The organism is Streptomyces sp. SP18CS02, assembly GCF_036322365.1.
Taxonomy (GTDB): domain Bacteria; phylum Actinomycetota; class Actinomycetes; order Streptomycetales; family Streptomycetaceae; genus Streptomyces.
On record NZ_JAQYXC010000291.1, the window covers coordinates 227,666 to 282,333 of the forward strand.

A 54,668-nucleotide genomic window follows, 5' to 3' on the forward strand; every position below is an offset into this window, starting at 1 on the left:
GGAGCTGTTCTTCAACGCGGCCCGTCTCGACCGTTCGCTGGCGTTGCGGACGGCCGACTACGTGGCGATCGCGGAGCCTCGTACGGAGCCCATCGCACAGGCGGTCTGAGGAGCCGGCCGGGCGGACGGCCGCGGGCCGATGGTGGCAACTTGCGGGTCCGTCCACCCGGTTGGGCATGGGACGGCGCTGCCGGGCAACAAGAGCGGTCACGGATTACTCCTACGACAGGGAGAGAGACCCATGACCGAGTACGGCACCAGCGGCACGCACGGGCACGCTCATTCCGGCACGAACGGGCTGGCCATCGCCGGGCTCGTATGCGGTGTCATCGGAGTGTTCTTCCTCAATATCATCCTCGGACCGCTCGCGATCGTCTTCGGTGTGGTGGGCCGCAAGCAGGCACCGGTCAAGGGCGGCGGCGGGATGGCCACGGCGGCGATCGCCCTTGGTGTCATCGACCTGGTGATCTTCGCGATCCTGATGGTCGTCGCCGCTTCGTCGGGCGGCTTCTCCTGGTACGTCGGCGGCTAGGGTCCTTCGTTCGGATCAGGCCGGGATCGCGGTATCCGTTCGACGCGAGGACCTCCGGTGCGACGGGGCTTCGGGCCTCACCGCACACGGAGGTCTTCGCGTTCTCCGTGTCACGCCCGCCCGTGAGGGGCTCGGGCCGCCCACCCGACGGCTCTCGCGAGCTGCGGCCCCCACCGTCCGAACCTAGACTGGCGAAGGCATGGAAAGCCCCCCATCAAGGAGATACGCACCATGTCGAAGCGAGGCAACAAGCGACGGGCCCGTAAGAGCAAGAAGGCCAACCACGGCAAGCGCCCCAACACCTGAGTCTCGGCGGGCCGCTGCTCGGTGTCCCGGGGGCGGCCCGCCGTCCCGTCGAGTGCGACGGGAGAGGGCGATCCGGGCCCCCGCCGTCGCGCTCACGCTCGCGTTTGCGCCCACCTCTCGCTCACCTCGCGCTGACGAGGAAGTGCGCCGGTCCCCGTGGAGACGGCCGGGCCCGGGGCTCAGCCGGCGGGGACGAGGCTCGCGAGCGCCTCGTCCAGGACTCGCCGCAGCCGCAGCGCGTCCGGCGCGACCGCGGTGACGAGAACGGCCGGCCCGGCGAGCGGGGCGAGGACCGCGGCGTCACCGATCAGCCGTGGACCGGTCGGCTTCTCGTCGAAATCCGGGTCCACCACGAGGAGCTGCCCCACGGCCCGGTGTCCGGCCAGTACGGCAGCGCCGTCCCAGCCGCCGGGTGCCCCCGGCCCGTAGCGGAGCTCCTGGTCCAGCAGCGGGCGTCCGGCCCGGCGGACGGTGAGGCGGGTGGCGAGCGTGCCGGGCTCCTCGCCGTGGCGGCCCAGGATCTGCTCCTCCCGCAGTACCAGCCGGGCGGTCGGTGCCAGGTCGGCGGTCGTACGCATCCGCAGATCGGAGCCGTGCGCCGAGATCAGCTGTTCCGGCAGCCAGCGCAGCTCGGCGTCCCGGCCGACCGCCAGGCGGACGTCGTAATGGGCCCTCGCTCCGTCGCGGCCGGGCAGGGCGACGGTCGCCGCGGCCGAGTCGACGGCGAGCCGGGCGCCGTCCCGGGCCTCGGCCTCCACGGCCAGCCGGTCGCCGCCCAGCGGCGCGGTCATCGCGCCGACGACGGTGACCCGGGCGCGGGGCCCGGTGGATCTGGTACGGCGCAGGGCGAGCGGCCCGTCGCTGAGCAGCACCGGGAGGGAGCCGTCACGGTCGGCGACGATCCGCGCGGTGGCGCTGACGCTCATGCGGCCCAGTCGACGAGCCGGGCACGCACCCAGTCGGCGACGGGGCCGACGCCGTGCTCGCCGGTGAGCGAGGTGAAGGCGACGGGCAGGTCACCGCGCTGCTCCTTGGCGTCGCGCGCCATGCGGTCCAGGTCCGAGCCGACGTACGGAGCGAGGTCGGTCTTGTTGACGACCAGCAGGTCGGCGGTGGTGACACCGGGGCCGCCCTTGCGCGGGATGTCGTCGCCGCCCGCGACGTCGATGACGAAGATCTGGGCGTCGACCAGGCCCTTGGAGAAGGTGGCGGTGAGGTTGTCCCCGCCGGATTCGACCAGGATCAGGTCGAGCGGCCCGACTGTCTCCTCCAGGTCCTCCACCGCCTCCAGGTTGGCGGAGATGTCGTCGCGGATCGCGGTGTGCGGGCACGCCCCCGTCTCCACGGCCTGGATGCGCTCGGGCGGAAGGACGGCGTTGCGCAGCAGGAACTCGGCGTCCTCGCGGGTGTAGATGTCGTTGGTGACGACGGCGATGGACAGCTGGTCGCGCAGGGTGCGGCAGAGCGCGGCCACGGTCGCGGTCTTGCCGGATCCGACGGGCCCGCCCAGGCCGATGCGCAGGGCGCGGCGGGTGCCGTCGGGACGGTGGGCGTCGGCGCTGACGGCGGCGGGGCCGTCGTGGGAGTGGTCGAGGTGCATGTGCGGCTCCTGGGTCGGCTATGAGGCGAAGAGGCGTACGGGCCAGGTCGCGTGCTGTTCGGCGGTGATGTCGAGCAGCGGCGCCGACGCGGCGGGCAGCTCGTCGACACCGTTGTGCGCGGCGGCCGCGGCGTGGGCGGCCACCCGGTCCATGTCGGGGGTGAGACGCGCGAGGACGGCGGTGGCCTGGAAGGGGTCCAGGCTCAGCAGGCGCACCGCCGCGGTGGCGGGGCCGCTGACCGTCTCGTACGCGACGCAGTGTGCGGCGTCCTGCGGCCCCAGTCCGGCCGCGCGGGCGGCGAGCCCGAGGACCAGCGGCTGGTGGGCGCCGCGCGGGAAGGCGCGGGCCAGGGCGTCGAGTTCGGCGCTGGGCCAGGTGGCCCGGGCGGCACGCATCATCTGCCGGCCGAGTCTGCGGGCGGTGGCGCGCAGGGCCGGAGAGGGGGTGCGGGCGTCCGCGGCCGCGTCGAGCGCCACGGGGTCCAGGCCGAGGGCGGCCGCGGCGGCCAGGGCGGCGGAGGTGAGCCCGGTGGTGTACAGACGGCCCCGGCAGAACCCCTCCAGTGCGGCGGCGTCACGGAGGCGCCCCGCCTTGACGGCCGCTTCGGCCCCGCCGGAGTGGGCGTGGCCGCCGGCGGGGAAGCGGCCGTCGGCGAGGACGAGCAGCGCGGCGCGGCTCACAGCGCCCTCACCGTGCGCCCCGACGACCTGCGCGGAATCGACGACCTGTGCGGCATCGCCGGGCGCGCCGCCCCCATGGGCGGCTTCGGCAGGTGCGGTGCCCCCGTGCGGGCCACACCCGGGTGCGGTTTCGGCATGTGCGGCTTCGGCATGTGCGGCATCAGAAGAGGAAGTAGCGCTGGGCCATGGGGAGTTCCGCCGCGGGGGCGGGCTCCACCGGCTCTCCGTCGATCCTCACGGTGAACGTGTCGGCGTCCACCTCGACGCGCGGCAGTGCGTCGTTCTCCCGCATGTCCGCCTTGGTGACCCTCCGGGTGCTCTTGATGGGAACGAAGCGCTTGCCCAGACCGAGGCGCTCGGGCAGGTCGTCCTCGATCGCCGAACCGGTGACGAAGTTGAGCGAGTTGGCCGCGGGCGCCTTGCCGACCGCGCCGAACATCGGCCGCGGCAGCACCGGTTGGGGCGTGGGGATGGACGCGTTGGCATCGCCCATCTGCGCGTAGGCGATCTGGCCGCCCTTGATCACGAGCTGCGGCTTGACGCCGAAGAAGGCGGGCTCCCAGAGCACGAGGTCGGCTAGCTTGCCGGTCTCGACGGAGCCGATCTCGTGGTCGAGGCCCTGGGCGACCGCGGGGTTGATCGTGTACTTGGCGACATAGCGACGGGCACGGTGGTTGTCGGCCCGCCCGTCGCCGGGCAGCGCGCCCCGGCGCTTCTTCATCACGTGCGCGGTCTGCCAGGTACGCATGATCACTTCTCCGACGCGTCCCATGGCCTGGGAGTCGGACGAGATGATCGAGATGGCTCCCAGGTCGTGCAGGATGTCCTCGGCCGCGATGGTGGTGGGCCGGATGCGGGACTCGGCGAAGGCCAGGTCCTCGGGGACGGCCGGATTCAGATGGTGGCAGACCATCAGCATGTCGAGGTGTTCCTCGAGGGTGTTGACGGTGTGCGGGCGGGTCGGATTGGTGGAGCTGGGCAGGACGTACGGCTCGGACACCACGGTGATGATGTCGGGCGCGTGACCGCCGCCCGCTCCTTCGGTGTGGTACGCGTGGACCGTACGGCCCGCGATGGCGGCGAGGGTGTCGCCCACGAACCCGGCCTCGTTGAGGGTGTCGGTGTGGATGGCGAGCTGGGCGCCCGTCTCGTCGCAGACGCCGAGGCAGGCGTCGATGACGGCCGGGGTGGCTCCCCAGTCCTCGTGGATCTTGAATCCGAGGGCTCCGCCGCGCAGTTGGGAGCGCATCGCCTCGCGCGACATCGTGTTGCCCTTGCCGAGCAGCCCGACGTTGACGGGGAAGGACTCCAGCGCCTCGAACATCCGGGCGAGGTGCCACGGGCCGGGGGTGACGGTGGTGGCCTTGGTGCCCTCGGCGGGGCCGGTGCCACCGCCGACCAGGGTCGTGATGCCGGAGGAGAGCGCCTGCTCGACGACGGTCGGCGAGATGAAGTGCACATGGGCGTCGATGGCCCCGGCGGTGACGATCCTGCCGTTGCCCGCGATGACCTCGGTCTCGGGCCCGATGACGAGATCGGGGTGGACACCGTCCATGGTGTCGGGGTTGCCGGCCTTGCCGATACCGGTGATCCGTCCGTCGAGGATCCCGATGTCGGCCTTGACGATGCCCCAGTGGTCGATGACGAGGGCGCCGGTGATGACGGTGTCGGGGGCCCCCTCGGCACGGGTGGCACGGGACTGGCCCATCGACTCCCTGATGACCTTGCCACCGCCGAAGACCGCCTCGTCGCCCGCGCGACCGGGGCCGCCGGAGCGGTCCTCCTCGATCTCGACGACCAGGTCGGTGTCGGCGAGCCGGACACGGTCGCCGGTGGTGGGGCCGAACAGGTCGGCGTACACGGCGCGGTTCAGCTCAGGCACCCTCGGCTCCGCTCTTCGCCGGGACCGGCGCCCCGCAGGCGCCCCCGCCCTCGACCGCCCCGGCCACGGGGGCGGGTGTCGCACGGATACGCGCCCCGGCGGCCTCGTGGGCATCCCCCGCGTCGAGGGCGCCCCCGGTCTCCCCCCGCAGCCCCGGGACGAGACGAGCGCCGGCGAGCGGCACCAGTTCCACGTCGACGGGGATGCCGGGCTCGAAGCGCACCGCGGTGCCGGCGGCGATGTTCAGCCGCAGCCCGCGCGCGGCCGGGCGGTCGAAGCGCAGGCCGGGGTTGGCCTCCGCGAAGTGGTAGTGGGAGCCGACCTGGACGGGCCGGTCGGCGGCGTTGAGCACGGTGAGGCGGGTGACCGGGCGGCCCTCGTTGATGGCGACGGGCTCGTCCGCGTACAGGATCTCTCCGGGAATCACGGCGCCCCCCTCACACGATCGGTTCGTGGACGGTGACGAGCTTGGTGCCGTCCGGGAAGGTGGCCTCGACCTGGACGTCGTGGATCATCTCGGGGATGCCCGTCATGACGTCGTCCCGGGTGAGCACGGTGCGGCCGGACGCCATGAGTTCGGCGACGGTACGGCCGTCCCTGGCGCCCTCCAGGATGTGCGCGGTGATGAGGGCGACCGCTTCCGGGTGGTTGAGCCTCACCCCGCGCGCCCTGCGCTTCTCCGCCACGTCGGCGGCCACATGGATGAGCAGGCGTTCCTGCTCGTGCGGGGTCAGTTGCACGTTCCACCTCACAGTCTCCCGCCCGGCGATCCCGGACGCAGCGGGACCCTATCCGGCTTCAACACTCTGTTGACCTGCGGGAACGAGTGTGACGGAGAGATATTTCAATCTCGGGCAGAAGTTTTTCCGGGAGGTTAACTGCCTCTTTGCCCGGCCATGGACATCAGGCCACGCAGGCCGTCCTGGAGGACGGCGACCGGCGCGGTCCCGAACAGCGCCTGCTGGGCGGCGAATCCCTGCGCCGCGGCGATCATCGTCCGGGCGACATGGTCGGCGGGGACGTCGTCCCGCATCAACCCGGCCCGCTGGTACGCCTCGACGACGCCCACCCAGGCCGCCCGGACCTTCTTGAAGCCCTGGCGCATCACGGCGGACAGCGCCTCGTTGCGCAGCGTCTCGGTCCAGACCTGGACCATCAGCCGCGGAAAGCCGGTGTCACCGTCGTACGAGAGGCCGGGCCGCTCGCCGAGCACCTCGGTCAGCACCCGGCCCACCAGTTCGTCCGGCGGCGGGGGCGGGCTCTGCCGGGCAGCCGCTTCGAAGGTGGTGCTGATCTCGTCGAGCACCTCGGTGACGATGGCCTCGATCAACTCCTCCTTGCCTCGGAAGTAGCGGTACACGGCACCGGCCGAGAGGTCGACCTCTCGGAGCACGTCCTGCATGGAAGCGGCGTGGAAACCGTTGCGGGCGAAGCAGCGGGCGGCGCCGTCGAGGATCTGGCGGCGACGGGCGTCGAGGTGTTCCTGGGATACGCGTGCCATGGCCCTAACGTAAAACGAACGTTCCTTCTTGACAAGTGACCGGCCTGGCGCGACAGTGGCGCCGCACCGCAAAACGAACGATCCTTCTCTTTGGAAAAGGGAAGGGTCCCTCCCACCGAAACGAGGGCGTCATGTCCACCGCACCCACTCGCCGCATGTTCGCGGTGATGGCCCTGATACCCGTGCTCGTCGCCCTGGCCCTGTGGGCCTTCGCCTGGCCCGCCGCCCGGATCGCCCCCCGTGATCTGCCCGTCGGCCTCGCCGGCCCGGCCGCCGCGACCGCCCCGCTGGAGGAGCGCCTTGGGCAGCGCGGCGACGCTTTTGACGTGCACCGTTATGAGAACGAGGCCGCCGCCCGGGCCGCCGTCCAGGACCGGGTCGTATACGGCGCCGTGGTCGTCACACCGGAAGGGCCGCGCCTGCTCACCGCCTCCGCCGCGAGCCCCGTCGTCGCCCAGCTGCTCCAGCAGGCCGTGACGTCCGCGGCCCCCGCCGGCACCCGGTGCCGGTCGTCGACGTGGTGGCGGCGCCCCCGGGCGATCCGCGGGGCGGCGCTCTGGCGGCGAGCATCCTGCCGCTGGCCCTCGCGGGCGTGGCCGCCGGCGCCATGGTGACCCTGCTGGGGCTGCGCGGGGCGCGCGCGGCGGCGGCACTGGTGGGCTCCGCGGCGCTGGTGGGCATCGTGGGGGCGGCCGTCGCGCACAGCTGGCTCGGCGTGGTGACCGGCGACTGGTGGGCCGTGGCCGCATCGGTGGCCCTGACCGTCCTGGCGATCTCCTCGGCCGTCGCGGGACTGGCCGCGCTGGTCGGGCAGGCCGGCATCGGACTCGGGGCGCTGCTGATCGTGCTGCTCGGGAACTCCTTCTCCGGCGTGTCCAGCGCCCCGGAGCTGCTGCCGGAACCGGCCGGCGCGATCGGGCAGTGGCTGCCGCCCGGTGCGGGCGGGTCCCTGCTGCGCTCGGTGGGGTTCTTCGACGGGGCGGGGGCGGGAGGGGCGGCGCTCGTCCTCGCGGTCTGGACCGTGCTCGGACTGGCGGCGCTGCTGATCGGCGCGGGGCGCGGCGGAACGACCGCGACCGGAGCACCCGAACCCGCGGCGCCGCAGGAGCCGGCCCGCGCGGGCTGACCGTCCGGCCGCCGGGACGGCCACCGGGACCGGCCGCGTGCCCCCGCTGCAGCGGACGGGGGCACGCGGCCTTCGCGTGCGCCGGTCCGGACCCGGCCGGGACACCGAGCGGCCCTCGGCACACGGGGCAGGCCGGCCCGGGCCGGCCGCCGTACCGAGCGGCCCTCGGCACACGGGGCAGGCCGGCCCGCGCCGGTCGCCGTACCGTGCGGCCCGCCCGGGGGGCCGCGGGATCAGTCGGTGACGCGGGACGGGTGCTCGCCACCGCCGGGGGCGCGATGCTCGGCCGCGATGCCGAAGCGTCCGCGTTCGCCCGGAGCGGACGACAGGGAACGGATCGAGGAGACCGCGCTGACCGCGCGCTCCTCCTCCCCCGCCTGCCCCTCCACCTGTTCGGCTTCCAGTCGTTGCAGGTCAGCGGCGGACACCAACGCCACGAGCGGCTTTCCGTGACGTGTCACGACCACTCGCTCGCCGCCGTACACGACGCGGTTGATCAGTTCCGCGAGCTCTGCCCGGGCTTGCGTCACCGGAATCTCGTAGGCCATGCTCCCCATCATAACTGTCTGTACGTCCTGTACATTTTTTACAGAGAGGTACGCCATGAACCGTCCCGGCGGCCGACACGTCCTGCCCGAGTTCACCGAGCGCACCGGATCCGGCATCCGCACCGTCGATCCGTACGCGAAGCTCTACGAGGAGCGGATCATCCTCCTCGGCACCCCCGTCGACGACGCCGCCGCCAACGACGTGATCGCCCAGCTCCTGCTGCTCGAACACGCGGCCCCCGAACGGGACATCTCGCTCTACATCAACTCCCCCGGCGGTCCCGTCAGCGCCATGACCGCCATCTACGACACGATGCGGGTGGTCTCCTGCGACGTGGAGACGACCTGCGTCGGCCAGGCCGCGTCGACCGCCGCCGTCCTGCTCGCCGCCGGCACCCCCGGCAAGCGCCTGGCCCTGCCCGGCGCCCGCGTACTCGTCCGACAGCCGGCCATCGAGGAACCCCTGCGCGGCCGGCCCGCCGATCTCGACGTCCAGGCGCGGGAGTTGCTGCGCCTGCGCGACCGGCTCGCCGGGATGCTGGCACGCCACACCGGGCAGACCCGTGAGCGGATCGACGCGGACATCGACCGGGATACGGTCTTCGACGCGGCCGGCGCGCAGGCGTACGGACTGGTGGACCAGGTGGTCCCCGGTCGCAGGAGGTGAGCCGGTGCTGCCGCCCGAGCTGCCGCCGCTGCCCGCGCTGACACGCGCCGAGGGCCGGTTCGTCGACAGCTACCTCGAAGTCGTCGACCTGCTGGGCCGGACGAACCCGGCGCGCGCCACCCACACCTATGGCGCCCTGCGCGCCGCGCAGGCGCTCGTCGGGCGTGCGACCGCGCTGCGGGACGCCCTGGCGCTGATGCACGAGCGCGGCGAAAGTGATGTGCATACGCAGACGCTGGCGCACGCCTTGCGGACGCTGGACGGGGAACGGCGTGCGCGACGCGTGACGGTGCCTGGGCACCCGGATCTCTGACCGGCCGTGAGCTCCACACCAACGGGTGCAGGGGTGGGAGAGGGGGCCCCTCGTTCGGCGTACGCAGAAGGACGAATTTTGTACGGCACGAGTTGCACTCGAGAAGTACACGTCTGGCGGAATATTACGTTCCGCCGCTGGTGCGGGGGTCGTCCGTGACTGGGCCGCCGGGCCCAAATCCCCCCTGTCCACCCGAATGGATCAGTCGTGAGGAGCCTCACAAACGGCCGTTTCGTCTCGGAATTTCACCGCGTCGTGGGTCAAGATCCGTGTCGACGACAAGACCCCGCCACCGCGGCGGGGCGGTTCGGGCGGACGCCGAGTCCTGCCGCCGCCCGAATACCTGGTCGACATGAGTGGATCGGCAGGAGTGGAGGACCCGAGCAGTACGGGGTGACCGCACACCGTGTGGTCGTCCCTCGGGGTGAAGCCGCGCCAGCGGCCGGGCAACTTCGCCTGCCCGAACCCGACAGGTCATCCTTCACAGGCGGCTGACGAAGGGTTGCGCATGACCGCGCAGGTTCATATCCCGTCTCTGCTGTCCCGGGCGGGTGCCGTATCGGCACTCACCCTCGCCGCCGTCGGCGGCACGATGCTGGCCCCAGGCGCCGTCACCGAGGCACAGGCCGCGCCCGCCCACGCCGCGAAGGCCCTCAACATCGCCGCGTCGAAGAAGGGCGCGCCCTACCGGTACGGAGCGACCGGCCCCTCCCGCTTCGACTGCTCGGGCCTGATCGTGTACTCGTACAAGAAGGCCGGCAAGTCACTGCCCCGCACGGCACAGCAGCAGTACAACAAGACCCGCCACATCGGGGCGTCCAGCCGGCAGAAGGGCGATCTCGTCTTCTTCCATTCCGGCAGCCGCGTCTACCACGTGGGCATCTACGCCGGCAACAACAAGATCTGGCACTCCCCCAAGTCCGGCGACGTGGTGAAACTGGCCCGCATCTGGACCTCGTCGGTCTGGTACGGCCGGGTGCGCTGACCCGGCCACGGTCCGGCCGATCCGCGGTGCCGCGGCGTCCGGCGGGACACCGTCCCGACCGGCCGCCGGCGCGCCGGCACCGCGGATCAGCATCCGGGTGCGTGGCGCGCGGCCGGCGCCGGCCCTCCCCCGCTCTCGGTCCTGGCGCCACGGGGCGGCGCGGCCACGGTCCGCCGTCCACCGGCAGCGCCGACGGCCGGGAACCGGGGTGCGGCCCGGACCGCCATCGATGGCAGGGTGCGCGGAACGGCTTCACCGTGCGGCTCCGCACGAACGGGGCAGCGGGCCCCGGAGGGCCCGGGCGCCTCGCGCCCGGGTGTCAGGGGGCGCGGCTCGGAGTGCGCCCCCGTCGGGACCTTCTGCTCTGCCCCGGGTGTCGGTACCCACCTCGGGGCCGGTACCCACCTCGGGGCGGGCGGCGGTCCGGGCGCCGTGCACAGCGCCCGGACGCCGAGCCGGAGCACATACGTGCCTCCGGCGGTCCGGGGGGCCGGGCAGTGGACCGGCGCGCCGGCCCGGACGGCCAAGCCCCGTCCCCGCTCACGGCCGTCCGCCCCGGCCCCGGCCCGGCGGGCCAGGCCGGGGCGGACGGCCGTGAGCGGCTCAGCGCTGGACCGGAACGGTCCAGGGCAGCGCGATCCACACGGTCTTGCCGCCCTCTTCGGTGGGGGTGACGGAGAGCCGCCCGCCGCACTCCGCGATGAGCCAGCGGATGATGACCAGACCACGGCCGTTGTCCTGCTGTACGGCAGCGGGCAGCCGTCGCGGCCAGCGCGGGTGGCTGTCGGTGACGCCGATGCGCAGCTGCTCGTCGCGCTCCAGACGTACGTGCACCGTGAACGTGGGGGACAGTCCGAAAGTGTGCTGCACGGCGTTGGTGGCCAGTTCCGAGACGATCAGCCGGACCGTGTCCGCCCGCTCGGTCCCGTCGGGCAGGCCCCATTCGGCGAGTACGTCCGCCACGTATCTTCTGGCCGACGAGACCGAGGCGGGATCGCTCGGCAGAGTGACGGATGCTTCCTGGTGGTCTGCCATGGCGACGCTGTCCCTTTCCCACCGGGGCCGGACTCCGACACGTACCGGATGTGCGGCGAGGACGGCCTCGGATTGCGCTTCGCGCCAGAGTGCCACTTATGTCGGCTCCGGTGGGGGCGATCCCCCAAGATCTGCATATATCTGTCCCCCTAAGCGGTGAACTCCGCTTCGCGAGACCGGACCGACACGGCAAACTGGCCGGTTGACCCGACGTCGCGAGGAGGCGTTCATGCGGGGCACACGGCACGGCCCGGCGGTGCGGCGGCGCAAACTCGGGGAGGAACTGCGCGGTCTGCGGCTGGGCGCCGGCCTGACCAGCCGGGAGGCGGCGCGGCTGGTCGGCTGGCACCAGTCGAAGGTGAGCCGGATCGAGACGGGGACGAGCGGGGTCACGAGCGCCGACGTGAAGCGGCTCCTCGACGCCTACGGCGTGCGGGAACCACGCCGGCGGGCGCTGCTGGAGGCCCTTTCCGGGGCGGCGGACGGCGGGGGCGGCGGATGGTGGCACGCCTATCGCGGGGTCATTCCGTCGCAGTACAGCGACTTCATCAGTCTGGAGGCGACGGCGAGCGCGGCGCGCACGCTGGAGACCTCCGTGGTGCCGGGGCTGTTGCAGACCCCGGCGTACGCGAAGGCGGTCACCAGGGCGGCGCTCGACGGCCTTCCCCCGGCCACGATCGACTCGCTGGTACGGGTGCGCATCGCCCGGCAGGAGGTGCTGCACGGCGACCCGCCGCTACGCCTGGAGGCGGTGCTCGACGAGGCGGTGCTGCGGCGGCAGGTGGGCGGCCCGCAGGTGATGCGGGAGCAACTGCAGCGGCTCATGGAGCTCGCACAGATGCCCCAACTGAGGCTTCAGGTCATGCCGTTCACCGTCGGCGGTTACGTTGGCCTTTCAGGATCTTTCGTTATCTTCTCATTTCCGAGCATCTCTGATCTGGATGTGGTTGCTCTCGACCACTTGACGAGTAGCCTCTACCTCGAACGCACAGAAGACCTTGAGGCGTACTGCGCCGCTTTCCGCACCATGCAGGCGCACGCCCTGACGCCCGAGGACTCGTTGGCGCTCATCGCCGGGATCGGTGACGGCGCGTAGGGAGAGGCACCCCACATGTCTGCTTACCTCACACAGGACGACGGACCGCGCTGGCGGCGCAGCAGTCGCAGCGTGGGCATGAACAACTGCGTCGAGGCGGCCCGTCTCGACGCCGGACGGCTCGCCGTCCGGGACTCGAAGAACGTCACCAGGCCGCCGCTGCGGTTCTCGGCGACGGCCTGGACGTCCTTCGTGGGCGCGATGCGGGACGGGGTGGTCAGCTGACCGGTGCCGTCCTTGTGATCGTGGCGACCGCCGTCGCGATCTGCTGTTCCGTCAGGTCGGCCCGGGCGGTGAGCCGGAGGCGCGAGATGCCGTCCGGGACCGACGGAGGCCGGAAGCAGCCGACCGCGAGCCCTTCGGCACGGCAGTCGGCGGCCCACTTCACGGCCGCTTCCGCCGACGGGGCGCGCACCGACACCACGGCCGCGTCGGGCCGTACGGCGGCCAGCCCCGCGGCGGTCAGGCGCTGGTGCAGGGCGGCCGCGACCGTGCGCGCCCGCCCGGCCAGGCCCGGCTCGTCCCGCAGCAGCCGCAGGCCCGCCAGCGCGGCGCCCGCCGCCGCCGGGGCCAGCCCCGTGTCGAAGATGAAGGTGCGGGCGGCGTTGACCAGGTGGTCGATCACCCGCGCGGGCCCGAGTACCGCTCCGCCCTGGCTCCCCAGGGACTTGGAGAGGGTGACCGTGGCGACGACGTCCGGGCTGCCCGCGAGCCCGGCCGCGTGCAGCGCGCCCCGGCCGCCCTCGCCCAGGACACCGAGGCCGTGGGCGTCGTCGACGACCAGCGCGGCGCCGTGCGCGCGGCAGGCCGCGGCCAGTGCGGTCAGCGGCGCCGCGTCGCCGTCCACCGAGAAGACCGAGTCGGTGACCGCGAGGGCGCGCCGGCCCGGGTGCGCCCCCAGGGTCTTGGCGACGGCCTCGGGCTCGGCGTGCGGGACCACCTCGGTGTCGGCCCGCGAGAGCCGGCAGCCGTCGACGATCGAGGCGTGGTTGCCCGCGTCGGAGACGATCAACGAGCCGCGCGCGCTGAGCGCGGTCAGGGCGGCGAGGTTCGCCGCGTATCCGGAGGAGAACACCAGCGCCGCCTCGAAACCGCAGAACGCGGCGAGCTCGCGCTCCAGTTCGGTGTGCAGCTGGGTGGTTCCGGTGACCAGACGCGAGCCGGTGGCTCCCGCGCCCCAGCGGTGGGCGGCTTCGGCGGCCGCCCCGGTGATCGCCGGGTGGCGGGTGAGGCCGAGGTAGTCATTGCTCGCGAGGTCCAGCACATCGGGTTCGGCGGGTCGCGGACGGAGCGTACGGACCAGTCCGGCGTCCGCGCGGCGGCGCGCCTCGGCGTCGGTCCAGTCGAATGGAGCCTGGGGCATGTGTCGGGTCCCTTTTGTAGGCAGCGCACAGACCATAACCGGGGACGGGCAGGGGCAGAGTGTGGTCATACACACACCCCAAAGACGGTCTGTTGTCGAGTTCCTCCTTGGCCGAGGGGTGGGGCGTAGGCAAGGATCAGCGCCATGGACCTGCTGAACACGCTGGTGGACAAGGGGCTTCGGCGCGAGCTGCCGACCCGCGAAGAAGCGCTCGCCGTGCTGGCGACCTCCGACGACGAGCTGCTCGATGTGGTGGCCGCGGCGGGGAAGGTACGTCGTCAGTGGTTCGGGCGGCGGGTGAAACTCAACTATCTGGTGAACCTGAAGTCGGGCCTGTGCCCCGAGGACTGCTCGTACTGCTCGCAGCGGCTCGGGTCGAAGGCGGAGATCCTCAAGTACACGTGGCTGAAGCCGGACGAGGCCTCGAAGGCGGCCGCGGCGGGCGTCGCGGGCGGCGCCAAGCGCGTCTGCCTGGTCGCGAGCGGCCGCGGTCCGACCGACCGGGACGTGGACCGGGTCTCGCAGACCATCGAGGCGATCAAGGAGCAGAACGAGGGCGTCGAGGTGTGTGCCTGCCTCGGCCTCCTGTCGGACGGCCAGGCCGAGCGGCTGCGTTCGGCGGGTGCCGACGCGTACAACCACAACCTCAACACCTCCGAGGGCACGTACGGGGACATCACGACCACCCACACCTACGCGGACCGGGTGGACACCGTCCAGAAGGCACACGCGGCGGGGCTGTCCGCGTGCTCCGGGCTGATCGCGGGCATGGGCGAGAGCGACGCGGACCTGGTCGACGTGGTCTTCGCGCTGCGCGAGCTGGACCCCGACTCGGTACCGGTGAACTTCCTCATCCCGTTCGAGGGGACGCCGCTCGCCAAGGAGTGGAACCTCACGCCGCAGCGCGCGCTGCGCATCCTGGCCATGGTCCGGTTCGTCTGCCCCGACGTGGAGGTCCGGCTGGCGGGCGGGCGCGAGGTGCACCTGCGCTCGCTCCAGCCGCTCGCGCTGCACCTCGCCAACTCCATCTTCCTGGGCGACTACCTGACGAGCGAGGGCCAGGCGGGCCAGGCCGACCTTGACATGATCGCGGACGCCGGGTTCGAGGTGGAGGGCGCGGGCACGACGACACTGCCCGCGCACCGGGCGGACGCGGCGGCGGAGGGCTGCGGCTCCTCCGGCGGCTGCGGTTCCGGCTCGGGATCGGGCTCGGTCTGCGGCTCCTCGGCCGCGGCGGGCTCCGCCGAATCCGCCGAGCCCGTAGGGGCGGCCGGCGCCACCGCGGCGACGGCGACGGCCGGTTCCGCTCGTACGGACCTCGTGGCGGTACGCCGCCGGGGCGCCGGAACCGACCTCGCGCCCAATGCCTGAGCCACTGACACCCGGCGAGCTGATCGCCCTGGACCGGGCCCACGTCTGGCATCCGTACGGCCCCATGCCGGGCCGTACGGACCCGCTGGTCGTGGAGTCCGCGTCCGGGGTCCGGCTGCGGCTCGCGCAGCCGGCGCACGGCCGGGACGAACTGGTCGACGGCATGTCGTCCTGGTGGTCGGCGATCCACGGCTACAACCATCCGGTGCTCAACGAGGCGGTGCGCGGCCAGCTCGACCGGATGAGCCATGTGATGTTCGGGGGGCTCACGCACGAGCCCGCCGTGCGCCTGGCCACCCGTCTGGTGGAGATCACACCGGAGCCCCTGCGCCATGTGTTCCTCTGCGACTCCGGCTCGGTCGCCGTCGAGGTCGCCGTGAAGATGTGCCTCCAGTACTGGCGGTCGATCGGCCGGCCGGCCAAGCAGCGCCTGCTGACCTGGCGTGGGGGCTACCACGGCGACACCTGGCAGCCGATGTCGGTGTGCGACCCCGAGGGCGGTATGCACGGCCTGTGGTCGGGCGTGCTGCCGCGGCAGATCTTCGTGGGACCGCCCCCCGCCGCGTACGAGGAGTCCTACGCGGACGAGCTGCGGGCCATGATCGAGCGGCACGCCGACGAGCTGGCCGCGGTGATCGTCGAGCCCGTGGTGCAGGGCGCGGGCGGGATGCGGTTCCACTCCCCCGAGTACCTGCGGGTGCTGCGCGAGGCGTGCGACGCCCACGACGTCCTGCTGGTGTTCGACGAGATCGCGACCGGTTTCGGCCGGACGGGGGCGCTGTTCGCGGCGGACCACGCCGGGGTCTCGCCCGATGTGATGTGCCTGGGCAAGGCGCTGACCGGCGGTTACATGTCGCTGGCCGCGACGCTCTGCAGTGCGCGTGTCGCGGACGGGATCTCCCGGGGCGAGGTGCCGGTGCTGGCGCACGGCCCCACGTTCATGGGCAACCCGCTGGCCGCCTCGGTGGCCTGCGCCTCGCTCGACCTCCTGCTGGGCCAGGACTGGGCGTGGGAGGTCAAGCGGCTCGAGGCCGCGCTGGGCGAGGGGCTCGCCGCGGCCGGGGAGCTGCCCGGGGTGAGCGAGGTGCGCGTCCTCGGCGGCATCGGCGTCGTACAGCTGGATCACGCGGTGGACATGGCGGCCGCCACGGCGGCGGCGGTGCGCGAGGGTGTGTGGCTGCGGCCGTTCCGCGACCTGATCTACGTGATGCCGCCGTACGTCACGAGCGACGACGACCTGGCACGGATCTGCCGCGCGGTGTGCGCGGCCGCACGGGAGGGCTGAGATGACGATACTGGTGGTCAGCGGGACGGGTACGGAGATCGGCAAGACCGTCGTCACCGCCGCCGTCGCCGCCGTGGCGCGGGCCGGGGGACGGTCGGTAGCCGTGCTGAAGCCCGCGCAGACCGGCGTCGGTCCGGGCGAGCGGGGCGACGCCGACGAGGTGGTCCGGCTCGCCGGGGGCGTCACGGCCCTCGAACTCGCGCGCTATCCGGAGCCGTTGGCGCCGGACACCGCCGCACGGCGTGCGGGGCTCGCGCCGGTACGGCCCCAGGAGGTGGCCGAGGCCGCCGAGAAGCTCGCCACGGAGCACGATCTGGTGCTGATCGAGGGCGCGGGCGGTCTGCTGGTGCGGTTCGACGCCGACGGCGGCACGCTCGCCGACGCGGCCCGGCTGCTGGGCGCGCCGGTGCTGGTCGTGGCCCCCGCCGGGCTCGGCACGCTGAACATGGCGACGCTGACCGGTGAAGGGCTGCGGGCCAGGGGACTGGAGCAGGCCGGTGTGGTGGTCGGCAGCTGGCCCCGGGAGCCCGGACTCGCGGAACGCTGCAACCTGTCGGACCTGCCCGACGCGGCGGGAGCGCCGCTGCTGGGCGCGGTGCCGCAGGGGGCGGGGTCGCTGGAGCCCGCCGTCTTCCGTGCGCGGGCGCGGGACTGGCTGGCGCCCGCACTCGGCGGGAGCTGGAACGCGGCGTCGTTCACCGCGTCCGTGGGCGGATGACCGGAGGCGGTCGGCCGGGGCCGGGGCTCTGCTCCGGCCTCCTCCCGGATGCCGCTCTCCCGAAGGGATGATTCCGGCGATCGCGGCGCGGCTGATGAAGGCGGGGACGGGCGGTACGGGGGACAATCCCCGTGTCCGCCCGTCCCTTCTCGGAGGAGGTCCGCGATGCCGGCGAGCAGCACCAAGATCCCCCGGGACACCGTCCACCATCCGCTCTTCGCGCGCTTCTACGCCCGGGTCAGCGTCGTCGCCGACCTCAAGGGCGGGGTGGCCGCGTACCGGGACGAGCTGCTGGCCGGACTGTCCGGCCGGGTCATCGAGGTCGGGGCGGGCAACGGCCTGAACTTCGCGCACTACCCGTCCGCCGTCTCCGAGGTCGTCGCGCTCGAACCGGAGCGCTCACTGCGGCAGTTGGCGGTGCGCGCGGCGATGCGGGCCGAGGTCCCGGTGGATGTGGTCCCCGGCACGGCCGAAGCCCTGCCGGTGAAGAGCGAGGCGTTCGACGCGGCCGTGGCGTCGCTGGTGCTGTGCACCGTACGGGACGTGCAGCGCGCGCTCGGGGAGATCCGGCGGGTGTTGCGGCCCGGTGGTGAGCTCCGGTTCTTCGAGCACGGGCTGGCGCCGGGAAGGGGCATGGCCGCGGCCCAGCGGGCACTGGACCGCACCGTGTGGCCGCGGCTGTTCGGCGGCTGCCATACGGCGCGCGACCCGTTGGGCGCCGTGACGGCCGCGGGCTTCGAGATCGTCACGTACCGCAGGGTGCGGGTACCGGAGAGCGGTGTGGGTCTGCCGACCTCCTCGTGCGTGCTGGGCGTCGCGCGGCGTCCCGGGACGGCCGGCTGACCGCGCTGCCCCGCCACCCCCGCCCTGGCCGGCCTGACGCGGACGGGCCCGGGGTTCGCCTTCCGCCTCCGCCCGTCAGGGCAGGTCCGTGGGGGCGGGCGGGGTCCAGCGTCGGGTGCGGGGCACCGCACGGGGGACGCCGAAGTCCGCCTTGAGTTCTTCCGGGATCGCGTAGTGCATGACCCGTCCCCGGGTGAGGGAGGACAGCTCCAGGACGGTGGCGAGGTGTCCGAGGCGGTCCAGGGCCCAGGCGCCGAGGGGGGAACGGTCCTCGATCGTCTCCAGCACGCCCAGGAGGCGGGGAACCGTCCTCGCGACGGTGTCCCAGGCGGTGCGCGGGACGTCGAGCCAGTCGGCGCAGGTGTCGCCGACGAGGTGGCGGATGAGGGCCGGGACGAGCGGGTCGAAGAACCTGCCCGGTACGACCTCCTCGTAGAGGTCGATGAGCTGCCGGGTCAGGACGACGCCCTCCTCGGAGGGCCCCATGTGCCGGATCATGTACAGGTCGAGGAACCGGCGGGCCTGTCCGAGGGTCGTGGGGACGGCCTCCTGGTCGACACCGAGCATCGCACCGACCACGCGCCACGCGTAGTAGTACGCCTCCGCGCCCTCCGTGGACATGTGGATCCCGAGGCGGTGCAGGGAGTCGAGCACGAGCAGCGAGAAGAACATCTGCCCGCCGATCATGTCCTCCTGGCAGATCGGCACCCCCAGCGCCCCGGTGTCCCAGCGGTTCTCGCGCGCGAGGTGGTGGCGGATGGAGGCGTGCAGGAGGCGGACCTTCTGCGCGGCGGGGATGAAACGGCTGCCCGCCTCGAAGGCGTCGGGCCGCATCAGGTAGACCGTGAACTGGCCGGTCTCCGCCATCCGCCTGGAGGGGTACTTCAGCCCGTGGGTCGTCGACAGCAGCTTCGCCACGGGCGGGACGACGTAGCAGGCGGGCATGGAGGCGAAGGACAGCGCGGTGGAGACGTGCACGTCGTTGTCGATGAAGAACAACCGCGCCTTCTCCATCTCGTCCCAGTCCACCCAGGCCGGCGGTGCGCTGGTGGCCTCCAGGTACTCCCTGGCGACATCGGGCAGACCGTCCGGCAGAGGGGCACCGACGGTGGAGAAGTACCGCATCAGGGAGTTGAACCTGCCGACCTCCCCGCGTGCGAAGAGGGCGGCGACGGTGGCGTCGGCGAGTTCGTCGCCGACCTGCCGCAGGGCGTCCATCGATGCCTCGGTGCGGGTCATGGCAGGGCTCCTTGTGCTCCGACGGTGTCGTCCACCGCGGACGGGGGGGAAAGGCCGGTGGCGGAGGGCGCGGGCCCGTACCGCCCCGGGCAGGGGTCAGGACAGGCGGATCGCCGCCGAATGCGCCAGGGCGTTCAGCGCGGCGGCGGCGTACGCGGGCACGCCGAGTCCGTGGACGACGGCGACGGCCTCCTCGACCCGCGCGGTGATCATGTCCTCGATACGGTCGGGGGCCTTCAGCCGGCACATCGTCGCGCGTACCGCCCGCACACCGTCCTCGTCCAGGTCGCGCCGGCCCAGCAGGGCTCCCAGCCGCTCGCGCTCGTCGTCACCGGCGAGGCGCCAGGTCTCCGCGAGCAGGGCGGTGGGCCGGCGGCCGCGCAGGTCGTCGGCGTTGGCCTTGCCGGTGTGCTCCGGGTCCCCGAACAGGCCCAGCAGGTCGTCCCTCAGCTGGAACGCCTCACCCAGCGGCAGCCCGTAGGCGGAGTAGCCCTCGCGCAGTCGCTCGCCCGCCCCCGCCAGGGCGCCGCCGATCAACAGGGGGTGCTCGACGGTGTACTTGGCGGTCTTGTACCGGATCACCTTCAGTGAGGTGGAGGTGTCGGGGGCGTCACCGGTGTGGAGGATCTCCAGGCATTCGCCCGCGATCAGCTCCCGGGCCAGCACCGCCCACAGCGGGCGGGCCCGTCCGAGGTAGGCGGCGGGCAGGCCGCTGGTGGTGAACAGCTGCCCGGCGAGCGACATCAGCAGGTCCCCCACCAGCATCGCCAGCGACCGTGCGGCATGGGCGGCCCGGTGGCGGTGCGGCAGCGCCGCGCGCAGGGCGACGTGGGCGGTGGGCCGTCCGTGCCTCAGAGGGCTGTCGTCGATGAGGTCGTCGTGCACCACCGCGGCCGCGTGCACCAGTTCCATCGAGGCCGCCGCGCGCAGCAGTGCGTCGCTGTCGGGCTGCCCCGCCGCACGCCAGCCCCAGTAGCAGAACGCCGCCCGCAGCCGTTTGCCCTGCGCGACGACCGCCTCCATCCGATCGGCCACCGGCCCCAGGGCCGGGTCGATCGCGGCCAGCCGGTCGGCCTCCTCGGCGACGAAGCGCCGCAGCACCGCGTCGACACGAGCCTTGAACGCGGCCGGCTCCCACGGGTCAGGCGCCATCGTCGGCCTGCCGGGCCTGCCGGGTCAGGCGGTGCCGGGCGAGCACCTCCAGGTGGGCCGGGGGCGCGGCCGCGTACCGGTCCAGCACCAGGCGCCCTCGCGCCAGAAGATCCCGCTCGGCCTGCGCCGCCAGTTCCGACGCGTCGGAACGCCGCAACAGCCCCCGTACCGTGCCCATGGCCGTGCCCAACACGCTCACTGCCACGTCGGCCAGCCCCGCCGCCAGCAGCACCGCCTGCTCGTCCAGTCCCCCGCGCGGTTCCCGCTCCCGCGTCATGCCGTCTCCCCCGCTCACAGCTCGTCCGGACGACAGCGGCAGTGCGCCGCGCCGCGCCTTCCAGCGTCGAGTGGCACCGGGGCGAAGAACGGAGGAACTCACCAACGGGTGATCACATCGGATGCGTGTACGAATGGTGCCGTCGGCCCGCCGAGACGGGTCGGACGGCGAGGCAGCGGACGTCTTCGGCGTTTCGCCGGACGACGTGGCGGAGCACCCCGGCGTCCTCGCCCATGAGAACGGAGCACAGGTCGTCGGCGACGGCTGCGTCTCGTCGGCGACGGCTGCGTCGCCGCGGGCGACCGGCCCCGGGCCGGGTGGACGGATTCGTCCTCGACGCGGCGGCCGGCCCGCCGGCCCGGTTCGCGGCGTGCGGTTGCCGCGAGCGAGGCGAGAGGTGTGCGTTTCGCGTTCGGCCTGTGGTGCGCTTGGACTAGGGTGATCGTCGATGGAGGTGATGCCGGGTGTCCCATGAGCAGGCTGAACTCTTCGCGGCGGTCGACGCCCTGCTGGAGATCGCGGCGCTGGACGCGCTGCCCGATCCGGACGAGCGCAGGAGGCTGCGCGAGGCCGCCGGGCTGAGCCAGGACCAGATCGCGAAGGCGCTGGCCGTACGGCGCGAGACGGTGACCGGGTGGGAGTCCGGGCGTACCGAGCCCCGCCCTCCGAAGCGCGCGGCGTACGCGCGCCTGCTGGCGGGCCTCGCGGAACGGCACCCGGCGGCCCCTGCCGCACCGGCACCCGCCGCACCCCCAGCACCCCCCGCTCCGGTGGCACCGCCCGCACCGGCACCGGCCGCGACACCGTTCTCCGTGCCGGGGCCGGTCCCGGCACCGGTCCCGGCACCGGCCCCGGCGCCCTCGGCCGACGCGCCGCTCGATGGCGGGCGGAACGAACCGCGTGCCGCGACCGAGGCGCGAAGGACCACGGCTCCGCGGCACGGGACGGCCCGGGGTGCACGGGAAGCACGGGGAGGGCGGGGGGAGCCGGACAGCGGCGAGGCCCGTTTCCCGAACGGCCCACTGGCCGTGCTGGACGGGGACGGCAACGCCTACTGCGCGGGCGGCCTCGTCCTCGACTGCCCCGCCACGGACCTTCCCGCGCTGGTCGAGTGGGCCCTCACCGAGGCCGGGCTCGGAGCGCCCCGGCTGCACCGCCACGGCAGGGACGCCGATCCGTTGATCGTCCTCACGGAGGCCGCCGCCGTCCGGTTCGGGCTGCCGGCCGAGCTGGCGGACCGGCGCGGTCTGCGGTTGCCCGACGACCACGAGGTCGTACGACGGATCACCCGCGCGAAGTGGCGGCTGACCCGGCGCGGCTTCGGGCCGTGGGCCAGGATCTACCGGCCGGCCGACCACGGCCGGCGGCAGTGCGTGCAGTTCGCGGTGGAGCCCTGGGGGGCGTTCGACCCCCGGGCCTGGGGCGGTACGCCGGGACTGGCGCCCGCCGAGCTCGCCGACGTGCTCGCCGCGTACGCGGGACGTGTCCTGACCCCGCGCGGCTCCACCGCCGTGACGGGGCTGGAGCTGATGACCGCGTTGCGCCCCCCGACCCGGCCCGTGCGGGACGAGGCGACGGGCACCTGGGTGTCCGGCCCGGTGCCCGGCTCGCTGACCGCGGCCGTGGACCCGGCGCCGCCGGAGGCGCCCGACGAGCACCCCGTGGTCGCGGCGCTGTACCCCCGCGGTCACCGGCGCACGCCGGACGAGGTCCTCGACGAGGAGGCGTACGACTGGATCCGCGATCCGGAGCTGCTGGACGACGACGAGTGCGCCCGGCCGTTCGCGGTCGGCATCGACGTCAACATGGCCTTCGCGGCGGCCGCGAACCGGCTCACCGTCGGCCTCGGAGCGCCGGAGCACGTGAAGGCACCGGCGTTCGACCGCAGGACGCCGGGTTCGTGGCTGGTGGACCTCTCGTCGGTCCGGCTGGATCCCCGGCTGCCGAACCCGTTCACCCCGCACGGCGCCCCGCCCGAGGGCCCGGCCTGGTACGCGACGCCGACGGTCGCGTACGCGGAGGAGCTCGGCCACCCGGTCCGCCCGGCCGAGGCCTACCTACGCCCGGAGAGCGGCGCCTATCTGGACGCCTGGTACACCCGGCTGCGCGATGCCTACCTGGCGACCATGGAACGGCTGGGCGTGCGCGCGGGTATGCCGGAGCGGGAGTTCCTGGCCGCGATGGAGCGGCACAGGACGGTCGATCCGGGGCAGGCCGCGGTCCTGTCGGCCATCAAGGCGACCGTGAAGGGCGGCATCGGCAAACTCCGGGAACGCCCGCAGGGCGCGGGCTACCGGCCCGGCGAACGCTGGCCCGCGCTCGACCGCCCCACCTGGCGTCCCGACATCCGGGCCGCGGTCATCTCGGCGGCACGGGTCAACATGCACCGCAAGATGCTGCGGCTCGCCGGGGCCGGTCTGTTCCCCGTGGCGGTGCTGTCCGACTGCGCCGTGTACCTCTCCGACGGCCCGGGCCCGCTCGACTTCCTGCCGCGCACGCCCGACGACAGGCCACTGCCCGGTGGATTCCGGCTCGGGGTCTCCCCCGGCATGGTCAAGCACGAGGGGACGCAGTCGTTGATGTGGGCCGTGCGGATGCTGGACCAGGGACACAACCCGGCCCGCCACATCAAGGGCACCGATGCCGCCGCCGGCGGAGAGTAGGAGCGGGCACGCGCCATGGGAATCCTGGGCGACAGTCTCGACAGGGCGGCCGAGAACACCTTCACACGGCCGTTGCCGAAGTCGGCGGGGGCTCAGATGCGCTTCCTCGTCAGGAGCGAGAAGGGCTCGACACGGGCGGTGGCGCGGCGTCTGGGCGTGTCGCAGCGGACCGTCGAGCGGTATCTGAAGGACCAGCTGAAACGGCCCCGGAAGGAGCTGGCCGGCCGGCTGGTGGACGAGGTGCGCAAGAGCTGGCAGCCGCGCGTGCGGCAGCGCGCCCGGCAGACGGCGGCCACCAGTGGCGGCATCGTGATCGAGACGCGCGCCCGCTTCGGCTTCACCGCCGCGCCGGGTTCCACCGACGACGGCCGCCTGCGACTGATCACCCAGCACCTGCCGCCCTCCTACGCGGCCCGTCTGTTCGACGCGCGGACCGGCGGCGCCACGGAACGGGAACTGCGCGACATCGCCGCCGAGGGCCTTCAGGAGCAGTACTTCAAGGACCACGGCCGCCGCGCCCAGGGCCTGATGGTCGAGTTCACCGACATCGACTACGTGGAGCTGGACTACTAGGGGGAGTGTCTTGCCGCTGCGGCCGGATCCGGCACATCCTCACTCGGTCCCACATGACCTGGCGGTTTCCCGGCGGATCGTGTTCTGAGCGGCGACCGCCCTGAAGAATTCACTGGCGGCGGCGAAGCCCGGGCAGAAAGCTCTCAGCGTGACACTTCATGAGAACGAGATCCGTGTGGATGAGGCGGTCGTCCGGTCGCTGCTGCGGGAGCAGCAACCGGAATGGTCCGCCCTCCCCATCTCACCGGCCGGTGAGGGCACCGACAACAGGATGTACCGGCTCGGCGACCAGCTGCTCATACGGCTGCCGCGCACCCAGGACAATGCGAAGGCCGTACGGAAAGAGCAGACATGGCTGCCGCGGCTGGCGCCGCACCTCCCCTGTCGCATCCCGGAGCCGGTGCACGCCGGCACCCCGAGCTCCGCGTTCCCGCTCGCCTGGTCGGTGTACCGCTGGATCGACGGCGATGAAGCCGGCCTGGGATCGGTCACCGATTGGCCCGCCTTCGGGGCCGACCTGGCGACGATCGTGCGGAGCCTGCACTCCGTCCCTCTCATGGGAGCCACTCGTCAGGGCGAGCTCAGCTGGTACCGCGGAGGTGGCCTGCACGCTTGTGAACGGTGGGTCGGCGAGTGCTTCGACAACTGCCGAACGATCGAGGGCCTCGACCTCGACATCGCGCACCTGCGACACCTGTGGCAGAGTGCGCTCGCCCTGCCCGAGCCATCCGGCCACCAGGTGTGGCTCCACGGAGACCTCAAACCCAGCAACCTCCTGGTACAGCAGGGGAAGCTGCACGCGGTCATCGACTTCGGAGCCCTCTCCGTCGGCTTCCCCGACGCCGAGCACTCGCCTCTGTGGGACCTTCCGCCTGGGGCCCGACAGGCATATTGGGACGCCATGAGCCTCGACGACGTGACCTGGCTGCGTGCCCGGGCTTGGGCCATCGCCGTCGGAATCAGCGGAGTGTCGTACTACTGGGCCACCTGTCCCGCCTTCGTCAACGAATGCCTGTCGCGTCTCCGAGCGATCCTGGAGGCTGCCGGCGAGCGGTGAACCAGTCCCGGACGGGGCCTCACCACGAGATCCGGTTCCGCAAGAGCCGACTCGTTCGGAGAACGACACCCGACTCCGTTCCCGAACCACTTGTCCACCCCACAGGTTGGAGTCCTGCCAGCTGCCAACCCGGAAGGGACAGGACAGACGGCCCCTGCGATCTGCTGGGCGGTCTGGGCGGTCTGGGCGGTCTGGGCGAAGGTGGGTGCGTGGTGTCGATGACCTCGGCATCGGGCGTGCGGCCACGTGCGGGCCGCCCCGGCGTAGGGCTCGAGGTATCGGAGACGGAACGGGGAGCCGGGACCGCCGGCCGGCCGAAGGCGATGCCCGAGGCCATGGCCGCGGGCATCGCCTCACCGTACGGGCGGCGGCAGCCGGGGCGGCGACCGTCCCCGGCTCTCGTCGGGGCCGCCCCGGGCGACGGTCCGCGCGCCGTCGCGGAACCGGGCAGTGCCGGTGGCCGGGCGCGGTGCAGAGCCATCCGGCCTCGCCTACCGGCGGGAGCCCGGATCGCGGGTCAGCTCGTGGGCTTGTCGAGCTCGTCGGCGAAAGCCCGCAGCGCGTCGGCGAGCTCCTTCTTGGTCGGGAGTTGATCGACCTTCTGGTTCAGCTCGTCGATGCGCTTGTTGAGGGAGTCGAGGTCGGGAGGGGTGGTCGGAGAGGGCGGCGTCGTCGGGGAGGGCGTCGGGTCGGGGTCCGTCCCGCCGATCGGGCCGACGCTGCCGCCTCCGTCGACCGTCCCGCCGATGCTGCCGCCGCCCTCGACGGTCCCGCCACTGCTGCCGCCCTCGACGGTCCCGCCGCTCGTCCCGCCGCTGATGCCGCCCGGGTCCGGCGGAGTGGTCGATGACGCGGAGGGCCAGGACGGCGGCATCGACGAGGTGGCCGTCGGGCCCGGGCCGGGGGCGCCGTCCGAGGCGGCGGCGAGGGCGCCGCCGACGCTCAGCACGACCATGGCCGCTGCTCCCGCCACGGCGACGGAGATACGTCTGGTGCGTATGTTCTTCGTGGGTCCCATGTGTCGCAACCTAGCGAGGGATCGGGCGGGATGAGGCCCATTCCGGTGAGCCCGCACAAAGGGACTCACAGGCTCCATCGGCGCAGCTCGGCGGCGATGGCGCGGACGTCCGCCTCACCGCCCTTGACCAGCCGGGCCAGATCCCTGACCTGCTCGGGCGAGGTGTCGACCTTCAGGCCGCAGGCGACGAGGTAGCCATAGGCGACCGCGGAGGCGAACATCGCGTTGGAGTGCTCCAACGCCGGCACATGGAGCAGCAGTTGGAGGAGAGCGGCCGCCCGCAGGTGCGGGTCGTCGTAGACGGCCGTGCCGAAGAGCTCCGCGTCATGCCGGCTGACGGCCGCGATGAGCGCGCCCCAGTCGGTGACCTGCGGGTCTCCCGGTGTCCTGTGCTCGGCGATCATGAGCAGCCAGGCGAGGTCGATCGAGAGGTTCATGCGGTCGGGGAACCGATGGTCACCGCGCGTCCTCGGCGCGGGCGGGTGCCGCCTTGGCACGCCCTCCCGCCGGGGCGCCGCCGCGCACTCCCTCGTCGGGCTCCGCGGGCTCGCCCTTCGGGGAGCCGGTGCCGAATTCCTCGGCGAACACCGACCGGTACTGGTTCATGAAGTCGGCCGCCGCCTCGACGAAGGTGCGGCCCGCCTCGCCCGCGTCCTGCTGGACGAGCTCCTCGATGTACCTGTTGACGCTCACCCCGCGCTGCTGCGCCCGGCGGCGGGCGGCATCGGCGGTGGTCTCGTCCACCCTGACGTTCAGCTGCGTCTTCGCCACCCTCTCAAGCTAGCGCGAGGACGCTAGCGCCGACAAGCGCGGAAGCCCGCGCCGTCGCGCCGGTCATGGCGCGGGAGCCACCGGTGACCGGCCGCGCCCCGCCGAGCCCGCCCGTACGGTCCCCTCGTCGGCGGCGCCCGCGCCCGGACAGGCGCACCGCACCCGTGCCGGATCCCGGATACCGGAACACGGTCGACCAAGCCGCCCGTCCGGTGATGGGATCCGGCCATGAACGATCTGCACATACGGGCCGCCGAGCCGGCCGACCTCGACGCCGTCCTCGCCTTCTGGCGGATCGCGGCGGAGGGCACCAGCATCAGCGACGACCGGGACGGCGTCGACCGGCTGGTCGCCCGCGACCCGCAGGCCCTGCTCCTGGCGGAGCGGGACGGGCAGCTGGCAGGCACCGTGATCGCGGGCTTCGACGGCTGGCGGTGCGGCCTCTACCGGCTCGCCGTGCACCCCGAACACCGGCGGCAGGGCATCGGCAGCGCCCTGCTCGCGGCCGCCGAGGAGCGCTTCGCCCGCCTCGGCGGGCGGCGCGCCGACGCGATGGTCCTCGACCGCAACGAGCTCGCCCACCGCACCTGGCAGGCCGCGGGCTACGGTTCCCAGCCGGAGTGGAGCCGCTGGGTGAAGTCGCTCCCGGCCGACAGCGCCTGACCCCGCCGGTTGTACTCCGCGTGGCCGCACACCCGCATGGCCGGGCCGGGCCCGGGGCACCTGAACCCCAGCCCCACCTGGACCGACCCGACTGCTTTGCCGATCCTTTACCATGACTGCATCCCTTCACCATCGACCGAAAGGTGTGAGCGTCCGCCCATGGGCGAGCCTCCCAGTACCCGACATCGCGCACTCCTCCCCTCCCTGGCCGATCATGGGACGGAGGTGAACCGATGACCGAAGTGCTCCTGCTCGTCGTGGCACTGCTGCTCTCCCTTGCGTGCGGCGCGTTCGTCGCGGCCGAGTTCTCCCTCACGACGGTCGAGCGCGGCGACCTCGAACGGGCCGTCGAGCGCGGCGAGCGCGGAGCGGCCGGCGCCCTCAAGGCGGTGCGCTCCCTCACCTTCCAGCTCTCCGGTGCCCAGCTCGGCATCACGGTCACCAACCTGGTGGTCGGCATGCTCGCCGAGCCGTCCATCGCCGAACTGATCCGCGGCCCCATGGAGGCCCTCGGCCTGTCCCCCTCGGTGGCCTCCTCCGTGGCCCTCGTCATCGGTACGGCCCTGTCCACCGTCGTTCTGATGGTCGTCGGCGAGCTGGTCCCGAAGAACTGGGCCATCTCCTCGCCCCTGGCGATCGCCAAGGTGGTCGCCACCCCTCAGCGGATCTTCAGCGCCGCGTTCAAGCCGCTGATCAGCCACCTCAACAACACCGCCAACCGCATCGTGCGCCGGCTCGGCATGGAGCCGGCCGAGGAGCTCGCCTCCGCGCGCAGCCCGCAGGAGCTGGTCGCCCTGGCCCGCCACTCCGCCAAGGAGGGCGCCCTGGAGGCCGACACGGCCGAGCTGTTCGTACGGACCCTGAACCTCGCCGAGCTCACCGCGGAGAACGTGATGACCCCGCGCGTCCAGGTGACCGCTCTGGAGTCGCAGGCCACCGCGGAGGACGTCGCCAACGCCACCCGGGCCACCGGCCTCTCCCGCTTCCCCGTCTACCAGGGGGGTCTGGACTCGGTCATCGGCATCGCGCACATCAAGGACGTGCTGGCCGTACCGGACCGGCTCAGGCGCCGCAAGCGGGTCACCGAGATCATCCGCGAGCCCCTGCTCGTACCGGAGACACTGACCGTGGACCGGCTGCTGGACCGGCTGTCCGGGAAGTCGACCATGGCGGTCGTCATCGACGAGTACGGCGGCACGGCGGGGGTCGTGACGCTGGAGGACATCGTCGAGGAAGTGGTCGGCGAGGTACGTGACGAGCATGACCCGCACGAGACGCCCGACCTGGTGCGGGCGGGCGAGGACGCCGACGGCAGGCCACTGTGGTCGGCCGACGGAGCCGCCCGCACCGACCAGCTGGAGACGATCGGAATGCGCGTGCCGGACGGCCCGTACGAGACGCTGGCCGGCCTCATCGCCACCGAGCTGGGCCGGATACCGGCGGTCGGCGACGGCGTGGAGCTGGCCGACTGGCGCCTGGACGTGGTGGACGCCTCCGGGCGCCGGGCGGCGAGGGTGCTGATGCACGCGCCGGGCGCCGGCACGGCCGCGACCGCGGAGGAGGGCCGATGATCGCGATCCAGCTGCTGATCGGATTCCTCACCCTGGTCGTCAACGCCTTCTTCGTCGGCGCGGAGTTCGCCCTGATCTCCGTACGCCGCAGTCAGATCGAGCCGGAGGCGGAGGCCGGGAACCGCCGGGCGCGCAGCGTCATCTGGGGCCTGGAGCACGTCTCCGCGCTGCTCGCGGCGGCGCAGCTCGGCATCACGCTGTGCACCCTGGTGCTCGGTATCGTCGCCGAGCCGGCCATCGCGCATCTGCTGGAGCCGGTGTTCGACGCCGTCGGTGTACCGCACGGGCTGGTCCACCCGATCTCGTTCGTGATCGCACTGGCCGTGGCCACGTACCTGCACATGCTGCTGGGCGAGATGGTGCCGAAGAACATCGCGCTGGCCGAACCGACCCGGGCCGCGCTGCTGCTCGGCCCGCCGTTGGTGACGCTGGCCAGGGCACTGAAGCCGGTGATCTTCACCATCAACGCCTTCGCCAACACGCTGCTGAAGCTGCTGCGGGTCGAAACCAGGGACGAGGTCTCGGCCACGTTCTCGGACGACGAGCTGGCCCGGCTCGTGAAGGACGCCGGGGACGCCGGGCTGCTGGACGGGCGGGCGGCCGAGCGGCTGCGCGACGCCCTGGAGCTGGGGCGGCGTCCGGTCGGGGATGTGGTAATGCCGCTGGAGCGGGTGGTCCACACCAGCGTCGGCACCACCCCCGAGGAGCTGGAGCAGCTGGCCGCCGAGACCGGGTTCTCCCGCTTCCCGGTGGTCGACTCCACCCGTCGCATCCTCGGTTACCTCCATGTGAAGGACGCCCTGGACGCCACGCCGAGGGACCTGCCGTTCCCGGTGACGGCCATGCGGCCGATCGCGCGGGTACGGGCGGCCACGCCGCTCGACGACGTGCTCACGGCGATGCGGCGCAGCCGTACCCACCTCGCGGCCGTCCTGGACGAGGACGGCAGGCTGGCGGGCCTGGTCACCATGGAGGACGTGCTGCGCAAGCTGGTGGGCCGGACGCCCGCGCAGTGACGCGGCGGGAGCCGGAGCCCCGCTCGGCGCTCCGGCTCCTGGCCCCCCTCGGCCGTCCGGCTCCCGCTGCCCCGCCCCGGCTGCGGCGCTCCCTCGGGGCGGCCGGTCCGGGGGCCGGTCCGGGGGCCGTCCCCGCAGGCCCGGGCCCTGCGGCCTCCCCCGCCCCGCCGGCCGGAACCCGCACGATACGATTCGCTCCGCCATGGAGATGAATGCCACCTACACCAGTCTTGTCGCGGTCGGCGACAGCTTCACCGAGGGCATGTCGGACCTGCAGCCCGACGGCTCGTACCGGGGCTGGGCCGATCTGCTCGCCGCCCGGCTCGCCGCCCGCGCCCCCGGCTTCCGGTACGCCAATCTCGCCGTGCGCGGAAAACTGATCGGGCAGATCGTCGACGAGCAGGTGGACGTCGCCGCGGCCATGAAGGCGGATGTCGTCACCCTGGTCGGCGGGCTCAACGACACCCTGCGCCCGAAGTGCGACATGGGCCGGGTGCGGGGCCTGCTGGAGGAGGCGGTCGAGCGGCTGGCCCCGTCGTGCCGGCAGCTGGTCCTGATGCGCAGCCCGGGACGCGACGGGCCGGTCATGGAACGCTTCCGGCCCCGCATGGAGGAGCTGTTCGCGTTCGTGGACGAGCTGGCGGGCCGGCACGACGCCCTGGTGGTGGATCTCTACGGCGCCAGGGTGCTGGGCGACCAGCGGTTCTGGGACGTGGACCGGCTGCACCTGACCGCGGAGGGGCACCGCCGGGTGGCGGAGGCCGTCTGGCAGGCGCTGGGCCTGGAGGCCGAGGACGACTGGCGTTCGCCGCTGCCCGCGGCGGTACGGGCGGGCTGGGCGAGCCGGCGCGTCGCGGACCTGCGGTTCGCCCATCGCCATCTGGGTCCCTGGATAGGGCGGCGGCTGACCGGCCGCTCGTCGGGCGACGGACGGCCGGCCAAGCGGCCCGAGCTGCTGCCGTACGAGACCCCGCCCTCGTAGCAAGCCACAAAAAGGGGCATGGCGCTGGCCTGCACAAACCGCCAGCTAGACTCTGGACACGTGACTGCTGTGACTGCGAAGCCCCGCATCCCCAACGTCCTGGCCGGCCGCTACGCCTCCGCGGAGCTCGCCGTCCTCTGGTCCCCCGAACAGAAGGTGAAGCTGGAGCGCCGGCTCTGGCTGGCCGTGCTCCGTGCCCAGCAGGAGCTCGGGATCGAGGTGCCGCAGGCCGCGCTGGCCGACTACGAGCGGGTGCTCGACCAGGTCGACCTGGCATCGATCGCCGAGCGGGAGAAGGTCACGCGCCACGACGTGAAGGCGCGGATCGAGGAGTTCAACGCGCTCGCGGGTCATGAGCAGATCCACAAGGGCATGACGTCCCGCGATCTGACCGAGAACGTGGAACAGCTGCAGATCCGGCTGTCGCTGGAGCTGATGCGCGACCGTACGGTGGCGGTGCTGCGGCGGCTCGGGAAGCTGGCCGCGGAGTACGGCGAGCTGGTCATGACCGGCCGTTCGCACAACGTGGCCGCGCAGGCCACGACGCTCGGCAAGCGTTTCGCGACGGCGGCGGACGAGCTGCTGGTGGCGTACGGGCGGCTGGAGGAGCTGCTGGGCCGCTACCCCCTGCGGGGCATCAAGGGCCCGGTCGGCACCGCCCAGGACATGCTGGACCTGCTCGGCGGCGACGCGACGAAGCTGGCCGGTCTGGAGCAGCGGATCGCCGGGCACCTCGGCTTCGCGAACGCCTTCACCTCGGTCGGCCAGGTCTACCCGCGCTCGCTGGACTACGAGGTCGTCACCACGCTGGTGCAGCTGGCGTCCGCGCCGTCCTCCGTGGCGAAGACGGTCCGGCTGATGGCCGGGCACGAGCTGGTCACCGAGGGCTTCAAGCCGGGCCAGGTGGGCTCCTCGGCGATGCCGCACAAGATGAACACCCGCTCCTGCGAACGCGTCAACGGCCTGATGGTGATCCTGCGCGGCTACGCGTCGATGACCGGCGAGCTGGCGGGCGACCAGTGGAACGAGGGCGACGTCTCCTGCTCGGTGGTCCGCCGGGTGGCGCTGCCGGACGCGTTCTTCGCGTTCGACGGCCTGCTGGAGACGTTCCTGACGGTGCTCGACGAGTTCGGCGCCTTCCCCGCCGTCGTCGCTCGTGAGCTGGACCGCTATCTGCCGTTCCTCGCGACGACCAAGGTGCTGATGGCGTCCGTGCGCGCCGGGGTCGGCCGCGAGGTCGCCCACGAGGCCATCAAGGAGAACGCGGTCGCGTCCGCGCTGGCCATGCGGGAGCAGGGTGCCGAGCGCAACGAGCTGCTCGACAAGCTCGCCGCCGACGAGCGGATCCCGCTCGACCGGACGCAGCTGGACGCCCTCATGGAGGACAAGCTGTCCTTCACCGGCGCCGCGGCCGACCAGGTCGGCGTGGTGGTGTCGCGCATCGAGGAGATCGTCAAGCAGCACCCGGACGCGGCCGGCTACGCGCCCGGCTCCATCCTCTGATCCGGCGCCGGTTTCTCAGCGGATGACACCCGAGGAACTCCGGGCCGCCCGCGACCGCATCGTGCCCGATGTGGTCGCGGGCGGCCTGTCCGTACTCTTCTGCGGCATCAATCCGGGCCTGATGTCCGCGGCGACGGGTCACCACTTCGCCCGGCCCGGCAACCGCTTCTGGCCGGTGCTGCACCTGTCCGGCTTCACCCCGCGGCGGCTGGCGCCCTCCGAGCAGGACGAGCTCCTCTCGTACGGCCTCGGCATCACCAATGTGGTGGCACGGGCGACGGCGCGGGCCGACGAGCTGAGCGACGAGGAGTTCCGCGAGGGCGGCCGGCTGCTGACCGCCAAGGTGGAGTTGCTGCGCCCCGCGTGGCTGGCGGTCGTCGGTGTCACGGCGTACCGCACGGCCTTCGGCGACCGGAAGGCGCGGATCGGGCCGCAGGAGCGGACCATCGGCGACACCCGGATCTGGGCGCTGCCCAATCCCAGTGGGCTGAACGCGCATTGGACGGCGCAGACGATGGCGGAGGAGTTCGGCCGGCTGCGGATCGCGGCGGAACGGGACGCGTAGCCCCCCCCCCGGGGGGCCGGGGACGCGGAAGCCTTCTGGGGTCCCGAAGCGCTGCGTAGAGTCTGCCCATGGCTTCGACGACTTCGTCACCGCTCGTACTGCGCGGACCTTTCGGGCGGCGTGCCCGGTTGCGGTCGGGGGAACTGCTGCTGGAGTCGAGGAGCGGCGTCCGGCGGATACCCGTGGGAGCCGTCGAACGGGTCGAGGTCCGCGGCCGGTTCGGGCGCACGCTGGCCGTCGTACTGACCGCGGACGAGCCGGGCGGCGCCACCACGTACACCCAGCGCTCGTACAGCGCGCCCGCCACGGACCGGTTCGCCGCCGCCGTCCGGAGAGCCCTGCCGGTGCGGGACGCCGAGGAGCCACGGCCCGACGGCGCGCTGTCGGTGACGTCGGAGCGGCGCTCCCGGCGGGGCCGGCGCCCTGTCCCGGAGCGGCTTCGCGGCATCCGGCCCGGCACGGCGCTCGCCGTCGCCTTCTGCCTGGTGCTGGCGGCTCTGCTGGCCACCCGATCCTGGGGCGGCGCCCTCACCTGGGTGTTCGTCCCGCTGCTCGTCGGCGCGGGCGTCTCGCTCGCCCCCGTCGGCTGGAAGCCGGTCCGGGAGGGCTGGATCCTGGCCACCCGGGGAATCACGGTGGAGGGCCACCGCAGGAACTCCGGCGCCATCGACGCGGGCGACACCACCGCGATGTACGTCTACCTGTTCGACGACGCCGAGGGCACCCCACGCGCCTACCGAGGGGTGAACGGCGGCCGCGACGACGAGGAGATCACCTACGATCCGCTGGATCCCGGTATCGCGCAGCTCCGGCGCCGTAACGCGGCGCAGCTCGCCCTCGGCTCGGCGGTGCTGCTGGTGCTCGTCCTCCCCCTGCTGGGCGGAGGACTGGCGCTGGCGCTCCTGTCGTTCGCCGACCTCCTCGGCGGCGGCCCGGTCACCGATCTCGTACTGCCGCACTGACCTCGGGCTCCGCGGCGAACGCGGGCTGCGGAGCACGGCCGACCGACGACAACGCGGCGTGGGGGCACCTCCTGTGCCCGAAGGTCCACGGGAGAGGGCGTGCAGGGCGTCGGGGGAGGGCGTGCAGGGCGTCGCGGTCAAGGCGGGACTTTCCGGACCGACTTAGGGCGGATCCGTCTCGGTGACCACGGCAAGCAGCTGAAAGGGCAGTTCCTTGTCCCATTGCGAGACGCCGAGGGCCGTCCACCGGTCGCCCGTCCGCCAGAGGTGCACGTCCGGCACGTGGCTGCTCAGGACGCCCCAGGGCTCGGGTATCTCCTCGCCGTCCATGGAGCGTTGCGCGAGGGACCACAGACTGAAGACCTGGGGGGCGCCCCAGCGCACGCCCAGCACCTCCGCCAGGGCGTCGCGCTCGGCTTCGTACTGCTCCTCGACCGCTGTGCGCCGGGTGCCGTCGTCCTCCCAGAAGTCCTCGCTCGTCGAGAGCTCCGCGACGTGGTAGCCCGGACCGCTGTCGCCCACGTCCGATCTGCCGCGCTGCCCGGGGAACGGACGGGAGCGCAGCAGGTCGATGGTCGCCAGATGCCGTGCGGTGGTCATGGGTCCAGTAAAGCCCCCGGCACTGACAATTGGCGTCGCGTCAGGTTCCCGTACCGTGCCCCGGGCCGTCGGACGTCCAGGCGGCGCACGGCGAGCCGTCCCGCGACCGGCGAGGTCGGCGCCCTGCGCCAGTCCCGGCGAGCGCGGTCCACGGGCCCGGACTCCCGCCGGCGTACCGCCGCAGCGCCAACTCCCCCGCCCGGTACAGGAGATACCCGGCCACGGGCTGCCCGGTGCCTGCCATGGAGCGGGCGCCTTCGACCGACGGGAGGCGGCGGTGCCGCGTCCGACGGGAGGCGGCCCGTCGGACGCGGAGACCGCCGCCGAGCGCGTCATGGGGACGGAGACGGTGAAGCCGCACGCGGGCGCGGCGCTGGCGGAGCCGGGCGCCCGGGAGCGCACACGGACGGTGATCCTCGCGTCCGGGGCGGACTCCGCCACGCCGGCCCGATCGGCGGTCCGGCCGGCGGTCCGGCCGGGTGCCGTTCGCCGCTTGTTCAACCATTGAGTACCATCCGGCAGACACGCGCTCGAGCTGCGGGAGGCACACGGTGGGGCGGCTGACCGGCGGAGATCCGTCGCTGTTGCGGCGGATCAACTCCGCGGTGGTACTCCATGCCCTGCGGGGCGCCGACGCGCTCACGCTCACGGACCTGACCCGGATCACCGGCCTGTCGCGGCCGACCGTGGAGGGCGTGACCGAGGGGCTCATCGAGAACGGTCTGGTGGTCGAGGTCGCTCCGGAGGAGGGCGAGGCCCGGCGCCAGGGACGGCCGGCCCGCAGGTTCAGGTTCCGGGCGGAGGCCGGACACCTGCTCGGCATCGAGATCGGCCCGCACCGGGTGGCCGCCCTGCTCTCCGGTCTCGACGGGCGGATCATCGGCGCCGCGTCCCGGCAGGTCGCCGAGAGCGCGTCGGCCGACGAGCGGCTGGAGAAGGTCCGGGCGGCGGTCGTCGACGTGCTGCGGCGGACCGGAGTGGCACGCGACAGCCTGCGGGCGGTGGGGGTGGGCACGCCCGGGATCGTCGAGGCCGACGGGACGGTGCGGCTGGGTACGGCGCTGCCCGGCTGGACCGGGCTGGCGCTGGGCGAGCGGCTTCGGCGGTCGTTCCGCTGTCCCGTGCTGGTGGAGAACGACGCCAACGCGGCCGCGGTGGCGGAACAGTGGAAGGGCGCCGCGACCGACTCGGACGACATCGTCTTCGTACTGGCCGGGCTGAGTCCGGGTGCCGGGTCGCTGATCGGCGGGCGGCTGCACCGGGGCTTCGGCGGGGCGGCCGGCGAGATCGGCGCGCTGCACCTGCTGGGCCAGGGGGCGACGCCGGAACGGCTGCTGTCGACCACGGACGAGCCGCTGCACCCGCTGGACGAGCAGGCGGTGGCGGAGGTGTTCGCCCTGGCGCGGCACGGCGACACACGGGCTCAGGCTGCGGTCGAGAGGTTCATCCAGCGCCTGGTGCACGATGTGGCGGCGCTGGTCCTGGCGCTGGATCCGGAACTGGTGGTGGTCGGCGGCTGGGCGGCCGGACTGGACGGGATCCTCCAGCCGCTGCGGGACGAGCTGGCCCGGTTCTGTCTGCGGCCGCCGCGGGTGGCGCTGTCGCTGCTCGGCGAGGCGGTCGTGGCGACCGGGGCGCTGCGGCTGGCGCTCGACCATGTCGAGGAGCAGCTGTTCGCGGTCGAGGGAACGGTGACGGCCCGCCGCTGAGCCCCCGAGGGGCGCGGGCGACGGGCCGGTCCGTGTCGGCGGGCGCGCGGGGCCGGTGTGGTCCTCCGGGGCGCGTGGGGCCGGTTCCTGAGAAGCGGTGTTCCGGGCGCGGTGAAGCTCCGGGGTCAGGAGGCGATCTGGAGGTCGCCCGCGTCGCCGAAGGTGAGCCGGCAGGTGTCGGCCCGGTAGGTGGCGACCGAGACGGCGACGGTGCGGCCCCCGGAGATGTACCGGGTGGTGACGACCAGGACCGGGGCGCCGGGCAGCCGGTCGAGCTCCTTGGCGTCGTCGGCGCGGGCCGAGCCGAGCTCGACGGCACGGTCCTGCCCCTCGAGCGACAGGCGCTGGAGCTCCCGCAGGACGCTGCGGGCACGGGCGGGGCCCGACGGGGCGTCGATGGCGGTCAGCTCGGGCACGGAGCCGGAGGGGATGTACAGCATTTCCGCCGCGACGGCCTGACTGTGCGTCATCCGCAGGCGCCGGACACCGTGCACGGTCTCCCCGGCGCCGGTGTCCTGGTCGAGCAGGCGGGCGACCGCGGCGGGCGGGACAACGGGCGCGCAGTCGACGGGCTGCCAGGCGTCCTCGCCGGCCCCCGGCCACTGGTGCTGGGTCGTGGAGACGTCCACACCCATGCGGGGCGGGGCGACGGTGGTGCCGACACCGCGGCGGCGCTGCAGCCTGCCTTCGAGTTCGAGCTGTTCGAGCGCCTGACGGAGCGTCGCCCTGGCGACGCCGAAACGAGCGGCCAGCTCACGCTCGTTGGGCAGGATCTCGCCCACCGAGAAGTCGGAGTCGAGCGCCTCACCGAGCACGGTCTTCAGGTGCCAGTACTTCGGCTCCGGCACCGTTTCCAGCTGCGTGGTCCCCACCCTGATCCTCCGCAATCGCCGTGTTCCGACGGCTTTCCGCGCCCTTGTTTATTAAAGGTTCCTGCACTAACCCTGCGACCATAAGGCGGTGCAGGCACTTGGTCAAGACCAATCATCGGACGGTTACGCAGTGAGGTCGACACCTGCCACAGGGTGTTCACAGGGCGTTCGTGCGCTGGTGGGACGGATGCGGTGAAAGATCCCGCGGGTGGACGCGGGAGGCAGGACCGCTTCCTGGCGCACGCGCATGCCCGGGCGAGGGAGCAGGAGCACGCCGGGTCGGGAGCGGGCGCGGGAGCCCAAGCGGGCGCGGGAGCGGGCGCCGGGTCCGGGGCCGAGCCGCCGGCTCCCCGCTCCGGGGCCGACGGCCCCGCTCGCCGGACCGGCACGCCTCGGGTGCCTCGCGCCTCGGGTGCGGCGACGCACGGTGCGGTGCGCTGTGCGCGACGCCCGGCCGGGCGCGCGACCTCGGGTCCTGGCTAGACCGCCAGCGCGGCGAGCTTGTCGGGGTTGCGGACGATGTACACGCACTGGATCCGGCCGTCCAGGACGTCCACCTGGATGACCGAATCCGGCCTGCCGTCCATCAGGACCAGCAGCGCCGGACCGCCGTTGACCTCGACGAACCGGAACTCCGCACCGGCGGCGGGCTCCTTGGTGACGGCGAAGAGGAAGCGGCCCACCTTGTCGGCGCTCTCGATGACGCGCAGCGGCGCCTTGGACTTGCCGCCGCTGTCGCCGACCAGCCGGACGTCGGGAGCCAGCAGGGCGAGCAGATCGTTCAGGTCCCCGCCGCCGGCCGCGGCCAGGAAACGCTCGGTGAGGTCACGACGCTCGGCCGGGTCGACGTCGTACCGGGGCTTGCCCTCGTCGACGTGACGGCGGGCCCGGCCGGCGAGCTGCCGGACCGCCGGCTCGGTGCGGTCGAGGATGGCGGCGATCTGCGCGTACGGGAAGCCGAACGCCTCGCGCAGCACGAAGACCGCACGCTCCAGCGGAGAGAGCGATTCGAGGACCACCAGGACGGCGAGGGACACGGAGTCCGCGAGCACGGCGCGCTCGGCCGTGTCGGGCAGGGCGGGGCCGAAGTCGGTGACGAGCGGTTCCGGCAGCCATGGGCCGACATATGTCTCGCGCTGCGCGCGCAGCTGGCGCAGCCGGTCGATGGCGAGCCGGGTGGCGATCCGTACGAGGTAGGCACGCGGTTCGAGGATCTCGGAGCGGTCGGCGCGGGACCAGCGCAGCCAGGTCTCCTGGACAACGTCCTCGGCGTCGGCGACGCGGCCGAGCATGCGGTAGGCCACTCCGGTCAGTACGGCCCGGTGCGTTTCGAAGACGTCGATCTCTGTCGCCACACGCCCATCCCAGCCGACCGGGCGACGAGTGTCCAGGAGGGCGCGGTGCGGTTCGCGCCACATCAGGGCCGCGACCGCCGTGGAGCGGGTCGTCGCACGCCGACGGTGGGCGGTGGTGCCGTACGGCGACCGGTGTCCGCGGAACTCTTGAACTCGTGCCTACTGGGCGGTAATTGTTGCTGACACGGCGTCCAACACCATCGGGGAGCAGCAGATGGCCGAACAGATCTCCTTCACCGTCGAGTCCCCCCGGGGACCCCGCACGGTCGCGGTGGAGTACGAGCGGGCCGGTTCCGGTGAGCCGTTGCTGCTCCTCCACGGCATCGGGCACCACTGGCAGGCGTGGCGACCGGTACTGGAGATCCTGGCCGCCGAGCGCGATGTCATCGCCGTCGACCTGCCGGGGTTCGGGGCCTCGCCGGGTCTGCCGGAAGGTCTCGCGTACGACCTGTCCACGGTCGTCCCGGTGCTCGGTTCCCTGTGCGAGGCGCTGCGCGTCGAGCGGCCGCACGTGGCCGGGAACTCCCTGGGCGGCCTGCTGGCACTGGAGTTGGGGCGCGAGAAGCGCGTGCGGTCGGTGACGGCGCTCTCCCCCGCCGGGTTCTGGTCCCCGGCTGAGCGCCGGTACGCCTTCTCGGCCCTGCGTGCCATGCGGGCGGGCGCCCGGTCGATGCCGGTGCCGATGATCGAGCGCCTGTCCCGGTCGGCCGCCGGGCGGGCCGCGCTGACCAGTCCGATCTACGCGCGGCCCGGACGCCGCTCACCCGAGGCGGTCGTCGCGGAGACGCTCTCCCTGCGTGGTGCCCCCGGTTTCCACCAGACGCTCGCCGCCGGACGCGAGGTGCTGGTCACGGACGACATAACGGGCCTGCCGGTCACCATCGCCTGGGGCACCGCCGACCGGCTGCTCCCGCGCCGTCAGGGGATCCGTGCCAAGCACACCGTGCCCGGTGCGCGCCTCGTGCGGCTGCCGGGGTGCGGTCACGTCCCGATGAACGACGATCCCGCCCTGGTCGCGCGGGTGATCCTCGACGGCAGCCGCTGAGCGTTCGGGGCCGGCGGCCCCGCCTTCCGCCGGAGCGACCGGACCGCTGCGACGCCTCGTCCGGGGCGCCGGTGCGCAGCCGTGCTCCTGGACGCCCCGGCTCAGGACGCCGGAGCCGAGCGCCACGCCCAGCCCTACGAGGGCGCTGCCGAACCCCTGGGCCGCGCCGTAGGAGCCGGTGGCGACGAGCGGGGCGGTCATCGCCGCGGACACCGGGATGAGCCCGGAGAAGAGGGTGGCGCGCTCGGCCCCGATCCGCTGCACACCGATGTACCAGCACACGAAGCCGACGACGGTGACGATCGCCGCCTGCCACGCCAGGGCGAGCGCCTCCTGCGCGCTCGGTACGCGCAGGACGTCCGCGCCGTCGACGGCGAGGCCGACGGCGGCCGCTTCGATGGCGGCGACCCCGCAGACGGTGGCGGACAGCAGCTTCGGGCCGAGCGGCCTCAGCACGGGGACGGCCAGAACGGCGAAGCCGACCTCGCCGGCCAGGGCGGCGACCGACCAGGCGATCCCGGTCGCGTCGGTACGGCCCCACCCCTGCACGGCGCAGGCCCCGGCGGCGACGAGCAGCGCTCCGTACAGCACCGGCCCGGTGGGTCTGCGTCCGTCCAGGAGCGGCACCAGAACGGCGACGACGATGGGGGCGCAGCCCACGAAGACGCCAGGAACAGCCGGCTCCGCCGTGCGCTCGGCGGCGAGCACGGCGAGGTTGAAGCCGACCATGCCGACGGCGGCGAGCACGGCGACGCGCAGCCACTGGCGGCGGGTGAGGGTGCGCAGCGGAGCCGTACCGCCGCGACCGAGGAGGGGCAGGAGCAGCAGACAGGCGAGGGCATAGCGCACGGCCTGGCCGCCGGCGTACGGGTAGTCGCCGAGGACGCTGTTGGCGGTGAAGGAGGCACCGACGAGGACACAGGCGAAGGCCGCGAGCAGCGCCCCCCGCAGGGAGTTGACGTTCATGCCACCGACGCTAGGAACGTCGGCGGCCCGGTTCGAGGTCCACTTTCCTTCCGTTCTCGGGGACCACTTGGGGGCTGAAGGCCGCGGACCCGGGGCCCACGGCCGAGGTTGTCCGCGCATCGCGGCTCCGACGCGTGCTCCTCGGCCCGTGGTCTGCGGGGTGCGGTCTGCGGTCTGCGGTTCGTCGTCCGTGGTCCGGGGCGCGTCGTCCGTGGCCCGTGGCTTCTGGCCGGGCTTGCCCGACCCGGTGGGCCGGGTCGGGGTCCCGGTCCGGGCCGGTCGGCCAGAGCCCCGCCCTTGCATCAGGAGGGCGGGGCAGTGGGTCCGGCAGCGCCGCAGCCAGCAAGCGCGGATGGATGCTTCGCACCGTAGCGGGCGGCACTGACAACGGCGCCCGGCGGCCTGCTTGTAGGGTCCTGGCATGACGGGACCGGAGGCCGGGGAGCGGCGGGAGAACGCCGCCTGGGAACTGCTGCTGCCGGCCGTCGCGGCGCCGCCCAGGCGACGGGGCCGCATGCTCCAGTCCGCGCTGCGGGACGCGGTCAGGTCGGGCCGGCTCGCGGCCGGAACGCGGCTGCCCTCCAGCCGCGAGCTGGCGGCCGACCTCGGGGTCTCGCGCGGGCTGGTGACGGAGGCGTACGAGCAGCTGACGGCGGAGGGATACCTGCGCAGCGGCCGTGGATCGGGCACCTGGGTCGGTGAGGCGGTGCGGGCCGCGGCGCCAGGTGCGCGCGACCTGGCGCCCCGCGCGCGGGGCGTGCGCGTGGACTTCCGGCCCGGAACCCCGGATCTCTCGCTCTTCCCCCGGGCCGCCTGGACCGCCGCGTACAAGGGCGTCCTGTCCCGGCTGCCGCACCGGGCGCTCGGCTACCCCGATCCGCGCGGGCTGCCGGAGCTGCGGACGGCGCTGGCGGCTCTGCTCACCCGCAGGCGCGGCGTGGTGGCGGGGCCGGAGCGGGTCGTGGTGTGTTCCGGTGTCGCGCAGGCGATGACGCTGCTGGGTTTCGTCCTGCACGGGCGCGGGCTGAGCACCGTGGGGGTCGAAGACCCGGGAAGCCCCGAGCACAGTGCCCTGTTCGCGTCGGCGGGGCTGCGTACGGTGGGGCTGCCGCTCGATGCGGAGGGCCTGGTCCCGGGTCCGCTCGCCGCGTCGGGGGTACGCGCCGTGGTGGTGACCCCGGCGCACCAGTTCCCCTCCGGGATCGCCTACTCGGCCCGGCGCCGGGCGGAACTGCTCGACTGGGCAAGGACCGTGGACGGATATGTGGTCGAGGACGACTACGACGGGGACTTCCGCTACGACCGCGCCCCCGTGGGCTCCCTCCAGGGGCTCGATCCGGAACACGTCGTGTACACCGGCTCGGTGAGCAAGTCCCTGGCGCCGGGGCTGCGGCTCGGGTGGCTGCTCGTACCGGAGTCGCTGGCCGATGAGGCCGCCGAGCGCAAGCGCACCATGGACCTGGGCAACCCGGCCCTCGACCAGGCCGTCCTCGCCGACTACATCGCGGGCGGGGGTTACGACCGCCAGCTGCGGCGTTGCCAGCGTGCCTACCGGGAGCGCCGGGACTGCCTGGTCTCCTCACTCGACGAGCACCTTCCCGGCACCGAGGTGAGCGGCATCGCGGCCGGACTCCATGTCATCGCCCGCGTGCCGCGGCGCTACGGGCCGCAGTCCGCCTTCCTGGCACGGGCCGCCGGGGCGGGGGTGGCCCTGCGCCCGCTCAGCGACTACGGAACGGCCGGGTCCGACACGGTGCGGCTGGTGCTCGGCTACGCCCATCTCGCGCCGTCCGACATCGCCCTGGGCGTACGGCTGATGGCGGACGCCGTCCACCCGGACATCGTCCCTCCGCATGCCGTCCCTCCGCATGCCGCCCGCCCGGACGCCGTCCACACGGTCTCCGTCCCGCCGCGGACAGGGCCCTCGGGCCGGGAGCCGTGACCGGTGCCGGTGCCGCGCGCGGTGCGGGGCCCGCGCCGCAGGGGGTCGGACGGGTTGTTCACGTGGGGTTCGCGTGCCGGCCGCCACCGGGCAGTAGGCATGGGCACGGCACCCCTGTCCGTCCCTGGAGGCGTATCGATGTCGCACCGTCCGAGCCCGTCACCCGACCGTCGTTCGCTCCTGCGCGGCTCCCTGGCCGCTTCGGCGGCGCTGTCGCTCGGCGCCGCCGGCGGCCTCGCTCCGGCCGCTCCCGCACTGGCCCGATCCGGACGGCCCGAGGCCGCCTGGGGCGTGCAGGCGGGCGACATCACCGCGTCGTCCGGCCTGGTGTGGGTACGCTCCGACCGCCCGGCCCGGATGATCGTGGAGACCTCGGCGAGCGAGTCGTTCCGCAACGCCCGCAGATGGCACGGGCCGTTGCTGGGGCCGGGCACGGACTTCACCGGCGTGACGGCGCTGCGCGGGCTGCCGGCGGGCGAGCAGATCCACTACCGGGTCACCCTCGCGGACCCGGACGATCCCCGACGGACCGGCGGGCCGGTCCCGGGAACGTTCCGCACGGCGCCGTCGCGGCGACGGGACGGCGTGCGCTTCCTGTGGTCGGGCGACATCGCCGGGCAGGGCTGGGGCATCAACCCCGATGTCGGCGGCTTCCGGGCGTACGAGGAGATGCGCCGCCTCGATCCGGACTTCTTCCTGTGCAGCGGTGACACGATCTACGCGGACGGTGTCATCCAGCCGTCCGTCACGCTGCCGGACGGGCGCGTATGGCGCAACATCACCACCGAGGAGAAGTCGAAGGTCGCCGAGACGCTGGACGAGTACCGGGGGAACTTCCGGTACAACCTCCTGGATCACAACGTCCGCGCCTTCAACGCCCAGGTTCCCGGCATCGTCCAGTGGGACGACCACGAGGTGCGCAACAACTGGTACCCCGGCCAGATCCTGGACGATCCGCGCTACACCGAGAAGGACGTGGACGTGCTGGCCGCCCGGGCGATGCGGGCGTTCGGCGAGTACTTCCCGGTGTCCACGCTCCACGCGCGCGGGGAGGAGGGCCGGATGCACCGCGTGGTGCGCTACGGGCCGCTGCTCGACGTCTTCGTCCTGGACATGCGCACCCACCGCGACGCCAACTCCCCCGGGCGGCAGCCCGACAACACGACAGGCATCCTCGGCGCCGCGCAACTGGCCTGGCTCAAGCGCGAACTCTCCCGGTCCCGCGCGGTGTGGAAGGTGCTCGCGGCGGACATGCCCCTGGGGCTCGTCGTGCCGGACGGGGCGACGGACTTCGAGGCCGTGGCGCAGGGGGACCCGGGCGCACCGCTGGGCCGGGAGCTCCAGATCGCCGAGCTGCTGCGGTTCGTCAAGCACCGGAGGATCACCGGCACGCTGTGGCTGACGGCGGACGTGCATTACACGTCGGCGCAGCACTATGCCCCGGAGCGGGCCGCGTTCAAGGACTTCGCACCGTTCTGGGAGTTCGTCTCGGGCCCGCTGGCGGCGGGGGGCTTCCCGGCGAACGCGCTGGACGCGACCTTCGGCCCGGACCGGGTGTTCGTACGGGCTCCGGAGCGCGGAAACGTCTCCCCGATGGAGTCGCCGCAGTACTTCGGCGAGGTCGACATCGACGGCGGCAGCGGTGAACTGACGGTGCGCCTGCGGGCGGAGGGCGGGGCGGTGCTGTTCAGCAAGACGCTCCAGCCGGGGCGTATCGGTCAGTGACCGCCGCGTCGGCCGTGCGGGGCCTGCCGTGCGGGGCCTGCCGGGCGGGGCCGCGGTGCCATGAGGTGCCGGGCGCCGTCCGGCCCCGGGCCGGGCCGTGTCCGATGGTCAGTGGTGGGTCCCGCCGTCCTCCCCATGACGCGATCCGTGCGGGCACTCGCCTGCTCCCGCCCGTCCGCCCTCGCCTCCTCGGGGCCCGGACGAACGACTGCGCGCCCGCCAGCGGTGGGGGCGACTCCCCTGGCAGTCGCCTTCGTTCAGGCGCTGCCGCGGGTGCGGCGGGCGGAGCCCGGGGCCTCGGCCTCGCGGCGGCCGCCCGAGGCGGCTCCTCCCGGCTCGTCACACAAGCGAACCGACTGGCGAACGCTTTGAGGCATCAAGTCGAACAGTCCACGCCATAAACGGTTGAAACTGGTCCCTAAACGCCCAGGTCCACACTTAACCCATCAGTCACAAAGCGTTCGTGATCACGCAACACCACTGGGTCACAGTAAGGACATGACTGATGTGAAATCCGTGAAGAGTGCCCGCCGCCAGCACCACTGGCGGCGGGATCTCGTCGAGCTCGCCGCCCTGTTCACCGCCGTCGCCGTCGCCGACGCGATCGCGAACACCATCGTGCACGGCCCGGACGGCCCCTACCTCCTCGCGGTCTCGGCGGTCGTCCTGATCGCCACGGCCGCGTTCCACACATGGTGGGCGCGGCGCCACAGCCATGCCCCGCCCGCCGGGGGCGGGGGCCCCGCACCGGCCGCTCCTCCTCCGGACCGGCCGGCCGCGGCCTCCTCCGATGACGCCGGCCGCTCCGAGCCGGCCGACACCGTGCTCTGGCGCATGCGGACCACCGTGCGCGACGAGCCCGGCAGCCTCGGCGCCCTGTGCACCGCCCTCGCGCACCTGCGGGCCGACATCCTCACCCTTCAGACGCACCCGCTCGCCCGGGGGACGGTCGACGAGTTCCTCCTGCGGGCGCCCGCTTCGCTCCAGGCCGCGCAGCTCACCCGGGAGATCGCCGCGGCGGGCGGCAGCAGCACCTGGATCGAGCGGGCCGACACCCACGACCTGGTGGACACCCCGACCCGGGTGCTCGGCCTGGCCACCCGTACCGCGCTCGACGCCGCCGAACTGCCCCTCGCCCTGCGCCAGCTCCTCGGCCGGTGCACCATCCACTCCCTGCCCGCCGTCTCCCTGACCGGCCGCCCCACGGGTGCGACCGCCCCCATAGAGGGTGCGTTGGAGGACGGGGACACGGTGATGCGGCTGCGCGACCCGAACGGCGGGGCGATCACCGTAGAACGGCCCTATCTTCCCTTCACTCCCACGGAGTTCGCCCGCGCACGGGCGCTCGTCGAACTCGACGCCCGCCTGGGCCCGCGCATCCCGCGCAGCCAGGACGTGCTGACCCTGCCCGAGGGGAACGAGATCACGGTCCGGCGCGCCGACCGGTCCGATCTCGCAGCCGCCCGCGCCATGCACGACCGCTGCTCCGAACGGACCCTGGGGCTGCGGTACCACGGACCGGTCGGCGACGCGGACCGCTATCTGAACCACCTGCTCAGCCCGCGGTTCGGCCGTACCCTCGCCGTCGAGACCGCGTCGGGCCGGCTCGTCGCGCTGGGGCATCTGCTCTGGGACGGCGACGAGACCGAGGTCGCGCTGCTCGTCGAGGACGACTGGCAGCGCCGCGGCATCGGCTCCGAGCTGCTGAGCCGTCTGGTCGGGCTCGGTGCCGAGGCCGGCTGCGAGAGCGTGTACGCGGTCACCCAGTCGTCCAACACGGGCATGGTGGCGGCCATGCGGGGGCTGCGTCTCCCCCTCGACTACCAGATCGAGGAGGGGACCCTGGTGATCACCGCGCGGCTGAGCCCGGCACATGCGCACCGGCCCGGGGCGACGGAGCGGACGGAGGAGCAGAAGCAGCAGGCGCGGACAGCCCCGCTGACGACCGACCGGACCGCGCGTTCGCACCGGGGCGAGCGCTGAGCGCTTCCGTCAGGTCCCGCCACAGGTCCTCGACGTCCTCCAGGCCGACCGACATCCGCAGCAGCCGGTCGCTGACGCCGGCCGCCCGCCGGTCCCCCTCGTCCACGATGCGGTGGCTGATGGAGGCCGGGTGCTGGATCAGCGTGTCGACGCTGCCGAGACTGACCGCCGGCGTGATCAGCCGTACCGAGGCGATCACGTCGTGCGGGTCTCCGTACACCTCGAAGGCCACCATGGCGCCGCCCACCGACGGGTAGTGCACACGGGCGATGCGGGGGTCCGCCGAGAGGCGACGGGCCAGCTCGGCGGCGGAGGCGGAGGCGGCACGCATCCGTACCGGGAGTGTGGACAGGCCGCGCAGCAGCAGATAGCCCGCCAGCGGGTGCAACACGCCGCCGGTGGCGAACCGTATCTGCCGCAGCTTGCCGGCGAACTCCTCGTCGCAGGCCACCACGCCCGCGAGCACGTCCCCGTGGCCGCCCAGGTACTTGGTCGCGCTGTGCAGCACGATCCGCGCCCCGTGCTCGAGGGGGCGCTGGAGCACGGGGGTGGCGAAGGTGGAGTCGACCAGCAGAGGCACCGATCCGCAGGCGTGCGCGACGGCCCGGATGTCCACTTCGGCGAGGGTCGGGTTGGCGGGCGTCTCCACCATCACCAGGCCCGTGTCCGGGCGGATCGCGTCCGCGATGCCCGCCGCGTCGGTCCAGGTCACCTCCGTACCGAGCAGCCCCGAGGTGAGCAGGTGGTCGCTGCACCCGTAGAGCGGGCGGACCGCCACCACATGACGCAGGCCCATGCTCGCCCGGACGAGCAGAACCGCGGTGAGCGCGGCCATGCCGCTGGCGAAGGCCACGGCGCTCTCGGCCCCCTCCAGCCGGGCGAGCGCCGTCTCGAAGCGGGCGGTGGTGGGGTTGTCGAGCCGGGCGTAGACGGGCGGCCCCTCGGGTCGGGCACCCGTGACGGCGAAGGCGTCGATCCGCCCGGCCTCCGCCCGCGCGTCATGGGAGGGGTAGGTGGTGGAGAGATCGAGCGGGACGGCGTGCACGCCCAGGGCGGCGAGGTCCTCGCGTCCGGCGTGCACCGCCTCGGTGGCCGGGGCCCACGGGGTACGGGGGGCACTCGCGGCGTCGTGATCCAGGGGAGTCATGGGGGAACCCTGAACAGATACCGGCCGGTAGCCGAAATATGCCGTGTTACGTTCGCCGAATGAACGATTCTGTCGTGTTGGACACGGTCGATCTGCACATACTTCGCCTTTTGCAGAACGACGCCCGGACGACGTACCGGGAGCTCGCCGCGCAGGTCGGGGTGGCCCCCTCCACCTGCCTGGACCGGGTCGCCCGGCTGCGGCGGACCGGCGTGGTACTCGGGCACCGACTGCGACTGGATCCGGCCAAACTCGGCCGGGGCCTGGAGGCGCTGCTGTCCGTCCAGGTACGTCCGCATCGCCGGGAGTTGATCGGCCCCTTCGTCGAGCGGATCCGGGCCCTGCCGGAGTCCCGGGCGCTGTTCCATCTGACGGGCCCCGACGACTATCTGGTGCATGTGGCGGTGGCAGATACCGCTGACCTGCAACGGCTGGTGCTGGACGAGTTCACGTCGCAGCGCGAGGTCGCCCGGGTGGAGACCAGACTGATCTTCCAGCAGTGGGAGTGCGGGCCCTTGCTGCCGCCGGCGCCGCCCGCTCATTTGTCAGCCGACTGAGATCGAATGAGGGTGACGCGGCCACCCGGCCCGTACGAGGATGACCCCCATGCCAGACACCTCCACACGTGCGCTCCCGCGCCAGGTCGCCGACGCCTACGTCGACGCCCTCATCGCACTCGACCCGATCACCGGCACCCATCTCGGTGTCAGGGAAAGCGCCGGCCTGCTCCCCGACTTCACCCCCGCGGGCCAGGAAGAACTCGCCGCACTGGCCCGCGAGACGCTCACCCGGCTCGATGAGGCCGAGCGGCTGCCCGGCGCCGACAGCGACGCCGAACGGCGCTGCGGACGGCTCCTGCGGGAACGCCTCACCGCCGAGCTGGCCGTGCACGACGCCGACGAGGGGCTGTGCGCGGTCAGCAACATGCGCTCCCCCGCGCACAGCGTGCGCATCGTGTTCACGATGATGCCCACCGGGACGGACGAGGACTGGAAGGCGATCGCCGAGCGGCTGCGGGCGGTGCCCGCCGCGCTGAAGGGATACCGGTCGTCGCTGGAGCTGGGCCTGGAACGCAAGCTCCTCGGTGGCCCGCGGGCCACCGCCACCTTCATCGGCCAGCTCACCGAGTGGGCGGGCTGCGACGGTGCGCGGCGTGGCTGGTTCGAGGAGTTCGCGGCGGCCGGGCCGAGCGCGCTGCGCAGCGAGCTGGACACGGCGGCGCGGGGTGCGACCGATGCGCTGGTATCGCTGCGGGACTGGATGCGGGAGGTGTACGCGCCGGCCGTGCGGGACGCTCCGGACACGGTGGGCCGTGAACGCTATGCCCGCTGGTCCCGCTATTTCAACGGCACCGACTTCGACCTCGACGAGGCGTACGCGTACGGCTGGGCCGAGTACCACCGGCTGCTCGCGGAGATGAAGGCGGAGGCGGAGAAGATCCTGCCCGGCGCCGGGCCGTGGGAGGCGCTCGCCCACCTCGACGAGCACGGTACGCACATCGAGGGCGTGGAGGAGGTCCGGGTCTGGCTCCAGGGCCTCATGGACGAGGCGATCGAGGCACTGGACGGCACCCACTTCGAACTGGCCGAGCGGGTACGGAAGGTGGAGTCCCGCATCGCCCCGCCCGGGGGCGCGGCCGCGCCGTACTACACGGGCCCCTCCGAGGACTTCTCGCGCCCCGGCCGGACCTGGCTGCCGGTCGACGGGGAGACCCGCTTCCCGGTGTACGACCTGGTGTCGACCTGGTACCACGAGGGAGTGCCCGGCCATCACCTCCAGATCGCGCAGTGGGTGCACGTGGCGGACCGGCTCTCCCGCTACCAGGCGACGGTCGGCGGGGTGAGCGCCAACGCGGAGGGCTGGGCGCTGTACGCGGAGCGCCTGATGGACGAGCTGGGGTTCCTGCCCGACGCGGAGCGCCGCCTGGGTTACCTGGACGCGCAGATGATGCGGGCCTGCCGGGTGATCGTGGACATCGGCATGCACCTGGAGCTGGAGATCCCGGCGGATTCGCCGTTCCGCCCGGGTGAGCGCTGGACGCCGGAATCGGCGCAGGAGTTCTTCCAGTGCCACACCAGCAGGCCCCCGGCCTTCGTGGAGAGCGAGCTGATCCGCTACCTCTCGATGCCCGCGCAGGCCATCGGCTACAAGCTGGGCGAACGCGCCTGGCTGCTGGGCCGGGAGAACGCCCGCAAGGCGCACGGCGACTCCTTCGACGCGAAGAAGTGGCACATGGCCGCGCTGTCGCAGGGGCCGCTGGGCCTCGACGACCTGGTGGACGAGCTGTCCCGGCTGTGACCCGCGGGGAGCCGCCTCTCCGGCTCCTCTCGGCGCCACCGGCGCAAGGCGGCGCGGCGGCCGGCCGACGGCGGGGCGGCTGTGCCGCTGAGGCCCCGGTCGAGGGCCGGGCCGGCTGTACGGCCGAGGCCCCGGCCGGCGGCTGCCCCGCGGTCGGCCCCCGACGCCCGAGGTCGGGTGGCCGGGGTCGCGCGGCTCTTGTGCGGACCGCTCTCGACGGGGTGGCCGCGAGCCTTTCCGCGCGGAGATCGCGGCCTTCCCTCGCGGCGGCGGTGACGACGGCCACCGCCGCCCCGCCCCACGCCCTCAGCAGCCACAGTCGTCGCCGGTGACAGGGGCGGTCAGGGGGTCGGCGGCACGCCGCTCCCCGCCCTCCCACGTCTCGAACGCGAAACCCTCCCGGACCCAGTACTCGAAGCCGCCCAGCATCTCCTTGACCTGGTAGCCGAGCTCGGCGAGGGCGAGCGCCGCACGGGTGGCGCCGTTGCACCCGGGCCCCCAGCAGTACGTGACGACCGGAACGGACCTGTCCAGCGACTGCTCGGCCAGCTCCGCGATCCGCGCGGTCGGCAGGTGGATCGCGCCCGGTATGTGCCCCTGGTCCCATGACTCGGTGGACCGGGAGTCCAGGACGACGAACCCCGGGTCGCCGCCCGCGGCGAGCGCGGCGGCGACGTCCGAGACGTCGGCGTGGAAGGCGAGGCTCGCCGAGAAGTAGGCGGCGGCCACCGCGGGCGGGGCCGGCGGGACGCGCAGAACGGAGTCGGCGGCGGGGCTGATGTTCGTCGTCATGGCCAGAAATCTACGGCTCGTGATCATCGAGGTGAAGGCACGATCCCCCGGCCTTCCCTTGATCAGCCGGGGATTCCCCTGCTATTCAGGGACCATGACCGCATATTCCCCGGACGCGACCGACTGGCGCATCCTGAACGCCCTCCAGGACCAGGGGCGGGCCAGTTTCGCCGAACTGGCACGTGCCGTCTTGATGTCGGCCAGCGCCGTGACCGAAAGGGTCCGCAGGCTGGAGGAGGCCGGCGTGATCTCCGGATACACCGCGGTCGTCGACCAGGAGCGCATCGGACTGCCGATCCTCGCCTTCGTCAGGCTGCGTTACCCCAACGGCAACTACAAGCCGTTCCACGATCTGCTGGACACCACGGCCGAGATCCTGGAGGCCCACCATGTGACGGGGGACGACTGCTTCGTACTGAAGGTCGCCGCCCGCTCCATGGGCCACCTGGAGGAGATCTCGGGAAAGGTCGGCGCCCTCGGTTCGGTGACGACCAGCGTCGTCTACTCCTCGCCGCTCCCGCGCCGCTCGATCAGCCGTTGAGCATCGCCCCCGTACGCAGCTTCACGGCGGAGCCGCCCCGTTCCTTCACGACCTCCAGCTGAACGGGGACGCGGCGGCGCAGGTCGGCGACATGGCTCACGATGCCCACGCTGCGGTCGCGTTCGCGCAGCGAGTCCAGGACGTCGAGGACCTCGTCCAGGGTCTGGTCGTCGAGGCTGCCGAACCCCTCGTCGATGAAGAGGGTGTCGAGCCGTACCCCTCCGGCCTCGTCGGTGACGACGTCGGCGAGGCCCAGGGCCAGCGCCAGCGAGGCGAAGAACGTCTCACCCCCGGAGAGCGTCGAGGTGTCGCGTTCGCCGCCGGTCCACGCGTCCACGACGTGCAGTCCGAGCCCGGACCGCTTGCCGCCCGCCCTCGCGTCGGAGTGGACGAGGGTGTACCGGCCCGACGACATGCGCTGGAGCCGGGCGGTGGCCGCGGCCGCGACCTGTTCGAGCCGGGCCGCCAGCACGTACGACTCCAGGCGCATCCTGCGTTCGTTCTCCGCCGAGGTGCCCGCGGTCAGCCCGGCCAGCCGCGCCACCCGCTCGTACTCCTCGCGCACGGGACCGAGCCGGCGTACCTCGGTGGCCGCCCGCGCGGACAGCCGGGCCAGCTCGGCGCACCTCTCCCGGTGGGTGTCCAGGGCGGAGGAGGCGTCGCGCAGGGCGCGCTCGGCGGTGTCGAGGGCGGACTGGGCGGTGACCTCGTCGGCGGGCGGACGCAGCACGGCGGCGCGCGTCTGCGGCTCGGCGAGCCGGTCGGCGACCGCCGACGCCTCGGCCTGCCACTGGTCCAGCCGGCTCTGGAGCTCGCGATGGCGCGCGTCGTCGAGCAGCGCGGCGGCAGCGGCGGCCGGGGTGTCGAAGCCGGCCCGGAACGCTGCGTCGGCGAGCCGGTCGTCGGCCTGCTTGAGGCGCCGGGCGGTGTCCTCGGCGGTCCGTACCGCTTCGGCCGCGTCGGAGAGGACCGCGATCCGGCGCTCCAGCAGCGCGGCGTGTTCGGCGACACCGCCGGTGCCGCCGCCCCGGACACGGGCCAGTTCCTCGTCGAGGACACCCTGTTCGCGGTCGAGGGCTTCGCGCCGGGAGGTGCGCGCGGCGGCGCGGCGCTCGGCCTGCCGTTGCGCGTCGAGCCGGCCCTGGTGTTCGCGCTCCGCCCGGTCGAGGGCTTCGCGGGCGGCGTGTGTCCCGGCGGCGGCGGTACGGGCCTCGGCGTACGCGCGCTCCAGGTCCTGGACGGTCTCCGCCAGCCCGGCCGCGGTCGGGGACGGCCCGTCGGACCGCTCGCCCGGGTCGCCGGATGTGCCCGACACCTCCGCGCGGGCCGCCGCCAACGCCTCGTTCAGCACCGCCAGTTCCCGCTCCGCCCCGGCCTTGGCCTCCTCCGCGCGGGCGTGCCGCTCGTACGCCGCGTCCTCGGTCGTGCGGTCCACATGGCCGTGCCCGGCCCGGGCGGGTGCCGGGTGCTCGGCCGAGCCGCACACCGCGCACGGCTCGCCGTCGGCGAGTGCGGCCGCGAGCTCGGCCGCGATGCCCCGCAGCCGCCGCTCCCTCAGATCGAGCCAGGCCTCATGGGCTCCGTTCGCAGCCTCGCGGGCAGCCGACAGCCGGGCTTCGGCGGCCGTGACGCCGGTCGCCAGCGCGTCACGGCGGCGGGCGGCGTCGAGCCGTCGTCGGGCCCGTTCGAGTCGCCCGGCGAGGTGCTCGGCGCGGGTCGCGGCCTCCTGGGCGGCCTCGACCCGCTCCTGGAGCGCCCGGCGGGTGGTGTCCCAGCCCGCCAGCCATCCGGCCGCGTCCTGGAGGGTCTCCTCGTCGGCGAGCGCCTGCCGGTCCAGGTCGCCCCGTTCGCGGGTGATCTCCGCATGGCGGCGTTCGGCCCGGAGCGCCGCCTCAAGGCCGCCGAGGTCCTGCCTCAGCTGCCGCTCGACCGCCGCCAGTCGCTCCGCCCCCGCGTCGGCGAGGTCGCGCGGGAGGTCCGCGACGCAGCGGGCGTGCGCGGCGCTCGCCCGTCGGTGCTCCTGCTCGGCCTCCTCCCGCAGCCGCAGCGGTCCGGCCACGAGCTCCGCCTTGCGCGCCCGCTCCAGCCGGGTCTGCCATCCGTCGCGCTCGGGCCGCCGCGCGTCCAGCTCCCGCCGGCGCTCCTGGGCCTGCGCGTACCGCCGCTGCAGCGCCAGCAGTTCCCGCGCGTCGTCGCGGGCGTGCCGGGCGGCGGCCTGCCGGCTCTCGGCCGTGTCGAGCGCGCGGTCGGCGATGTCCAGCGTCTCCCGGGCGGCGGAGCGCGCCACCGCGGCCCAGGCGAGGACGGCCTCGGCCAGCCCCGGCTCACCCGGCCGGTGCGCCGGGGCAGGCCACTCCCGGCCGGCCGCGCCCGCGGCCTGAGCCATGCGGTGCGCGAGTGCCAGCAGCCGCTCGTCGCCCTGGCGGACCTGCTGCTCGGCGGCGCGCCGCAGCTCCGCGAGGCGCTCCTCCACCGCGGCGAAGCGCCGGGTGTCGAAGAGCCTGCCGAGCAGCTTGCCCCGGGCCTCGGCGTCGGCCCGCAGGAAGCGCGCGAAGTCGCCCTGCGGCAACAGCACCACCTGGCAGAACTGCTCACGGCTCATGCCGAGGAGCTGGGTGACCTCCTCGCCGATCTCCTGGTGCGAGCGGCTGAGCCCATGCCAGACGGCCTGTTCGGCGTCGTACTCGCGCAGCCAGGACTGGGCCTTCTCCGTGGTGAAACCCCTGCCCCGCTTCTTGGGGCGCTGCTGGGCGGGCCGTCGGGTGATCTCCAGTCGCCGTCCGCCCACGGTCAGGTCCAGGACGACCTCGGTGTACGTGCCGGCCGGTGCGTGGTCGCTGCGCAGCGAGGCGCCGGGGCTCTGACGGGCTCCGGGAACCGCGCCGTACAGGGCGTAGCAGACGGCGTCGAGGACGGATGTCTTGCCCGCGCCGGTGGGCCCGTGGAGGAGGAAGAGGCCCGCTTCGCTGAGCGCGTCGAAATCGACACTCTGGGTGGTGCCGAACGGTCCGAAGCCGGTGATGTCCAGCCTGTGCAGCCTCATCCGGACACCTCGCGCTCCGCCATGTCCACCCGTACGGCGTCGAAGGCGCTGTGGAGCGCCGCCCGCTCGGGTGCGTCGGGACCGGATCCGCCGCGCACATGGGCCACGAAGTCCTCCGCGATCTGCTGATCGCTGCGCCCGCGCAGCCGCTGCGCGTACGAGGTGAGGGGGTCGTCGGTGCTGCGCTCCGGCTCGAAGACGAGGCTGAGGGTGTGCGGGAAGCGCTCGCCGAGGCGCACCATCGGCTCGGCGGGGCGCGCGGCGTCGGTGAGGGTCGCCTCGATCCAGGACTGCTCGTGGCGGGTCAGCGCGGGATCGTCGAGGAGGTCGTCGAGCCGGCCCCTGATCCGGGCCAGTGGCCTGGGCACCGGGCAGTCGATCCGCTCGGCGTCGATCCTCCCCGCGCCGTCCAGGTCCACCAGCCACATCGTCTTGCGGTGGCCGGTCTCGGAGAAGGAGTAGGCGAGCGGGGAGCCGGAGTAGCGCACCCGCTCGGTGAGGGCCTGGCTGCCGTGGAGGTGGCCCAGGGCGACGTAGTCGACGCCGTCGAAGACCCCGGCGGGGACCGCGGCCACGCCGCCGACGGTGATGTCGCGCTCGCTGTCGCTCGGTTCGCCGCCGGCCACGAAGGCATGGGCGAGGACGACGGAGCGGGTGCCGGGCGCACGCCCCGCGAGGTCGGCCCGGACGCGCTCCATGGCGGCGGCGAGAACGGCCTGGTGGCTCGCCCTCTTGGCACCGAACTCCCGGCGCACCAGGGCCGGTTCCAGGTAGGGAAGTCCGTAC

The 54,668-nt window shown here is 73.4% G+C and carries 52 protein-coding genes, 5 pseudogenes and 1 riboswitch (2 of these 58 running past the window's edge); of the genes and pseudogenes, 32 read left to right on the forward strand and 25 right to left on the reverse strand.

The features are described 5' to 3' along the window. The 3 genes from PUR26_RS23670 to PUR26_RS34740 form a co-directional block, all read left to right on the forward strand. Nucleotides 1-109, forward strand: the 3' end of a protein-coding gene (locus PUR26_RS23670; RefSeq protein WP_329874702.1) for a YbaK/EbsC family protein. 386 nt of this gene lie to the left of the window's left edge; 109 of the gene's 495 nt are visible here — the last part of the coding sequence; its start codon lies off the left edge, out of view; its stop codon occupies nt 107-109. Between the two features lie 132 nt (nt 110-241). Further along, on the forward strand, nt 242-532 hold the full coding sequence (locus tag PUR26_RS23675) for a DUF4190 domain-containing protein (protein WP_329874704.1): 291 nt from the start codon (nt 242-244) through the stop codon (nt 530-532). Nucleotides 533-763: 231 nt separating this feature from the next. After that, nucleotides 764-838, forward strand: coding sequence for a 50S ribosomal protein bL37 (locus tag PUR26_RS34740; RefSeq protein WP_443077148.1), 75 nt, complete (start codon nt 764-766; stop codon nt 836-838). Nucleotides 839-1,017: 179 nt separating this feature from the next. Here PUR26_RS34740 and PUR26_RS23680 read toward each other — a convergent pair whose 3' ends face one another. The 7 genes and pseudogenes from PUR26_RS23680 to PUR26_RS23710 form a co-directional block, all read right to left on the reverse strand. Next, nucleotides 1,018-1,764, reverse strand: coding sequence for an urease accessory protein UreD (locus PUR26_RS23680; RefSeq protein WP_329874706.1), 747 nt, complete (start codon nt 1,762-1,764; stop codon nt 1,018-1,020). Next, complete coding sequence (gene ureG, locus PUR26_RS23685) at nt 1,761-2,438, reverse strand: urease accessory protein UreG (protein ID WP_329874708.1); 678 nt, start codon at nt 2,436-2,438, stop codon at nt 1,761-1,763. The genes PUR26_RS23680 and ureG overlap by 4 nt, the downstream gene beginning before the upstream one ends. A gap of 18 nt (nt 2,439-2,456) precedes the next feature. Further along, nucleotides 2,457-3,119, reverse strand: a complete 663-nt coding sequence (locus PUR26_RS23690; RefSeq protein WP_329874710.1) for an urease accessory protein UreF — start codon at nt 3,117-3,119, stop codon at nt 2,457-2,459. A 160-nt stretch (nt 3,120-3,279) separates the two neighbouring features. Beyond that, complete coding sequence (locus PUR26_RS23695; protein WP_329874712.1) at nt 3,280-5,001, reverse strand: urease subunit alpha; 1,722 nt, start codon at nt 4,999-5,001, stop codon at nt 3,280-3,282. A gap of 118 nt (nt 5,002-5,119) precedes the next feature. After that, nucleotides 5,120-5,428, reverse strand: a pseudogene (locus PUR26_RS23700) (urease subunit beta); the annotation flags it as partial. A gap of 10 nt (nt 5,429-5,438) precedes the next feature. After that, nucleotides 5,439-5,741 carry an urease subunit gamma gene (locus PUR26_RS23705; protein WP_329874714.1) on the reverse strand — a complete coding sequence of 101 codons (303 nt, stop codon included), beginning with the start codon at nt 5,739-5,741 and terminating at the stop codon, nt 5,439-5,441. Nucleotides 5,742-5,875: 134 nt separating this feature from the next. Further along, nucleotides 5,876-6,502, reverse strand: a complete 627-nt coding sequence (locus PUR26_RS23710; protein WP_329874716.1) for a TetR/AcrR family transcriptional regulator — start codon at nt 6,500-6,502, stop codon at nt 5,876-5,878. Between the two features lie 131 nt (nt 6,503-6,633). Between PUR26_RS23710 and PUR26_RS23715 the strand changes: the two are divergent. Further along, nucleotides 6,634-7,628, forward strand: a pseudogene (locus PUR26_RS23715) (ABC transporter permease). Nucleotides 7,629-7,861: 233 nt separating this feature from the next. Here the strand turns inward: PUR26_RS23715 and PUR26_RS23720 are convergent. Then, the gene (locus PUR26_RS23720) at nt 7,862-8,176 is read right to left on the reverse strand and encodes a type II toxin-antitoxin system Phd/YefM family antitoxin (RefSeq protein WP_329874718.1); all 315 of its coding nucleotides are present in this window, start codon (nt 8,174-8,176) and stop codon (nt 7,862-7,864) included. A 55-nt stretch (nt 8,177-8,231) separates the two neighbouring features. Between PUR26_RS23720 and PUR26_RS23725 the strand changes: the two genes are divergently transcribed. From PUR26_RS23725 to PUR26_RS23735, 3 genes are all read left to right on the forward strand, one after another. After that, a complete protein-coding gene (locus PUR26_RS23725) occupies nt 8,232-8,843 on the forward strand; it encodes an ATP-dependent Clp protease proteolytic subunit (RefSeq protein ID WP_329874720.1) in 612 nt (203 codons plus the stop codon). 4 nt (nt 8,844-8,847) lie between these two features. After that, nucleotides 8,848-9,156, forward strand: a complete 309-nt coding sequence (locus PUR26_RS23730; RefSeq protein ID WP_329874722.1) for a hypothetical protein — start codon at nt 8,848-8,850, stop codon at nt 9,154-9,156. Between the two features lie 322 nt (nt 9,157-9,478). Beyond that, nucleotides 9,479-9,661, forward strand: a riboswitch (cyclic di-AMP (ydaO/yuaA leader). 3 nt (nt 9,662-9,664) lie between these two features. Continuing rightward, on the forward strand, nt 9,665-10,141 hold the full coding sequence (locus PUR26_RS23735; RefSeq protein WP_329874724.1) for a C40 family peptidase: 477 nt from the start codon (nt 9,665-9,667) through the stop codon (nt 10,139-10,141). A 603-nt stretch (nt 10,142-10,744) separates the two neighbouring features. On the opposite strand, the gene PUR26_RS23740 is transcribed toward PUR26_RS23735, so the two are convergent. Continuing rightward, the gene (locus PUR26_RS23740; RefSeq protein WP_329874726.1) at nt 10,745-11,176 is read right to left on the reverse strand and encodes an ATP-binding protein; all 432 of its coding nucleotides are present in this window, start codon (nt 11,174-11,176) and stop codon (nt 10,745-10,747) included. A gap of 229 nt (nt 11,177-11,405) precedes the next feature. On the opposite strand from PUR26_RS23740, the gene PUR26_RS23745 reads away from it, so the two are divergent. Continuing rightward, nucleotides 11,406-12,272 (forward strand): helix-turn-helix domain-containing protein, encoded by an 867-nt coding sequence (locus PUR26_RS23745; protein ID WP_329874962.1) that lies wholly within the window; start codon nt 11,406-11,408, stop codon nt 12,270-12,272. A 15-nt stretch (nt 12,273-12,287) separates the two neighbouring features. After that, a complete protein-coding gene (locus tag PUR26_RS23750; RefSeq protein WP_329874728.1) occupies nt 12,288-12,497 on the forward strand; it encodes a DUF397 domain-containing protein in 210 nt (69 codons plus the stop codon). Here the strand turns inward: PUR26_RS23750 and PUR26_RS23755 are convergent. Then, nucleotides 12,490-13,635, reverse strand: coding sequence for an 8-amino-7-oxononanoate synthase (locus PUR26_RS23755; RefSeq protein ID WP_329874730.1), 1,146 nt, complete (start codon nt 13,633-13,635; stop codon nt 12,490-12,492). The genes PUR26_RS23750 and PUR26_RS23755 overlap by 8 nt on opposite strands. A gap of 144 nt (nt 13,636-13,779) precedes the next feature. On the opposite strand from PUR26_RS23755, the gene bioB reads away from it, so the two are divergent. The 4 genes from bioB (at nt 13,780) to PUR26_RS23775 (ending at nt 17,852) form a co-directional block, all read left to right on the forward strand. Further along, on the forward strand, nt 13,780-15,006 hold the full coding sequence (bioB, locus tag PUR26_RS23760; RefSeq protein ID WP_329874732.1) for a biotin synthase BioB: 1,227 nt from the start codon (nt 13,780-13,782) through the stop codon (nt 15,004-15,006). Further along, on the forward strand, nt 14,999-16,291 hold the full coding sequence (locus tag PUR26_RS23765) for an adenosylmethionine--8-amino-7-oxononanoate transaminase (protein WP_329874734.1): 1,293 nt from the start codon (nt 14,999-15,001) through the stop codon (nt 16,289-16,291). Before bioB ends, PUR26_RS23765 begins: the two co-directional genes overlap by 8 nt. Nucleotide 16,292: 1 nt before the next feature. Beyond that, the gene (gene bioD / locus PUR26_RS23770; protein ID WP_329874736.1) at nt 16,293-17,009 is read left to right on the forward strand and encodes a dethiobiotin synthase; all 717 of its coding nucleotides are present in this window, start codon (nt 16,293-16,295) and stop codon (nt 17,007-17,009) included. Between the two features lie 165 nt (nt 17,010-17,174). After that, nucleotides 17,175-17,852: a class I SAM-dependent methyltransferase gene (locus PUR26_RS23775; RefSeq protein ID WP_329874738.1), complete on the forward strand. Its 678-nt coding sequence runs from the start codon at nt 17,175-17,177 to the stop codon at nt 17,850-17,852. A 75-nt stretch (nt 17,853-17,927) separates the two neighbouring features. Here PUR26_RS23775 and PUR26_RS23780 read toward each other — a convergent pair whose 3' ends face one another. The 3 genes from PUR26_RS23780 to PUR26_RS23790 all read right to left on the reverse strand — a co-directional run bounded on the left by PUR26_RS23780 (nt 17,928) and on the right by PUR26_RS23790 (nt 20,520). Next, a complete protein-coding gene (locus PUR26_RS23780) occupies nt 17,928-19,091 on the reverse strand; it encodes an oxygenase MpaB family protein (RefSeq protein ID WP_329874740.1) in 1,164 nt (387 codons plus the stop codon). Between the two features lie 96 nt (nt 19,092-19,187). Then, nucleotides 19,188-20,243 (reverse strand): polyprenyl synthetase family protein, encoded by a 1,056-nt coding sequence (locus PUR26_RS23785; RefSeq protein ID WP_329874742.1) that lies wholly within the window; start codon nt 20,241-20,243, stop codon nt 19,188-19,190. After that, nucleotides 20,233-20,520, reverse strand: a complete 288-nt coding sequence (locus tag PUR26_RS23790) for a polyprenyl synthetase (protein ID WP_329874744.1) — start codon at nt 20,518-20,520, stop codon at nt 20,233-20,235. Before PUR26_RS23790 ends, PUR26_RS23785 begins: the two co-directional genes overlap by 11 nt. A gap of 464 nt (nt 20,521-20,984) precedes the next feature. On the opposite strand from PUR26_RS23790, the gene tap reads away from it, so the two are divergent. From tap to PUR26_RS23805, 3 genes are all read left to right on the forward strand, one after another. Beyond that, complete coding sequence (gene tap, locus PUR26_RS23795; protein WP_329874746.1) at nt 20,985-23,183, forward strand: telomere-associated protein Tap; 2,199 nt, start codon at nt 20,985-20,987, stop codon at nt 23,181-23,183. Nucleotides 23,184-23,198: 15 nt separating this feature from the next. Then, a complete protein-coding gene (gene tpg / locus PUR26_RS23800; protein WP_329874748.1) occupies nt 23,199-23,756 on the forward strand; it encodes a telomere-protecting terminal protein Tpg in 558 nt (185 codons plus the stop codon). Between the two features lie 148 nt (nt 23,757-23,904). Beyond that, complete coding sequence (locus tag PUR26_RS23805; protein ID WP_329874750.1) at nt 23,905-24,813, forward strand: aminoglycoside phosphotransferase family protein; 909 nt, start codon at nt 23,905-23,907, stop codon at nt 24,811-24,813. Nucleotides 24,814-25,018: 205 nt separating this feature from the next. Here PUR26_RS23805 and PUR26_RS23810 read toward each other — a convergent pair. The 4 genes and pseudogenes from PUR26_RS23810 to PUR26_RS23825 all read right to left on the reverse strand — a co-directional run. Beyond that, nucleotides 25,019-25,118 (reverse strand): annotated as a pseudogene (locus tag PUR26_RS23810) (ATP-binding protein); the annotation flags it as partial. Nucleotides 25,119-25,330: 212 nt separating this feature from the next. Beyond that, entirely contained in the window at nt 25,331-25,831 is a 501-nt protein-coding gene (locus tag PUR26_RS23815) for a hypothetical protein (RefSeq protein WP_329874752.1), read from the reverse strand. A gap of 65 nt (nt 25,832-25,896) precedes the next feature. Then, complete coding sequence (locus tag PUR26_RS23820; RefSeq protein WP_329874754.1) at nt 25,897-26,268, reverse strand: fic family toxin-antitoxin system, toxin component; 372 nt, start codon at nt 26,266-26,268, stop codon at nt 25,897-25,899. A 19-nt stretch (nt 26,269-26,287) separates the two neighbouring features. Beyond that, nucleotides 26,288-26,602, reverse strand: a complete 315-nt coding sequence (locus PUR26_RS23825) for a hypothetical protein (RefSeq protein ID WP_329874756.1) — start codon at nt 26,600-26,602, stop codon at nt 26,288-26,290. Nucleotides 26,603-26,830: 228 nt separating this feature from the next. On the opposite strand from PUR26_RS23825, the gene PUR26_RS23830 reads away from it, so the two are divergent. From PUR26_RS23830 to PUR26_RS23860, 7 genes are all read left to right on the forward strand, one after another. Beyond that, complete coding sequence (locus PUR26_RS23830) at nt 26,831-27,265, forward strand: GNAT family N-acetyltransferase (RefSeq protein ID WP_329874758.1); 435 nt, start codon at nt 26,831-26,833, stop codon at nt 27,263-27,265. Between the two features lie 233 nt (nt 27,266-27,498). After that, on the forward strand, nt 27,499-28,836 hold the full coding sequence (locus tag PUR26_RS23835; protein WP_329874760.1) for a hemolysin family protein: 1,338 nt from the start codon (nt 27,499-27,501) through the stop codon (nt 28,834-28,836). Then, nucleotides 28,833-29,852 carry a hemolysin family protein gene (locus PUR26_RS23840; RefSeq protein ID WP_329874762.1) on the forward strand — a complete coding sequence of 340 codons (1,020 nt, stop codon included), beginning with the start codon at nt 28,833-28,835 and terminating at the stop codon, nt 29,850-29,852. Before PUR26_RS23835 ends, PUR26_RS23840 begins: the two co-directional genes overlap by 4 nt. 202 nt (nt 29,853-30,054) lie before the next feature. Continuing rightward, complete coding sequence (locus PUR26_RS23845) at nt 30,055-30,834, forward strand: SGNH/GDSL hydrolase family protein (RefSeq protein WP_329874764.1); 780 nt, start codon at nt 30,055-30,057, stop codon at nt 30,832-30,834. Between the two features lie 60 nt (nt 30,835-30,894). Further along, complete coding sequence (purB, locus tag PUR26_RS23850; RefSeq protein WP_329874766.1) at nt 30,895-32,337, forward strand: adenylosuccinate lyase; 1,443 nt, start codon at nt 30,895-30,897, stop codon at nt 32,335-32,337. Between the two features lie 22 nt (nt 32,338-32,359). Further along, a complete protein-coding gene (gene mug / locus PUR26_RS23855; RefSeq protein ID WP_329874768.1) occupies nt 32,360-32,902 on the forward strand; it encodes a G/U mismatch-specific DNA glycosylase in 543 nt (180 codons plus the stop codon). Nucleotides 32,903-32,970: 68 nt separating this feature from the next. Continuing rightward, entirely contained in the window at nt 32,971-33,864 is an 894-nt protein-coding gene (locus tag PUR26_RS23860) for a hypothetical protein (protein WP_329874770.1), read from the forward strand. A gap of 162 nt (nt 33,865-34,026) precedes the next feature. On the opposite strand, the gene PUR26_RS23865 is transcribed toward PUR26_RS23860, so the two are convergent. After that, complete coding sequence (locus PUR26_RS23865) at nt 34,027-34,464, reverse strand: hypothetical protein (RefSeq protein ID WP_329874772.1); 438 nt, start codon at nt 34,462-34,464, stop codon at nt 34,027-34,029. A gap of 277 nt (nt 34,465-34,741) precedes the next feature. Between PUR26_RS23865 and PUR26_RS23870 the strand changes: the two genes are divergently transcribed. Both PUR26_RS23870 and PUR26_RS23875 read left to right on the forward strand, forming a co-directional pair. Continuing rightward, nucleotides 34,742-34,972 carry a hypothetical protein gene (locus tag PUR26_RS23870; RefSeq protein WP_329874774.1) on the forward strand — a complete coding sequence of 77 codons (231 nt, stop codon included), beginning with the start codon at nt 34,742-34,744 and terminating at the stop codon, nt 34,970-34,972. A 43-nt stretch (nt 34,973-35,015) separates the two neighbouring features. Next, entirely contained in the window at nt 35,016-36,173 is a 1,158-nt protein-coding gene (locus tag PUR26_RS23875; protein WP_329874776.1) for an ROK family transcriptional regulator, read from the forward strand. A 125-nt stretch (nt 36,174-36,298) separates the two neighbouring features. On the opposite strand, the gene PUR26_RS23880 is transcribed toward PUR26_RS23875, so the two are convergent. Continuing rightward, entirely contained in the window at nt 36,299-37,045 is a 747-nt protein-coding gene (locus tag PUR26_RS23880) for a GntR family transcriptional regulator (RefSeq protein WP_329874778.1), read from the reverse strand. A gap of 479 nt (nt 37,046-37,524) precedes the next feature. Continuing rightward, a complete protein-coding gene (locus PUR26_RS23885) occupies nt 37,525-38,463 on the reverse strand; it encodes an RNA polymerase sigma-70 factor (RefSeq protein ID WP_443077142.1) in 939 nt (312 codons plus the stop codon). A gap of 151 nt (nt 38,464-38,614) precedes the next feature. Here PUR26_RS23885 and PUR26_RS23890 point away from each other — a divergent pair, with 151 nt between their 5' ends. After that, nucleotides 38,615-39,445 (forward strand): alpha/beta fold hydrolase, encoded by an 831-nt coding sequence (locus PUR26_RS23890; RefSeq protein WP_329874782.1) that lies wholly within the window; start codon nt 38,615-38,617, stop codon nt 39,443-39,445. A gap of 612 nt (nt 39,446-40,057) precedes the next feature. Here the strand turns inward: PUR26_RS23890 and PUR26_RS34745 are convergent. Continuing rightward, nucleotides 40,058-40,927 (reverse strand): annotated as a pseudogene (locus PUR26_RS34745) (EamA family transporter); the annotation flags it as partial. On the opposite strand from PUR26_RS34745, the gene pdxR reads away from it, so the two are divergent. The 3 genes from pdxR (at nt 40,833) to PUR26_RS23910 (ending at nt 46,061) form a co-directional block, all read left to right on the forward strand. After that, entirely contained in the window at nt 40,833-42,353 is a 1,521-nt protein-coding gene (gene pdxR / locus PUR26_RS23900) for a MocR-like pyridoxine biosynthesis transcription factor PdxR (RefSeq protein WP_329874784.1), read from the forward strand. The pseudogene PUR26_RS34745 and the gene pdxR overlap by 95 nt on opposite strands. 138 nt (nt 42,354-42,491) lie before the next feature. After that, nucleotides 42,492-44,078, forward strand: a complete 1,587-nt coding sequence (locus tag PUR26_RS23905; RefSeq protein WP_329874786.1) for an alkaline phosphatase D family protein — start codon at nt 42,492-42,494, stop codon at nt 44,076-44,078. A 498-nt stretch (nt 44,079-44,576) separates the two neighbouring features. Then, nucleotides 44,577-46,061 carry a GNAT family N-acetyltransferase gene (locus tag PUR26_RS23910; RefSeq protein WP_443077143.1) on the forward strand — a complete coding sequence of 495 codons (1,485 nt, stop codon included), beginning with the start codon at nt 44,577-44,579 and terminating at the stop codon, nt 46,059-46,061. Here the strand turns inward: PUR26_RS23910 and PUR26_RS23915 are convergent. Beyond that, nucleotides 45,982-47,208, reverse strand: a pseudogene (locus PUR26_RS23915) (trans-sulfuration enzyme family protein); the annotation flags it as partial. The gene PUR26_RS23910 and the pseudogene PUR26_RS23915 overlap by 80 nt on opposite strands. Before the next feature lie 59 nt (nt 47,209-47,267). Here PUR26_RS23915 and PUR26_RS23920 point away from each other — a divergent pair. Together PUR26_RS23920 and PUR26_RS23925 are read left to right on the forward strand one after the other, a co-directional pair. Continuing rightward, a complete protein-coding gene (locus tag PUR26_RS23920) occupies nt 47,268-47,765 on the forward strand; it encodes an Lrp/AsnC family transcriptional regulator (protein ID WP_329874790.1) in 498 nt (165 codons plus the stop codon). 49 nt (nt 47,766-47,814) lie between these two features. After that, nucleotides 47,815-49,506: a DUF885 domain-containing protein gene (locus tag PUR26_RS23925; RefSeq protein WP_329874792.1), complete on the forward strand. Its 1,692-nt coding sequence runs from the start codon at nt 47,815-47,817 to the stop codon at nt 49,504-49,506. A 306-nt stretch (nt 49,507-49,812) separates the two neighbouring features. On the opposite strand, the gene PUR26_RS23930 is transcribed toward PUR26_RS23925, so the two are convergent. Continuing rightward, the gene (locus PUR26_RS23930) at nt 49,813-50,298 is read right to left on the reverse strand and encodes a rhodanese-like domain-containing protein (protein WP_329874794.1); all 486 of its coding nucleotides are present in this window, start codon (nt 50,296-50,298) and stop codon (nt 49,813-49,815) included. A 94-nt stretch (nt 50,299-50,392) separates the two neighbouring features. Between PUR26_RS23930 and PUR26_RS23935 the strand changes: the two genes are divergently transcribed. Further along, complete coding sequence (locus PUR26_RS23935) at nt 50,393-50,839, forward strand: Lrp/AsnC family transcriptional regulator (protein WP_329874796.1); 447 nt, start codon at nt 50,393-50,395, stop codon at nt 50,837-50,839. On the opposite strand, the gene PUR26_RS23940 is transcribed toward PUR26_RS23935, so the two are convergent. Both PUR26_RS23940 and PUR26_RS23945 read right to left on the reverse strand, forming a co-directional pair. Then, entirely contained in the window at nt 50,829-53,882 is a 3,054-nt protein-coding gene (locus tag PUR26_RS23940; protein ID WP_329874798.1) for an SMC family ATPase, read from the reverse strand. The two genes, PUR26_RS23935 and PUR26_RS23940, sit on opposite strands and share 11 nt — an antisense overlap. After that, on the reverse strand, nt 53,879-54,668 hold the 3' portion of the coding sequence (locus PUR26_RS23945) for an exonuclease SbcCD subunit D (protein ID WP_329874800.1). Its footprint extends 377 nt past the window's final position; 790 of the gene's 1,167 nt are visible here — the last part of the coding sequence; its start codon lies off the right edge, out of view; it ends in the stop codon at nt 53,879-53,881. Before PUR26_RS23945 ends, PUR26_RS23940 begins: the two co-directional genes overlap by 4 nt.

What these genes read in the sequence shown, in the direction of transcription:
- PUR26_RS23935 (WP_329874796.1), top strand. Translation starts at nt 50,393, where the DNA reads ATGACCGCATATTCCCCGGACGCGACCGACTGGCGCATCCTGAACGCC.
- PUR26_RS23925 (WP_329874792.1), top strand. Translation starts at nt 47,815, where the DNA reads ATGCCAGACACCTCCACACGTGCGCTCCCGCGCCAGGTCGCCGACGCC.
- PUR26_RS23740 (WP_329874726.1), bottom strand. Translation starts at nt 11,176, where the DNA reads ATGGCAGACCACCAGGAAGCATCCGTCACTCTGCCGAGCGATCCCGCC.
- PUR26_RS23830 (WP_329874758.1), top strand. Translation starts at nt 26,831, where the DNA reads ATGAACGATCTGCACATACGGGCCGCCGAGCCGGCCGACCTCGACGCC.
- PUR26_RS23765 (WP_329874734.1), top strand. Translation starts at nt 14,999, where the DNA reads ATGCCTGAGCCACTGACACCCGGCGAGCTGATCGCCCTGGACCGGGCC.
- PUR26_RS23790 (WP_329874744.1), bottom strand. Translation starts at nt 20,520, where the DNA reads ATGACGCGGGAGCGGGAACCGCGCGGGGGACTGGACGAGCAGGCGGTG.
- PUR26_RS23745 (WP_329874962.1), top strand. Translation starts at nt 11,406, where the DNA reads ATGCGGGGCACACGGCACGGCCCGGCGGTGCGGCGGCGCAAACTCGGG.
- PUR26_RS23860 (WP_329874770.1), top strand. Translation starts at nt 32,971, where the DNA reads ATGGCTTCGACGACTTCGTCACCGCTCGTACTGCGCGGACCTTTCGGG.
- bioD (WP_329874736.1), top strand. Translation starts at nt 16,293, where the DNA reads ATGACGATACTGGTGGTCAGCGGGACGGGTACGGAGATCGGCAAGACC.
- PUR26_RS23710 (WP_329874716.1), bottom strand. Translation starts at nt 6,502, where the DNA reads ATGGCACGCGTATCCCAGGAACACCTCGACGCCCGTCGCCGCCAGATC.
- PUR26_RS23885 (WP_443077142.1), bottom strand. Translation starts at nt 38,463, where the DNA reads ATGTGGCGCGAACCGCACCGCGCCCTCCTGGACACTCGTCGCCCGGTC.
- mug (WP_329874768.1), top strand. Translation starts at nt 32,360, where the DNA reads ATGACACCCGAGGAACTCCGGGCCGCCCGCGACCGCATCGTGCCCGAT.
- PUR26_RS23835 (WP_329874760.1), top strand. Translation starts at nt 27,499, where the DNA reads ATGACCGAAGTGCTCCTGCTCGTCGTGGCACTGCTGCTCTCCCTTGCG.
- PUR26_RS23680 (WP_329874706.1), bottom strand. Translation starts at nt 1,764, where the DNA reads ATGAGCGTCAGCGCCACCGCGCGGATCGTCGCCGACCGTGACGGCTCC.
- PUR26_RS23820 (WP_329874754.1), bottom strand. Translation starts at nt 26,268, where the DNA reads ATGAACCTCTCGATCGACCTCGCCTGGCTGCTCATGATCGCCGAGCAC.
- PUR26_RS23720 (WP_329874718.1), bottom strand. Translation starts at nt 8,176, where the DNA reads ATGGCCTACGAGATTCCGGTGACGCAAGCCCGGGCAGAGCTCGCGGAA.
- PUR26_RS23755 (WP_329874730.1), bottom strand. Translation starts at nt 13,635, where the DNA reads ATGCCCCAGGCTCCATTCGACTGGACCGACGCCGAGGCGCGCCGCCGC.
- PUR26_RS23725 (WP_329874720.1), top strand. Translation starts at nt 8,232, where the DNA reads ATGAACCGTCCCGGCGGCCGACACGTCCTGCCCGAGTTCACCGAGCGC.
- PUR26_RS23865 (WP_329874772.1), bottom strand. Translation starts at nt 34,464, where the DNA reads ATGACCACCGCACGGCATCTGGCGACCATCGACCTGCTGCGCTCCCGT.
- PUR26_RS23750 (WP_329874728.1), top strand. Translation starts at nt 12,288, where the DNA reads ATGTCTGCTTACCTCACACAGGACGACGGACCGCGCTGGCGGCGCAGC.
- PUR26_RS23785 (WP_329874742.1), bottom strand. Translation starts at nt 20,243, where the DNA reads ATGGCGCCTGACCCGTGGGAGCCGGCCGCGTTCAAGGCTCGTGTCGAC.
- PUR26_RS23920 (WP_329874790.1), top strand. Translation starts at nt 47,268, where the DNA reads ATGAACGATTCTGTCGTGTTGGACACGGTCGATCTGCACATACTTCGC.
- PUR26_RS23905 (WP_329874786.1), top strand. Translation starts at nt 42,492, where the DNA reads ATGTCGCACCGTCCGAGCCCGTCACCCGACCGTCGTTCGCTCCTGCGC.
- tpg (WP_329874748.1), top strand. Translation starts at nt 23,199, where the DNA reads ATGGGAATCCTGGGCGACAGTCTCGACAGGGCGGCCGAGAACACCTTC.
- bioB (WP_329874732.1), top strand. Translation starts at nt 13,780, where the DNA reads ATGGACCTGCTGAACACGCTGGTGGACAAGGGGCTTCGGCGCGAGCTG.
- PUR26_RS23815 (WP_329874752.1), bottom strand. Translation starts at nt 25,831, where the DNA reads ATGGGACCCACGAAGAACATACGCACCAGACGTATCTCCGTCGCCGTG.
- PUR26_RS23780 (WP_329874740.1), bottom strand. Translation starts at nt 19,091, where the DNA reads ATGACCCGCACCGAGGCATCGATGGACGCCCTGCGGCAGGTCGGCGAC.
- PUR26_RS23890 (WP_329874782.1), top strand. Translation starts at nt 38,615, where the DNA reads ATGGCCGAACAGATCTCCTTCACCGTCGAGTCCCCCCGGGGACCCCGC.
- pdxR (WP_329874784.1), top strand. Translation starts at nt 40,833, where the DNA reads ATGACGGGACCGGAGGCCGGGGAGCGGCGGGAGAACGCCGCCTGGGAA.
- PUR26_RS23930 (WP_329874794.1), bottom strand. Translation starts at nt 50,298, where the DNA reads ATGACGACGAACATCAGCCCCGCCGCCGACTCCGTTCTGCGCGTCCCG.
- ureG (WP_329874708.1), bottom strand. Translation starts at nt 2,438, where the DNA reads ATGCACCTCGACCACTCCCACGACGGCCCCGCCGCCGTCAGCGCCGAC.
- PUR26_RS23735 (WP_329874724.1), top strand. Translation starts at nt 9,665, where the DNA reads ATGACCGCGCAGGTTCATATCCCGTCTCTGCTGTCCCGGGCGGGTGCC.
- PUR26_RS23675 (WP_329874704.1), top strand. Translation starts at nt 242, where the DNA reads ATGACCGAGTACGGCACCAGCGGCACGCACGGGCACGCTCATTCCGGC.
- PUR26_RS23775 (WP_329874738.1), top strand. Translation starts at nt 17,175, where the DNA reads ATGCCGGCGAGCAGCACCAAGATCCCCCGGGACACCGTCCACCATCCG.
- PUR26_RS23840 (WP_329874762.1), top strand. Translation starts at nt 28,833, where the DNA reads ATGATCGCGATCCAGCTGCTGATCGGATTCCTCACCCTGGTCGTCAAC.
- PUR26_RS23940 (WP_329874798.1), bottom strand. Translation starts at nt 53,882, where the DNA reads ATGAGGCTGCACAGGCTGGACATCACCGGCTTCGGACCGTTCGGCACC.
- PUR26_RS23845 (WP_329874764.1), top strand. Translation starts at nt 30,055, where the DNA reads ATGGAGATGAATGCCACCTACACCAGTCTTGTCGCGGTCGGCGACAGC.
- PUR26_RS23910 (WP_443077143.1), top strand. Translation starts at nt 44,577, where the DNA reads ATGACTGATGTGAAATCCGTGAAGAGTGCCCGCCGCCAGCACCACTGG.